The organism is Paracandidimonas lactea, from assembly GCF_021653995.1.
GTDB classification, from domain to species: domain Bacteria; phylum Pseudomonadota; class Gammaproteobacteria; order Burkholderiales; family Burkholderiaceae_B; genus Allopusillimonas; species Allopusillimonas lactea.
On sequence record NZ_JAJJOZ010000008.1, the window covers coordinates 113,078 to 170,748 of the forward strand.

The window sequence follows — 57,671 nt, forward strand, 5'->3', positions numbered from 1 at the left end:
CCACGCGGCCTGTACGTCGCCGGGGCCGTCCACCTTGCTTTGGCCTTTTCCGGAGCTGCTCATGACAGGCTTGACGATGCAGGGGTAAGCGATGCCGTTGTCGATGGCGGCTTGCAGCGCCTGCAGCGAATCGCAGAACTTATAAGGGCTGGTGGGCAGGCCCAAGGTTTCGGCCGCCAGGCGCCGGATGCCTTCGCGGTCCATGGTCAGGCGTGCTGCCCGCGCGGTGGGAATGACGCGGGTGACGCCCGCAGCTTCCAGCGTCTCAAGCACCGGTGTGGCAATCGCTTCGATTTCCGGTACCACGATATCCGGCCGTTCGGCCTCGATCAGCGCCTGGAGCTGGCGTGGGTCCGTCATATCGATGGTGCGCGCGTGATGGGCGACCTGCTGGCCGGGAGAGTTGGCGTAGCGGTCGACAGCGATCGTTTCGACGCCCAGGCGCTGCAGGGCGATGATGACTTCTTTGCCGAGTTCGCCGGCGCCGAGCAGCATGACGCGTTTGGCGGCCGGGGAGAGCGGGGTTCCGAGGGTGGTCATGGACGTATCCAGAGAGCCTGAAAACCCGCATTGTACGGTGGGGGGCACGCGATGCGTGAGGTTGCCATGCCGCCCCAGCCAAATGCTGTGGGCGCCCGCTCGTGTACGAGCCCGGCGCCCGGGGTGGGCTGCGGCGAAGCACTGCTTATGCCCGATTGAGGCAGTGGGGGCTTGGCGCCGTGGCCCAAGCGGTATCCGACGCCAAGATGATGTTTACGCGCCTGTGCCGGAGAGTTCCGCTGCTGGCTCTGAGTGGGCCTCGATAGCGCCGGCTGACGCGGCCGCGTCTTGGTAGCTGGCTGCCGCCGTGAAGAGCACGTCAGTAGAGGAGTTGAGCGCGGTTTCGGTGGAGTCCTGCAGCACACCAATGATGAAGCCCACGCCTACTACCTGCATGGCTAGGTCGTTGGGAATACCGAACAGGCTGCACGCCAGCGGGATCAGCAGCAGTGAGCCGCCTGCAACACCAGAAGCCCCGCAGGCACACAGGGTGGCCACAAGGCTGAGCAGCAGCGCGGTGGGTATGTCGACCTGGATGCCCAGCGAGTTGACGGCCGCGAGCGTGAGCACGGTGATGGTGACGGCGGCACCTGCCATATTGATGGTTGCCCCCAGGGGGATGGAAACCGAGTATGTGTCTTCAGGCAGCCCCAGCTTTTTGCACAGCGCCAGATTGACGGGGATGTTGGCGGCCGAGCTGCGCGTGAAGAATGCGGTGATGCCACTTTCGCGCAGGCAGGTAAAGACCAGCGGGTATGGGTTGTGGCGGATCTTGAAGAACACGATCAGCGGGTTGACGACCAGGGCGACGAACAGCATGCTGCCCAGCAGCACGGCCAGCAGCTTCGCGTAGCCGGCCAGAGCGCCAAAGCCTGTATCGGCGACCGTGGCGGCCACCAGGCCGAAGATGCCCAACGGGGCGAGACGGATGATGACCTTGACGATGAAGGATAAGGCGTTGGAGATATCGCCGATGACGTTCTTGGTTGTGCCATGTGCGTGGCGCAGACCAATGCCCAGCCCGATCGCCCATGCCAGGATGCCCATGTAGTTAGCGTTGGCGATGGCTGTAACGGGGTTGGCAATAATGCTGTTCAGCAGGCCGCCGAGCACTTCGGCGATGTTGCCGGGTGGGCTCAGCGCCGCCGAGGTCTGTTTTAGTGTGATGGTGAGCGGGAAGCTGAAGCTTGCAATCACTGCAACCAGTGCGGCGGCCAACGTACCGATCAGGTACAGCAGGATCACTGAACCCATGCGCGTCTGCTGGCCATGGCGGTGGTTGGCGATGGAGGCGGTGACGAGTGCCAGCACCAGCACCGGCGCGACCGCCTTGAGTGCGCCGATGAACAGCGTGCCGAGAAGGGCCGAACGCGCGGCGAGGTCTGGCGACAGGACGCCGACCAGAATGCCGGCGACCAAGCCAATGGTGATCTGCAGGACCAGGCTGCCGTGTTTGATGAAGTGCATAACGGGGTTTTGCCGACTTGCGTGGCGCATGGGGAACTCCTGGCACAAAGTAGTGCGCATGCGGAAATGGATACGAAGTGTGACCCGTTGCACGCGCGGGCCGCACCAAAGACTCGCAAGCGGGGACGGTGTGGCCGGCGTGAACGCCGGCGAGCCGGAGCCGCCATGAAACCGGCCGGCAATGGCGGCCGGATGGCGGCGCGAGGCGGGCAGCTGGCATGCAGATGCGTGACCGGGCCAAACCCGGTATTCTAGCATTGACCGCAGTCATGTCATTTTTCCGCCTCTCGCCGATGCCTGTGTATCCTGACGGGTTACGGGATGTGACCTTGCCGGAAAACTTCTCCTGCATGCCGTGGTCACAAGGATGTTTCATTACAGGGCCTGTCCGCATGGCACGCAGTTCTTTGTTTTCACGATTCAGAGCATTGATCCTGGTGGTTTCGCTCCTGCTGCTGGGCGTGCTGGTGGCAATGCCCGGTGGTATGGCGCCGGTAGCGATGGGGCAGGGCGCACAGCCCAAGCCCATCGAGAATGTCGAGAAAGTCCTGGAGGACACGCAAAAGGCTGTCAACCGCATCCAGGAAAGCCTGAAAAAAGATCCGAACGCCGCCGACGACGCGGCGCTTGCCAGCATGCGCGATGCGTTGCAAAAGGGGCAGTCCGCCGCGGACGACATTGTTGCCCAGCTTGCGCCTCAGCTTGCTGATGTGCAGGCTCGCATCAAGCAGTTGGGCGAGCCGTCCACCGATGTTCCCGAGCCGCCCGATATTGTCGCCCAACGCAAGGATCTCGCGAGCAAACAGTCATCGCTGGACGGGCAAATCAAACTGGCTCGCCTGCTGGGCGTAGAAGCGGGGCAGGGGGTGGACCAGATCTCGCAATTGCGGCGTCAACGCTTCCAGGCGGAGCTGGGCAATCGTTCCGAAAGCTTTTTTTCGCCAGCGTTCTGGGCCGACGTCAAGCGAGACCTGCCCTATGATTACACGCGCCTTGGCGAAGTGGGCGATCAACTCGCCGAAAGGCTGGCGGCGGTCCCGACCCGCGTCTGGGCACTCGCGGGTGCGCTGGCACTGCTGCTGGTCGTGGTGGGCGAGTTCATGCGGCGGGGGCTGCGCGGGTTTACTGTCCAGCACACCGCACCCACGCGCTTGCGGCGATCCATTTTTGCTGTCTTGCGGATTGCGGTATATACATTGGTGCCGGGGCTGCTGGCCTCGATCGCGCTGGCTGTCCTGAGGTGGGAAGACGGGCTGGACGAGGCCGTGCAACTATTCCTGGTGCAGTGTGTGACCGCGATATACATGGGCGGCTTTGTTGCTGGCCTGGGCATGGCGCTATTGTCGCCGCGCCGGCCCAGTTGGCGTCTGCCGTTGGTTTCGGATGCGCTTGCTGACCGCCTTTCATGGTTGCCGGGTGTTTTTGCCGCCACCATTGCGTTTGCCTGGGTTGCGCAGCAATTGCTGGCGCTCACCAATGCAACCTTGAGTACGACACTGTTAGTCAACGGCCTGATGACGCTGCTGCTTAATGTGTTGATCGGCTTCTCTGCTTGGACTTTGCGCACCAGCCTGCGGCAGCAGGCTGTGGATGCGGCCGCGGCGTTACCGCCAGACGCCGAATCTTCCCCGATTTCCGCAGCCGGTGCGCGTGCCCGCATGGTGCCCTCGCTCCTGGTGGCTGTGATCGCCGCAAGCCTTACGGCTTTTGCAATGGGGTTTATTGCCCTCAGCACCCTGATTGCGCAGGAGATTATTTGGCTGAGTCTGATCGGCTCAACCGCATATCTGTTGGTTGCGCTGGTGGCCGACATCTTCGACAGCCTGACGGCGCGGGTGCGCGACGATCACGAGGCGCGTCTCTTGAGCGGGCACCAGGCGCGCGCGCGCAGCCAGTTGCTGGTGCTCGTATCGGGTACGCTGCGCTTGGCGGTCGTGGTGCTGGCTGTGACGCTGGTGTTATTGCCCTTTGGCGAGAACCCGACCGACTGGCTGCACCGGAGGCTCGGGTTTCTGTTGTCGGGGTTTCAGGTGGGTCAGGTACAGTTGCGGCCCACCTCTATTTTGCTCACGCTGGGGATACTGCTCATCGGTTTTTACATCGTGAGGGTGGTGCGGGGCTGGCTGGCGGATCAGTTCCTGCCGGTTACGCGTCTGGACGACAGTATGCGTACGTCGGCCGCTAATTTGCTCAGCTATCTGGGCTATGTTGCGGTTGTCGTGGTGTCGATTTCGGCGTTGGGCATTGGGCTGGAGCGCATGGCCTGGGTGGTGAGTGCGCTATCAGTGGGTATTGGTTTCGGCCTGCAGGCAGTGGTGCAGAATTTTGTGTCGGGTGTGCTTCTAGTGGCCGAGCGCCCCATCAAAGTGGGCGACTGGGTTAGCCTGGACGGAGGTGTGGAGGGTAACGTGCGCAAGATCAGCGCGCGCGCTACCGAGATCGAGATGTTCGACCGTTCCACAATGATCGTGCCGAACTCCGAATTCATTACCAAGCGTGTGCGTAATGTAACCTTGGCGAATCCGCTGGGCGTGGTGTCGCTCAAGTTTAATATGCCGCTCAGCACCGATGCGGATGCCGTGAGGGACATCATGCTCGATGCCATTCGTGAGCAGGAGGAGGTGCTTGAAACGCCTACACCATCTGTAAACCTGGATGGTTTCACGCACGAAGCGCTTATGTTCTCGGCAACCTGCTATGTGGGGTCGCCCCGCATGGCGAGCGGTGTTCGCAGTCAGCTGTTGTTCGGGATTCTGCGTCGATTGCGGCAGGCCGATCTGGCGCTTTATGTGCGTCAGCCCGCCGATGTGGGCGCACCGGGTGTTTCAGGCCGAGCGGACGGCGACGGTGAGGATGAGCAAGGTGTGGGGCGCAAGGAGAAGCCCGGCGACGACGCCCCGCCCTTACCATTACAACCATAAGGGAGCGCGGCGTGCGCAGGCACGCCGCTTCCTGGGCACGCATAGCAAAATGCCGACTGCATTTCTGCAATCGGCATTTCGTGGTATTGGTGCCCAGGAGAGGACTCGAACCTCCACACCTTGCGGCACATGGACCTGAACCATGCGCGTCTACCAATTCCGCCACCTGGGCATAAAGTGTATGCTATCGCTTTATACTGCGTGCCGCGAGTTGCGCTACATCTTTAAGAGGCGCAAAGTATAAACCAAATTTTTAAAGAATGGAAATCTCTCTTGGCCAAGAAATCGAGAAACGCGCCGGACACCCCTGAAACCGCCATCGATCAAGCAGACTTGCCGCCTGATTTCGACCCCGATGTCCCCACACGGGAAGCCATTCTTCAGCATCTGCGTAATTCAGGCAAACCTATGTCGCCCAAGACATTGGCGCGTGCGCTGGGTACTTCGGCCGACTCCGTGGGTTACGAACGGCGCCTGAAGGCCATGGAGCGCGATGGCCAGGTGTTCTTCAATCCCAAGGGCCAGGTACTGCTCAACACCCAATTGGATTTCATCGCCGGCAAGGTCCAGGGGCACCGCGACGGCTTCGGTTTTTTGCTGCGTGATGACGGCGGGCCAGACCTGTTCCTGGCGCCGCGTGAAATGATGAAGGTGCTGCACGGTGACCGCGTGTTGGCCAAACCCAATGGCGAATATCGCGGCAAGCCCGAAGCCATCATCGTCGAAGTGGTTGAGCGCCGCACCGACAAACTGGTAGGCCGCTTCTTGAAAGAGCGCGGCGCTTATATTGTCGTGCCCGAAGACCAGCGTATCAAGCACGATATCCTGATCCCGGCGGCCGATGCGGGCGGCGCTGAAAATGGCCAAGTGGTTACTGTGCAGATCGTACGCCAGCCTGCGCGCCATCTGCAGCCCGTCGGGCGTGTGGTCGAGGTGCTGGGCGAAATCGACGATCCGGGCATGGAGATCGAAATCGCGGTACGCAAGTTCGATGTGCCGCACGAGTTCTCGGATAGAACCAAAAAACAGGCTGCGGCATTGCCCGAAACAGTCAGCGCCGCAGACTTGAAAGGTCGGGTCGATCTGCGCGACATCCCCTTTATCACGATCGATGGCGAAGATGCGCGTGATTTCGACGATGCCGTGTTTTGCACGCCGGTCGAGTTGGGCACCGAAAAACGTCGCCGCCGCGGCTGGCGTTTGTTGGTCGCGATTGCCGACGTTAGCCATTATGTGCGCCCCGGCGACGCCCTGGATGAAGACGCGCTCGATCGTGGCACCAGCGTTTATTTCCCGCGCCGCGTCATCCCCATGTTGCCCGAGTCGCTGTCCAACGGGCTCTGTTCGCTCAACCCCGCAGTTGACCGGCTGGTCCTGGTGTGCGACATGGTAATCGCTGACGGCGGGGCGAAGTCGGGTGCCATCACCGCATACCAGTTCTACGATGCCGTCATCCACTCGCATGCGCGCACCACCTATACCGATATCTGGGCGGCGCTGCAGCAGCCCACCGGGCCGGCCGCACAAGCCTTGGGTGAAATCATGCCGCATGTGCAGCATCTGTACGAGCTCTACCAGATATTCGCACATGCGCGCGTCAAGCGCGGCGCTATTGATTTCGAAACCACCGAAACCCGTATCGTCTGTAATCCGTTGGGCAAAATCGAACGCATCGAAGCCTATGTGCGCAACGACGCCCACAAGCTGATCGAAGAGTGCATGCTGGCCGCCAACACATGTGCAGCCGAATTCATGAAACGCAATCGCCGCATGGGGTTGTACCGTGTGCACGAAGGCCCGACACCAGAAAAGCTCAAGGCCCTGCGCGATTATCTGCGCAACCTGGGGCTGTCGCTGGGGGGCGGCGACGACCCATCCACGCAGGATTACGCCGAGCTGCTCAAGGCAGCCAGCAACCGGCCGGACTACGAAATCATCCAGACCATGTGTCTGCGTTCCTTTCAGCAGGCTATCTACAGCCCTGAACAAGTGGGGCACTTCGGCCTGTCGTACGAGCACTATGCGCACTTCACATCGCCGATCCGACGCTATCCCGATCTGCTCACGCACCGCGTGATCAAAGGCGTTCTGCGCGGCACCCGCTACGTGCCCGATATTGACGACAGCGGTGTGGCCGCGCTGCCGGCGCGTGAGCGCGAGCTTGCCGTCTGGGAGAAGCTTGGCCTGCTGCTTTCCGCCTGCGAACGCCGCGCCGACGACGCATCGCGCGATGTCGAGGCTTGGCTCAAGTGCTGGTTCGTCAAAGAGCGCGTGGGTGAAGTCTTCAGCGGCCGGGTGACGGGGGTCGCCAGCTTCGGCATTTTCATTACCCTGGATACATTGTTTGTCGAAGGCATGGTGCACGTGTCTGAGCTCGGCTCCGATTACTTCCAGTACAACGAAGCCATGAATGAACTGCGAGGCGAACGCACAGGCATGCGCTACCGGCTTACTGATGCGGTGCAGGTGCAGGTCTCTCGCGTCGATCTCGAAGCGCGGCGCATTGAGTTCCGGCTGGTCAAGGGTACGGGTTTCAAGGCGCTCAAAGCAGCGCTTGACGCGGAATCCGCCCCACCTCCGCAGCGCAAGATCAAGCGAGCAGCGCCAGCCAAACCGGCGGCGCTCAAAGGCACCGCCCGCCAGCGCAGGGCGGAAGCCAAACGCAGCGCCAAGGGTGAGTCCGCGCCGCACAAGGGCCCAGGCGGCGGGCACGGTAGACGATAGCCCGCAGTCGGGGCCGCGCCATGCGCGCCCCGGCGGGATTACAATTCCCGGCATCGCATCTATATTCCCCACAAGGAACCGCATGTCTTCCCTTCAGGTCCTGGCGGGCTTTCACGCCGTGATTTCCCGCCTGCGCCACGCGCCCGACTCCATCAAAGAGCTCTACATCGAGGCATCGCGCCACGACAAACGCATGCAGGGCCTCATCCAACAGGCCGAAGCGGCTGGCCTGCGCCCGCGCGCGGTGCCCCAGGAGCGCCTGGACGGCTTGGCGCGCGGCACGCGCCATCAGGGCGTGGTAGCGCTGGCCCAGGCGCGCAGCCTCGCCATGGACGTGGGCGAAGTGCTCGACAACCTTGAGGATACCGGCACGCCGGCGCTGCTGCTGATTCTGGACGGCGTGACTGACCCGCACAATCTCGGTGCTTGCCTGCGCACGGCCGATGCCGCCGGCGTTCACGCCGTGATTGCACCGCGCGACCGCGCAGTCGGCCTCAACCAGACCGTGCAGCGCGTGGCCTGCGGGGCCGCGGAAACCGTTCCGTACCTGATGGTGACCAATCTTGCCCGTACCATGCGCGAGCTGAAAGCGCGGGATGTGTGGCTGGTGGGTACAGACGATCAGGCCGAGTCGGGTATACACCAGGTGCAGGCGCGCCGCGCCATGGCGTGGGTGATGGGGGCCGAAGGCGAAGGCATGCGGCGGCTTACGCGCGAAACCTGCGATGAGTTGGTGCATATCCCCATGCTCGGCTCCGTCGAGAGCCTGAATGTCAGCGTTGCCAGCGCGGTGTGCTTGTACGAAACCGTGCGTCAGCGTCAAGCGCAATAAGCTTCTGATGCGCGGCGGGCGGCGCCCCGTGCCCTGTATGCTGCCTGCCGTGATCGGGCTGGGGTTGGCAGGGCACTGCGGCGTGGCGTTGTCGCTGGCGGCATCGTGGCGGGCAAACTCGCCCGCAGCCCTGTGAGCGGCAGGCGTAGAATGTTACGCCTGCACATATCTTCTTGAACGCATCAATCACATCATGGCCAATAACGGTTTCACTACCAACATCGTCCACTCCGACAGGCGCGGCGACGTCGCGCACGGCGCCGTACACAAGCCGGTACACCCCTCCACCGAATATGCTTTCGCAGACTCGCGCGAGCTGGCGGCGGTCTTCCAGGGTAAGGCAGGCTATACCTATGCCCGCCAAGGCACGCCGACCACGGCGGCGCTCGAAGTCAAGATTACGCAAATGGAACAGGGCCACGCCACCGTGACGTTCGCGACCGGCATGGCCGCGCTGGCCGCCACGTTTTTCACCCTGCTCAAGGCGGGTGATCACCTGATCAGCAGCCAGCATATTTTCGGCAACACCAACAGCCTGCTGGGCACGCTTGCCGACCTGGGCGTGCAGGTAACGTTTGTCGATGCAACCGACGCCGCCAGCGTGCGCGCGGCATGGCGGCCCGAAACCCGTATGGTGTTCACCGAAACACTTGCCAATCCGGGCACCCAGGTGGCCGACCTCGAAGGCATTGGCACTTTCTGTCGCGAGAAGCAGTTGGTGTATGTGGTCGACAACACGTTGACGTCGCCGCTGTTGTTCCGGCCCCGCGACGTGGGCGCCAGCCTTGTCGTCAATTCGTTGTCCAAGCATATTGGCGGGCATGGCAACGCACTGGGCGGGGCGGTTACCAGCACTGGTCTGTATGACTGGTCTGCTTATCCAAATATTGCCGAGCCCTATCGCAAAGGAGATCCCATCGGATGGGGTCTCACGCACATCAAGAAGAAAGGCCTGCGCGACATGGGCGGCACGCTATCTTCCGATGTGGCGCATCGACTTGCCGCAGGGGCCGAAACGCTGGCGCTGCGCATGAGCCGCATCTGTGATAATGCCCTTGCTTTGGCCAAGTATCTTGCAGAACATCCGCGCGTTCGTGCCGTGCACTATCCGGGGCTTCCCGGCCATGCGCAGCATGCGCGCGCCAGCAAGCTGTTCGGCGGTCGTTATGGCGGCCTGATGGGTATTGAACTGGAGCCCGGCATCGAGGTGTTCGATTTTCTGAATCGCTTGCGGGTGCTGGCATTGGCAACACATTTAGGCGATAACCGTACGCTGGTGCTGCCGATGGCCCAGACTATTTACTACGAGATGGGGCCGGAGCGTCGCGCCCAGATGGGGATTTCCGATACGTTCCTGCGCATGTCGGTGGGGATAGAAGATATTGAGGATCTGATCGAGGATTATCGCCAGGCGCTGGAAATATAGGCGGTTCCGCAGCGCAATGCCAATTCCTCGTAGCTGAGCTAGTAGCACATATGCCTGGCCTTGTGCCGGGCTTTGCACCAAAGTTTTCTTTTTTTATTTCATGTGTTGCAGAACACCCGTGAAGTCAACAAATATGCGGGTTGTGGGCGCTTTTCCCTTGACAGCCCTTATATTCAAAGGCTTAATACGCGTTAGCCAATGAGGGTGAGTTGTTGGCATCGCAACAGCACCTGGCTGCACCCACGGTATGTGGGTCCTTCGATGTCAAGCATCGCAGCAGTATATTTTGTAATCAAGGGGTCAAGCCTGCGGGTCAGGCTTGGCTAAATAATCTTCTAGGGGTAATCCTTAAATGAACAAAACAGAGCTTATCGAACATATCTCTACCAAAGCCGATCTGTCGAAGGCCGACGCCGGCCGTGCGCTCGAAGCGTTCATCGGCGCAGTCAAGACGACGCTGAAGAAGAAGGGCACGGTAACTCTGGTGGGCTTCGGTACCTTCGCGGTCACCGAGCGTGCCGCCCGCTCGGGCCGTAACCCCCGTACCGGTGAAACCATTAAGATCAAAAAGGCCCGTGTGCCCAAGTTCCGCCCGGGCAAGGCCCTGAAAGACGCCGTCAACTAAAGCGGCGCGGGGTGCCGGCCATCGGCGGGCGCCCCGGTTCAAGGTGTGCTCACCTTGCGAAATTTATCAAAAACTACTAGAATCTCACGCTTGACGCGTTAAGCGGCGGCAGTGGCCGGCAGGTATAAAATCCGTCGGGTGCTTAGCTCAGCTGGTAGAGCGGCGCCCTTACAAGGCGTAGGTCGGGGGTTCGAACCCCTCAGCACCCACCACTTAATTCGTAAGTAAATCAGGCACTTAAGGAAGCTTAAGTGCCTTTTTTATGTGCCCTCAATCACCCGAAATGGGAGCCAAAAGGCGCCTCAAGCATCCGAAAATCGGTTGAAACCACCCGGCCTACGCCCTACACTGCGAGCCACCCAAATTAGTAAATGCTGGCATGGCCGCAAGCGATGTCTGAATGAAGTCGATCGCTGATTCCGCGTCGGTGTGCAGCAACTGCCCGCCGATCCGGGCCGCCCACCAGGCTTCCGTGCCGCCAGCGTTGCGCCATTCGCGCAGGCAGCGCGTATACAACTGCAGATCGTACTCTTCGGTGATGCCGATTGCGCCATGTACTGCATGGGCGATATCGGCAATGAGTACCGCAGCTTCGCTGCAGCGCGTCTTGCCGATCGCGGCCATCAGAGGGCGGGGCATCCAGCCTTCGTCCTGGCAGGCTATCTGAGCCGCCATGCGCGATGCCCAAGTGCGTTCCGCCAGGACGCTGATCTGGTTCTGGATAGCCTGGAAGCGGCCGATGCTTTTACCAAACTGTGTGCGCTGGTTGGCGTAGTCGAGTGTCAGGGCCAATACGCGTGCGGCTGCACCGGCCATAAGCGGCGCCAGGCTGGCGGCGCACAGTACGGCGGGTTCAATGTTGAGCGTGGCGTCCGTGTGCGCGGCAAGTGCCTCCGTGGGCGCAGTACCCCAATGCAGATCGGCCAGCAGGCTGCCATGGCCAAGATCGCTGTCTTTGCGGGCCGCAGCAATGGGCAGCAACAGGGCGCGGTTGCCGGCCGCGTATAGCAGCCAGTCCGCTACACGGCCAAACGGTACGGCGTAAGCATGGACGCCATGCTCGTCCTGACACGCACCCAGACCGGCGATGGTGATGGCGCCCTTGGGGGCTGTTATGCCGACGGCATGCAGCCATGCGCGAGCCAGGGCCGTTTGGACATAGGGGAGCGGAACCGCGTGGTAACCGGCGCTCAGGAAAAGTGGAAACGCCTGTGCCAGTGCCAGACCCGCGCCGCCCGCGCTTTCGGGTAGCAGCACATCCAGAAACCCCGATTCTTCCAGTTGCGCCCAGTGAGCGCCGCCCGCACCTTGTTGTGTTGCGTCGTGCAGCGTGGCAGGGGAAAACGCCGAGGCAAACAGCCGCTCGATGGCTTCGGTAAAAAGGTTGTCGGTACTCGTCAAGGTTGTCATGTCCAATCTTCCTTAGCGCAGGCCCAGGCCGCGTGCGATGATGCCCCGCAGAATCTCGCGTGTGCCGCCGCGCAGCGAGAAAGTAGGGGCCAACTGCTCCAGATACGTGAGGGTGCGCCGCAATTCGGTGGGCGCGGGCTTGTCGGGCTGCGAGCCAAGTACGTCGCCGATCCAGCGGGGGATGCATTGCTCGATTTCGGTGCCCAGATCTTTGACGAGGGCCGCCTCAATGGCGGGGTTTTCCCCGCGCACAAGCTTTGCTGTGAGCGCGATGGAGAGCGAGCGCAGCACCGCCAGCCATGCCACGATGTTGCCCAGGGTTGCCCGCGTGGCATGGTCGTCCACCTGCGCGGCGCGGCAATGGCGCAGCCAGCTTTCTACCAGCACCATGCTGGAGTACAGGCGTTCGGGCCCGCTGCGCTCGAAGGCGAGTTCGGCGTTTACCTGCGCCCAGCCATTACCTTCCTCACCGACCAGAGCATCTTCCGGACACTGCACATTATCGAAGAACACCTCGGAGAAATGTGCATCCCCGGCCATGTCTTCAATGGGGCGTATGGTGACGCCAGGCAGGCTGAGGTCGACAATGATCTGAGACAGGCCGATATAGCGATCGCTGGTTTCACCGGACGTGCGCACTAGCGCGATCATGTAGTGAGAATGCTGAGCGTTGGTGGTCCAGATCTTGCTGCCGTTAAGCAGCCAGCCATTGGTGGTACGCGTGGCGCGCGTCTTGATGCTGGCAAGGTCGGAGCCCGAGTTGGGTTCGCTCATGCCGATGCAGAAAAAGGCTTCGGCCTTGCTGATGCGGGGAAGATAGAACTGCTTCTGGTCTTCACTGCCGTACTTGAGAATCAAAGGGCCGCTCTGCCTGTCTGCGATCCAGTGCGCAGACACTGGAGCACCGGCGGCCAGCAGCTCTTCAGACAGAACGAACCGGGCAAAAGCCCCGCGGCCCGCGCCGCCGTATTCGCGTGGAAGGGTTAGCCCCAGCCAACCCTGGTTTGCGAGTGCCCGGCTGAAATCGGCATCAAAGCCAAGCCAGGAGCGAGCGCGGATGTCGGCAGGCATGCCCGACAGTTTTTCCGCCAGGAAGGTGCGCACCGGCGCGCGCAAGGCTTCGTCCTCGGCGGGTATGGCGGTCAGTTCTAGCGTATCTATCTTCATGATTGCTGGTCTGCGTTGAAAGGCGGTATTTGTGGGCCCGTGCGACGTAGTGCCATAGAGGCAGCGCCGTCTGCAACGCGATACTATGGGGGCAAGAGCCGGGGCTGTCTAATATTATTATTTGGATGATTGATATCAATTGAATATCGACGGCAGCCCGGGGTTGTGCCGTAGTGTCGCGGCGAGCCTTGCATCAACGACAACCCGAACTACTGGAGCCCTCGAATGAGTGAGCTATTGCATTTTGAGCAGGACGAGTACGGAATCGTAACCCTGACCATGGACTATCCGCCCACACGGAATGCTCTTACGGGCAACGGGATGGTAGATGCGTTCCTGGCCGCTTTTCAGCGCATCCAGACCGAGCATACCGCGCGCGTCGTGATCATTACCGGCGTGGGCAATGTGTTCTCATCGGGCGGCAGCATCGATGAAATGGAAAGGCAGTTGCAGCCGCGCTACGATAGTGGTGTGCTGCGCCATGAGTATCGCGAAGGTATTCAGCGGCTGCCTTTGGCACTGCACAATCTGGAGGTGCCCACCATCGCAGCCGTCAACGGCCACGCGATTGGCGCAGGTTTTGATCTGGCCTGCATGTGTGATGTGCGCATCGCCGTTGATACCGCGCGTTTTGCGGAGAGCTTCGTGAAGCTGGGCATTATCCCCGGTGATGGCGGCGCCTGGTTTCTGCCGCGCCTCATCGGCATGTCGCGGGCCGCCGAGATGACGCTGACGGGCGATGCCATCGACGCGCAGTGTGCGCTGGAATGGGGCCTGGTGTCTCGCGTAGTTGCAGCGGATTCGCTGATGAAAGAGGCGCGCGGCATCGCCCTGCGCATTGCCGCCAATCCGCCCGAGGCCGTGCGTATGTCCAAGCGCTTGCTGCGCGAAGGCCAGCACACGCGGCTGGATACCTTGCTTGAGCTTTCCGCAGCCTTTCAGGCCATCGCACACAAAACGCCGCAGCATGCCGAGGCCGTTGCGGCGTTCATGGCGAACAAACGCTCACGTTGACACGCGAAGGCACTTAGCGTGTTCGCGCGTCAATGCCGCAGGGGCAGACGCCCCATCGGCCGCCGCGATAAGCAGCCGGTGTGACGCGCCGCGATCAGGCCTGGGCCACCCGGTCAGCAATGTGGCAAAGCGCCGCTTCCACTTGGTCGATCAGGATCAGGCACAGGTCGCCCTGGTTTAGCCGTTGCAGTGCGGTGTCGATCGCCAGCATCTCGCCATGTATCTCCTGTACGTGCGTAGCCCGCGTAGCGCCGGCCAGGCCCGCGCGCAGCAGTGCGAGCACTTCACCTTCGGCGCGGCCGCGCTGACAGGCGTCCTCGTACAGAATGACATCGTCGAAGGCATTGCCCAGGATCTCGGTCTGGCGCTGCAAGTCAATGTCGCGGCGGTCGCCCGCGCCGCTGATGACGACGCTGCGCCGGCTCGCCGGCATGCGATCGACCGCGTCGACAAGCGCCTGGATGGCATCGGGGTTGTGGCCGTAGTCGGCGATCAGTGTGGCCCCGCGGTACGAAAATACGTTGAAGCGCCCCGGTGCCGTATGGGCATCATTGACGAATGACTCCACAGCTGTTGTCAGCTGCGTGTGACTAAGGCCCGCCGCCCAACCGGCCGCCAGCGACGCCATGGCGTTCTCGACCTGAAAGCCGATGGTGCCATTGCGGGTAAGGGGAATCCGTGCCATGGGAAAGCGCAACTCGACAGTGCTTTCGGCCAGCACAATGTCATTGTTGTCGACATAGGCGACGCGATGGCCTTTAGCCCGGTGCGTCGCAAGCAGGGGGTTTCCGCCGTCGACGGCAAAGAAGGTCACCGCGCCTGGGCAGTTCTCGGCCATAGCGGCCACATGCGGGTCGGCGGCATTCAGGACTGCCATGCCGTCAGGTGCCACGTTCTCGACAATAACGCGCTTGACGACCGCCAGATCCTCAACCGTCTGGATGTAGTTCAGCCCCAGGTGGTCACCGACGCCGACGTTGGTTACCACCGCAATATTGCAGCGATCGAAGCCCAGCCCTTCGCGCAATATGCCGCCTCGTGCTGTTTCGAAGACGGCGGCATCCACATCAGGATGCATCAGTACATTGCGGGCGCTGCGTGGGCCGCTGCAGTCGCCGGTGTCGATGCATTCGCCGCTGATGTAGACGCCATCGGAGTTGGTCATGCCTACGCGCAAGCCGGCATTGCTCAGCATATGGGCGATGAGGCGGGTGGTGGTGGTTTTGCCGTTGGTGCCCGCAATGGCAACGACGGGAATGCGGCCGCTCTCACCCTCTGGAAACATATTGGCGATAATGGCTTCGCCAACTGCGCGCCCCTTTCCGAACGACGGATCCAGATGCATGCGCAAGCCAGGCGCCGCATTGACCTCCACAACGCTGGCGCCCTGCTGATCCAGCGTCTCATAAACATTCTGGCTCACCAGGTCGATACCGCAGATATCCAGCCCCACCATTTGTGCGGCGGCCACTGCCGCAGCCGCCAGTTCAGGGTGTACCTGGTCGGTGACATCGGTGGCTGTGCCGCCGGTGCTGAGGTTGGCGTTATTGCGCAGCGTGACCAGCGCGCCCCGTTCGGGTATTGATTGGGCGGTGTAGCCTTGCCTGGCCATCGTGGTGACGGCAATCTCGTCATCCAGGCGAATACGCGTGAGCGAGGTGCCGTGGCCCTCACCGCGTGCGGGGTCGGCATTGATGATGGCGACCAGTTCTGCGATTGTGTGTTCGCCATCGCCGGTGATCTGTGGCGGGTCGCGCCGCGCGGCGGCCACCAGCTTGTCACCGATGACGAGCAGGCGGAAGTCGTGACCAGGAAAGTAGCGCTCCACAATCACATCGCTGCTTATTTCGGCCGCGACGTCGAAGGCCGCCAGCACTTGGTCGCGGCCGATGAGATTGACGGCTACGCCCTTGCCCTGATTACCATCGCGTGGCTTGACGACGACCGGCGCATCGATACGCTGTGCGGCTTCCCATGCTGCCTCGCTCGTGGTGACGCTGTAGCCGTCGGGCACCGGCACGCCCGCTGCGCGCAACAGCGACTTGGTGAGGTCTTTGTCTTGTGCGATGGCTTCGGCGATGGCACTGGTGCTGTCGGTTTCCGCTGCCTGTATCCGGCGCTGGCGGCTGCCCCAGCCGAATTGCACCAAGCTGCCCTGCGTAAGGCGGCGATAGGGGATGCCGCGCGCCACAGCGGCCTGCACGATGGAGCCAGTGCTGGGCCCTAGCCTGACGTCTTCATTCAATTCGCGCAGCCGGTTCAGCGCATCGGCCAGATCGAAGGGCGTGTCGTCGGCGGCGGCGCGGCACAATGCACATGCCAGATCAAAGGCCAGGCGGCCGACATCTTCTTCAGAGTATTCGGTAATGACCTGATACACGCCCGCTTGTTCGGTTTCGCGTGTACGGGTAAAGGAAACAGGGCACTTGGCCTGCGATTGCAGGCTGAGCATGGCGCACCCGACTGCGTGGGCGAGCGGGTAGTTTTGGAGGTGATTGGGCGGCAGTTGCAGGTCGATATCGGGAAACCGCGCGCGCAGCCGGGTTTCGAATCCGGGCTGTGCGTCAATCGCGCACTCTGTCTCCGTGCACGAAACCACTGCTTCGATCGACGTGCGTCGGCTCCAGAGATTGGGGCCACGCAGGGCCCGAATACGCAAGACTTCCATGTAAAGCTATCCTCGTTGTATTTGTGTCGTGGCGACTAGTGAGCAGGTGGCGGTGCGTATGTCAGACCGACACTTCGAGTGCGGGGGCCGTGCTGTCGGGCGCGACACTGATGTCGGCTTGGTCTTGCCCGAAGGTTTCGACGCCAGTGCGGATCAAGGCTGGGTCCAGGCCCAACGCCCATGCCGCGGCAATGGCCGCAAGCATGTTGTCGGTTTGCTGCGTATCGCGACCAGCGTCGGTAACGGGTATGGCTGCCAGGCTGGTGAGCTCGGTAAGTGCGTCGCCGTGTGCCAGCATCACTTTGCCTTCGCGCGCGACGACCGCACGCTTGCCTGCGGCAAGGTGCGCCCTCAGTGCGGTGCCGGCACCTGTCTGGCTGAAGAACACCACATCGCCATCGCTCAGTTCGGCCAGTGCGGCAACATTGCTGTCGTCCGCGTTCAGTATTGATGCGCCTTCGGCCAGCACCACGTCGACCTGCGTACGCATTACCTTGGACAGCGCCTCGGTATCGGCAATATGCAGTTCAGGTATCAGTTGCGCTGTATCGAGATTGGTGACGATGCCGATCAGGCAGCGATCGTAGGGTATGCCTTCGGTGCAAATGGCGCGCACCCCAGTTTCGATAACGCCCGCTTGCATTGCACGGTTAAGCAAGACCCGCTGTGCCTGTTCCCAATTTGCGCAGTCCTGGGTTTCAACCTTGCGGCGGCCAAAGTACAGGCCGTCGCTGCAGGCCAGCCCGGTGTTCCACCCATGCATCTGGAGCAGGCGGGTGACAATGCGGGCGACGGACGTCTTGCCGTGGCTGCCTCCCACGCCGATCAGTGGAATTCGAGCGTTTGCCCCTTCGGGAAAGAGGTGCTCGACAATGGCCTCGCCCACCGCGCGCGGTTCGCCCGCGGCTGGTCGCAGATGCATGAGCAGGCCGGGCCCCGCATTGACCTCTACGATGGCGCCACCCTGTTCGGCCAGCGGGCGCGAGATGTCCCGCGCAACCAGATCCACGCCAGCGATATCCAGCCCCACGACGCGCGCGGCCAGTGCCACTGCTGCCGCAACGGAAGGGTGCACCTCGTCGGTGCAGTCGATGGAAACATTACCATTGCGCTGGATGACGACGGTTTGGCCCTCGGGCACGACCGTGTCCGCTGCGTAGCCTTGGCGGGCGATTTCCAGTCGCGCCGCGGAATCCAGGCGGATGATGTTCAGAGGGTGGTCTTCATCGCTGCCGCGGCGCGGGTCGGCGTTGATCTGGGAGTCGATCAATTGCTCCACGGTGCTGACGCCGTCGCCGCGGATTGCCGCCACGTCGCCGCGCGCGGCCGCCACCATGCGTCCCCCAACCACCAGCAGGCGGTGTTCATCGCCTTCTATGAAGCGTTCTACCATGACGCCGCTGCCTTCGTCGGCTGCGACGGAGAATGCGGTTTCGATATCGGCACGACCCGACAGATTCATGAAGACACCGCGGCCATGGTTGCCGTCCACCGGCTTGACCACGACAGGCAGGCCGATATCCTGGGCGGCTTCCCAAGCTTGCTCGGCGCTATCCACAAGTACACCCTCGGGGACGGGCACACCGCAGGTGCTCAGCAGCGTTTTGGTGAGGTCTTTGTCGCGCGACACGCCTTCGGCGATGGCACTGGTGCGGTCGGTTTCGGCCGTCCAGATGCGGCGCTGCGCTGCGCCGTATCCCAGTTGCACCAGGTTTGCTTCGCTAAGGCGTATGGTGGGGATGTCGCGGTCGTCGGCCGCGTTGACAATGCATTCGGTACTCGGCCCCAGGCGCAGTGAATCTGCCAGCTCGCGCAGCTCGGCAACGGCCCCGTCGACGTCGTAGGTGCGATCTTCGATGGCAGCCATGACCAGATCGCGCGCCGCGTACAGCGCCGCACGCGTCAGGGGTTCGTACCAGGCCCGCACAATGACCTTGTAGACCCCGCGTACGGAGGTTTCGCGCGCCCGGCCCAAGCCGCCCGGCATGCCTGCCAGAGCCTGCAGTTCGAGCGTGACGTGTTCCAGGATGTGCGCCGGCCACGTGCCATTGCGCAGACGCTGCAGGAAACCACCCCGCTCACCGATACTGCAGCGGTGCTCGATCAGCGTCGGCAGCCACGAGGAGAGGCGTTCGTACAGACCTGGAATGGTGTTGGACGGAAAATCCTCGAGATCGCCGATATCCACCAGCGCTTCGATGACCGGCCGATAGGCCCAGATACTGGGGCCGCGCAGGTACTGCATTGTGACAATGTCAATGTATTTTTTGCTCATCTTCGAGGAATTGGACGAAAGAGAGGGGGGGATGCGGCGAGGCGGCGGGAAGCGTCAGGAGACGGATACGCGGAGAGAAAGAGAACGCATTTGCAAGGCGCAATCAAAGAGGATAAATAATGGCGAGACAAGTTGCCGAGAATGCAGATTTAACTCCTGCTTGAATGGGAGTGCAAGAGATTCTGGTGGCTCGGGGCGGCGAAACAACACAAAATTTGTCAATTCCCCTATTTGCAGGGTTTGGGAGGTATTCTGCCTCATCAGGGTGGCCTGAATTTGTGTATATTCCTCCTTTTTTTCGGCCCAATCGGATGAATGCGGAAGTAAATCAGATGGACGCGCCCGGCAGTGTGCCTGCTGCATGGCGTGCATCGCTGGCGCAACAGCTTGCCCCGGGGGAAACTGTTCGAGCCTGGATGGAAACCGATCTGGACGGCCGCCTGCGGTTCAGCCAGGGCCTGATTGCCGTTACCAGCCGCCGTCTGCTGGCTTGGCAACCTGATACCGCCCAGTGGCAGTCATGGGACGCTGCCCCCGGCCTGGCGCTGCAACTGCACGACCATGCCGGTGTGGGCACGCTCGCTTTACAGGATGCGCACGCTTGTCTGGCAACGTGGCGCTATACCTTGCGGCACGATCGCAGCGCGCACGCGCTCGCTGCGCAATTCAATCGACGCCATGGCACCGAGGAGCCTTCTGGGTATGTGGCGGCCAGCCCACGCGTAGGTGTGCCCTCGTCGTGGGCCCTGTTGCGGCTGTGGCGGTTCGCCCGGCCCTACCGAGGGCAATTGCTGACCGGTTTTCTGCTGACGCTCGGGGCTACTGCCGCTGCGCTGGTGGCGCCGTACCTGACCATGCCACTCATGGACAAGATCTTGATCCCTTTTCAGAACGGGCAACCGGTGGATTGGGGCCTGGTGCGGCTGTATCTGAGCGGGTTGTTGGTATCGTCGATCCTGGCTTGGATACTGGGCTGGGGCCGGACATATATCCTGGCGCGCGTCAGCGAGCGCATTGGTGCCGATTTGCGCACCGCGACCTATCAGCATCTGCAAGGCCTGTCGTTGCAGTATTTCGGCGGCAAGCGCACGGGTGATCTGATCTCCCGTATCGGTTCCGAATCTGATCGTATTTGCCTGTTCCTGTCGCTGCATTTGCTCGATTTCGCCACCGACGTGCTTATGATCGCGATGACCGCGATCATCCTGTTCACCATCAACCCCTGGCTGGCCATCGTCACACTGCTGCCGCTGCCTTTCATTGTCTGGCTCATCCACTTGGTACGCGACCGTCTGCGCCACGGTTTCGAGCGAGCCGACCGGGTCTGGTCAGAACTTACCAACGTGCTGGCCGACACAATACCTGGCATACGTGTGGTCAAGGCATTTGCGCAAGAGCGCCGCGAGGTGGCGCGTTTCCGCGAGGCCAACAATCGCAATCTGGTGGTCAACGACAAGGTCAATGCGGTCTGGTCGTTGTTTTCCCCCACAATCACTCTGTTGACCGAGGTGGGGCTGTTGGTGGTGTGGGCTTTCGGCATCTGGCTGGTCTCGCGCAACCAGATCACGGTGGGCGTGCTGACGGCATTTCTCACTTACATTGGTCGCTTTTATACCCGTCTCGATTCCATGAGCCGGATCGTATCGTTTACCCAGAAGGCAGCCGCTGGCGCCAAGCGCATCTTCGATATTCTCGACCATGTATCCAGCGTACCTGAGCCCTCGCCCGCCAACACAGTGCGCCTGGAGAAGGTGCGTGGCCGCATACAGCTTCGCAATATCCGGTTTCGCTACGGCAACCGCCCGGTCATTCGCGGTATCGATCTGGACATTGCGCCAGGCGAGATGATTGGTCTGGTGGGGCACAGCGGTTCGGGCAAAAGTACCGTGGTCAACCTGATCTGCCGCTTCTACGATGTTACTGATGGCGCAATCTTGCTGGACGGCGTCGACATCCGCATGCTGCCGGTTTCCGATTACCGGCGCAATATTGGTTTGGTGCTTCAGGAACCTTTCCTGTTCTTTGGCACGATCGCCGAGAACATCGCCTATGGCAAGCCCGAGGCCAGCCGCGAAGAAATTATTGCTGCTGCCCGCGCGGCCCATGCCCACGAATTCATCCTGCGCCTGCCGCATGGCTACGATTCGTTGGTGGGCGAACGCGGCCAGGCGCTGTCGGGCGGCGAGCGCCAGCGCATCTCTATCGCCCGCGCACTGCTTATCGATCCGCCCATTTTGATCCTGGACGAGGCCACCTCATCGGTCGATACCAAGACAGAACAGGAAATCCAGAAAGCGCTGGACAATCTGACGCGCGGGCGCACCACGATATCCATCGCGCACCGCCTGAGCACACTACATCAGGCCGACCGCTTGGTGGTGCTGGACCGTGGTGTCGTCGTGGAAGAGGGCAGGCACGATGTACTGCTTGCCAGCAACGGTGCGTATGCGCGCCTGTACCAGGCGCAGGCCCGTGGCGAGGTGGACGTCTCCAGGGGTGAAGGTTGGGATGGCAGCGACGACGATGACGATACCCCTTGAGCGGAGCCACGCGATGAACCACCCCCTTATCCACCTGCGACGCGATAACTTCGGCAGGCTGATGCTGCGCCTGGACGACGGCGGCGAGGCGCACGTGACGCCGGTGCGCAGTTTTCCGATCTCCGCGCCGCAAGAGGGCTTGTCGCTGGTGCGCCAGGACGGTTCTGAGGCCGTGTGGATTGAGCACCTCGACGATGTGGACGAGGCCACGCGCGCGCTGTTGCACGAAGAGCTTGCCAGCCGCGAATTTACGCCTGAGATCCGGCGCATCGTGCGTATTTCTAGTCACGCCACGCCCAGCCAATGGCAGGTAGAAACAGATCGCGGGCCGACCACGCTTACCCTCAAGGGCGAGGAAGATATCCGCCGCCTGTCGCCCGCCATGTTGCTGATTGCAGACGCCAACGGTATTTACTTTCTGATCCGCGACGTGACAGGGTTGGATCGTGCCAGCCGGAAGCTGCTGGATCACTTCCTCTAAGACTAGAACTAGACAAAGGGTCGCCTGCGGCGGTTGCCTTCACGCAGCCGGATGTCGGTAGTGGCGGGGCGCACATAGCGGGCGCATTCGCGCGTTCGGTCTATGCAGCCGCCATTGGCATAGACCCCAGCGGGATCCCGCAGGCGCTCCATTTCTTGCACAATGCGGGCCACTTCGTGTTCATCGGCCATGCTTTGCGCCACGCGCTGATCGACGACACTGTCGTCTACACGCAGTTTACCGTTGTCGCTCACATACGTGGCGTGGCGCCAGTGGTAGAGTTCGACACACTTTGAGGCCAGTGTGAAGGGTTGATCGCGTTTCCAGAAATTGGTGAACAGGCCAGCGCCCAGATACATCACCCACGACCCTTCGTAGCCTTCAACATTGGAGGAGGTTGGGTCCGGGTTGCGGAACCACAGCCGGTCGCCGGGCACGTAGAAACGCGGGGGCAGCGGCGCCTTTGTGCTGCCATATTCGCGCAAGAATACCTCATGGAATTTGCCCGACATGATGGCGCGGGTTTCCCACTGGCGCTGGAGTTGGCCGAGCAGTGTCGGGTTGCTGCGTGCCGCCTCTTGGGCGATGCTTAGCAGCATCACGTATTCTGTGGCGCGATAGCAAGAAAATGAATACAGCTTGCCGCTATGCGCAGGCTGGGTGGCAGCGACGAGTGCTTCCACGAGCGGCTTGCCAGGTATCAGAACAAAACCTGTTTCTTCGCTATATTGCCAGAATTCCTCAGGGCGTTCCGCTGCCTCGGTATCAAATGCCAGCGCAGTGCGACGGGCATTTTCGACAATATTGTGGCGAATGCGGACAGCTGACCTGAGCTCGTCGATACTGGGGTAGGGGAAGGCGACTGGGCTGACCAGCATGGCCAGCAGTATTTCGAGGTCGAGGTGATCCGGCCGGATATGGGTGTCCAGGCTCAGGGTTTTACACAGCTGCGTGGTGTCGTGCTGTGGCGCCCAGTCGTGGGCAAAGGCGGTGCTGAGCCTGAACCGGATGAGCGCACCCTTGGGGCCGCGCTCGTGCGTGACGACGATGTAGTTCGCCACGCCGACTTCGTCCAGATATGCCAGCGCCTTGTGGCGGGCAGCGCCGAGCTGGTGCTCGGGGACGTGGAATTCGATACCGCCGGTACGTAATTGTGCCGGCAAGGACACATGAGGCATGATGGCTATGAATAAGACCGCCATAGGCGGGACGAAATGGGACGCAGCATACCTGAGACTGGTCAACAAAAAAAGACAACATTTTCTAGTGTGGACGGCAGACGACAATTCGTAAAGAGGAATTATTTATTCCAATGTTTTTTAAAGACACTTTGTTTTAATGTAAACGTCTGCATTGTTTGAGGTTTTTATTTCGTGTCCTATTAATTGTGGGGAAGAGTGCCGTCTTTGTCAGCAGTGCGTTATGCCGTATCTGTTAGCGGGCTTGCAGGCGTTTCTACTTCAGGGCTCGGTAAAATTTTTTGCAGCGCTCGGTGCATGGGCCAGAAAATACTGCTATAATTTTTTTCTTTCCTAGCGGAAAGATTGCGCAAGTTTCTTCACAGAAGTGCCCGCAAAGCCCAGGTGGCGGAATTGGTAGACGCGCATGGTTCAGGTCCATGTGCCGCAAGGTGTGGAGGTTCGAGTCCTCTCCTGGGCACCAATACCACGAAATGCCGATTGCAGAAATGCAGTCGGCATTTTGCTATGCGTGCCCAGGAAGCGGCGTGCCTGCGCACGCCGCGCGAGGACGAGAAAGGCCGGGCATGCAGGCCCGGCCGGGGTCGCGCCTGTGTGACCGAGTCCTCTCCTGGGCACCAATACCACGAAATGCCGATTGCAGAAATGCAGTCGGCATTTTGCTATGGGTGCCCAGGAAGCGGCGTGCCTGCGCACGCCGCTGAAAGCGCGTGAATTTGACGGGAACCCCGGAGGGGCGAGCGATCGAAGCGACCAGCCTGCCCCGCCACGGCGCCGCGGCTAAAGAACACCACCGTCCGCGGCAAGCAAAGCCCCCTCGGTTGAAGCGGGCAGGCTGGTACAAGGCAGAAACTGGCGCAGCGGCGGAAAACTGGCTGATATGTCGGTAAATAATTGATTTGTATCGAATGAGGGTGAAGGAAATTTACCCAGTAGCAACCGGCGCGATATAAAGTAAACAGCGTGGCACAGCCGTACAGCGTGGCACAGCCGTACAGCGGTACCGCTGAACACGCGACGCACTGCGCGTGGCAACACCACAATGGCGCTTTTGCAGCTGCGCCTTAATATAAAAAGGTGCATGTTGCCGCGCCAGCAAACAAGCCATTCATTATAATTGCGAATCGTTCGCATTAATGATAGTATTTTTCGCTTGTAGTCGCGGCTTCCAATGCAATATGGTCTGCCGTGTGGTCGTTTACTTTCCCGCAGGATTCATGTCGCGCTCTCGTGTCAAAACAAATCAACCCTTGGGGCTGGTCAAGATGGCTGGTGCCGTAGGCGCATTGGGCTTGCATTTGGCGGTTCTTGGCGCCATCGTGGCTTCGCCGCCCAAACCCAGCATCTCCGAGCCTGAAACGGTCGAAGTACGCTTCGTCGAAATCGCCGATGAAATCGTCGATTCGGCGCCCGCCGAAGAGCCATTACAGGAACTTGCCCAAGTCGTGCCAGAGCCCCCACCAGAACCGGAGCCAGAGCCCGTCGTCGAACCTGAACCCGAACCGGTCATAGAGCCCGAACCAGAGCCTGAGCCCGTCATTGAGCAGCCCGAACCCGAGGCCATCACGCCGCCGCCTCCGCCGCCCAAACCCAAGCCTGAACCGAAGCCAAAACCCAAACCAAAACCCAAGCCCAAGCCGGTCGTCAAACATGAGCCCGTAAAAGAAGCGCCGCAGGCGGCGCTTTCTGGCCAGGCCGCGGTTCCGGCAGCGCCCAAGGCACCGGCCCAGCCGATCGACCCCAACCGTCCGCGCATGATCGGCAAGGTCGATTATCTCGGTCGTCGCCCGCAGCCCGTGTATCCACGCGCGTCCGAGCGGCGCGGTGAGCAAGGCCGCGTAGTGGTTCGGGTGCTCATTTCGCCCCAAGGTTCGGTCCTCCAGGCCTCGGTGCGCGCCTCATCGGGTTTCGAGCGCCTTGACGAAGCCGCCCTCAAGGCCGCACGCGTTGCCCGATTCAAGCCGTACACAGAAAACGGCATCGCCTACCGGGCGATGGCCGACATCCCTTTTGACTTTGTTTTATAGGACCGACGAATGTTCGATTTACTCAACAGCGCGATGCACGTGCTTGCCCAGGTGGCTGATGCGGCGCAGCCAGCCGCCGCGACCATGGCGCAATCGCCCGGCCCCATGGCACCGCACAGCACCGAAACCGGCATGCTGCACTTTATCTCGCAAAGCGACATCGTGGGCAAGGGCTTGTTCGCTGCATTGCTCCTGATGTCCCTGGCAAGCTGGTACCTCATCTTCGTCAAGTCTTATACCAACTGGCGCACCCGCCGCCGCAGCAGCAAGTTCCTGCACGAATTCTGGGCTGCCAGCTCACTTGACCAGGTCGAAAACGAAATCCGCACGCATGGCGCCACAGAGCCTTTCGCACATCTGGCCAGTCATGCCATTCATGCCCAGAACCACCATACGCGCTATGGCGCGCTGAAACTCGAAGAAAAAGGCTCCACCGACTCCTTCGTCACCCGCACAATCCGCAAAGTCATCGACGAAGAAACCGCCAAGCTCGAAAACGGCCTCACTGTGTTGGCGTCCATCGGCTCCACCGCCCCTTTCATTGGCCTGTTCGGTACTGTGTGGGGCGTGTACCATGCGCTGGTGGGCATCGGTTTGTCGGTTGATGGCGTCACCATCAACCGCATCGCCGGCCCAGTGGGCGAGGCGCTCATCATGACAGGCCTGGGCTTGGCCGTGGCCATCCCGGCGGTGCTGGCATACAACGCGTTTGTGCGCGGCAACCGCGTCTACCTGGCGCGGCTCGACGCTTTCGCACACGACCTGTTCACCTTCCTGTCCACCGGCCAGCAGGCGTTTGAATGGACGGGCAAAGAGCGCCGGGTGGCACTGGCTGCCAGCAAAGGAAACTAAATGGCCTTCGGAAGCTTCGACAGCAAAAGCGGCAGCCATACCGTCAGCGAAATCAACATGGTGCCGCTGATCGACGTCATGCTGGTGCTGCTCGTGATCTTCATCATCACTGCGCCACTGCTGAGTCATTCGATCAAAATCAACGTACCCCAGGCGTCAGCCCAGCCGGTCGAGCAGGAGCCCAAATCCATCGATCTCGCCATCGATGACGCAGGCGGCATCTTCTGGAACGAAACGCCCATCGCAGCGGATCAGCTCAGGCAGCGATTCGCCGCCGAAGCGAAGCAAGAGCCCCAGCCCGAAGTTCGCATCCGCGCCGATTTGAACACGCGCTATGAAGTACTGGCGCAAGTCATGAGCGATGCCAAGGGTGCTGGGCTCAAGCGGCTGGGCTTCATCACACGCCCGGGGGCTGAGCATTCCGCTGCGCCATCTTCCTCAAGCCAGGCAGCTCCGGGCAATACACGGGGGCAGGGCATCACCGGCCAAACAAGTGGGCCGGCACCCGCCGGCGCAGGCGCAAGCACCCCCGCGCAGCAACCCGCCCTGTAAGGTTTAGGCTGGTTGTCAGGGTTGTAACGATGGCGCGCATGGCCCTGTCTTGGGCCGCCGTGCGCGGCGTGTTCACGATAGAATCGTCTCATGCGAGTACTAGTAATCGAAGACGATACAACGCTTGGCCACGCGCTGCAGGAGTTCCTGGATGAACAGGGCTATGCGGTCGACTGGCTGGCAGATGGCGCCCAGGTCGTCGGCGCGGTGGCGGGGCAAAGCTACGATCTTCTCCTGCTCGATCTCAACCTGCCTGGTGTAAGCGGGCTCGATGTGTTGCGTAAGCTGCGCGGCAGCGGTGAACAAGTGCCCGTCTTGATCCTTACCGCACGCGATGGTCTCGAAGACCGCGTCGCGGGGCTTGATGCGGGCGCTGACGACTACGTCACCAAGCCGTTTGAGCTCGCCGAGCTGGCTGCGCGCGTACGTGCTTTCGCGCGGCGGCGGGTCGGGCAGGCGCAGCCCCGCATCGAGGCCGGGCCTTTGGTGTTCGACTCCGTTGGGCGCGAGGTGCGGGTCAATGGCGAGCGTCTTGCACTTTCGGTGCGCGAGCTTTCTGTGCTCGAGATGTTGATGGCGCGGGCCGGCCGTGTGGTTACAAAGCGCCAGATTGTCAATTCACTGTCGGCATGGGATGCCGACTTCAGCGAGAACGCCGTCGAGGTCTATGTATACCGGCTGCGCAAGCGGCTAGAGGGTACGGGCGCAAGCATACAAACGGTGCGCGGCTTCGGCTATCTGCTCGACGTCGACGGTGCGGCTGCTTAATTTCTGGCGTGCGCTCATGCCGCCCGGTTCGCTGGCGCGGCTACTGGTGTTGCGGTTGTTCCCGGCCGTGGGTGTGCTGGTGGCCATCGATTTGCTCGCCACTTGGGTCATGACGCGCAAGATCGCACTCGAATCCTGGGTATTGAACGATATCTTCTGGACCATGGTCATCGGTCAGGTGCTGCTGGTGTCGATTTTTGCATGGATCCTGGTCTCTGGTGTGCGCTCCGGGCTTGCCAGCATCAATCGCCTGTCGCGTGAGATCAGCCAGCGTTCGGTCGATGACCTGCAGCCGCTGGATGTGGCCGGCCTGCCCACCGAGGTTGCACCGCTCGTTACGCATTTCAATGACCTGCTCGTGCGCCTCGACGACTCCCTGCAGGCGCAGCGCCGCTTCATTGGGCATGCCGCCCATCAATTGCGTACCCCACTCACCGGTCTGAAGCTCGAATCCGAGCTCATGCTTACCCGAAACCTGCCCGACGATGTGCGGCAGCGCGCTGAACGCATTAAGATGGTGACAGATCGCATGATACGGCTGGGGCAGCAGTTGCTGGTGCTGGCGCGTGCCGACTCCTCCAGTCGTCCGCAAGACAGTTTTGTGCGTATGGATCTCTCCGAATGGGTGCGCGAGAGCGCGGCAGAATGGATCCCCGCAGCGCGTGCGAAGCACGTGGATGTGCAACTGCAGGCGCCGGCGGAGCCTGTATGGGTGGATGTGGATCCGCTGCTGCTTGAAGAATTGCTCAGCAACCTGATCGACAATGCGTTGCGCTATGCCGACGGCCTGACGGCGATCAAGCTGAAGGTAGGCGCCAACCCTCCGTCACTCAGTGTCGAGGACGACGGCAAGGGTATCAGTGCCAGCGATGCCGAAAGGGTATTCGAGGCTTTTTACCGGGCACCTGACGCTGCGGCGGGCGGGTCGGGCCTCGGGCTCGCGATTGTGCGCGAAATTGCCAGGGCGCATGGCGCGTGGTGGAACCTTGTGAGCCGCCCCGATTTCCCCGGGACGCGGATCACATTGGTATTTCCGGGGCCGCGCATCGGTGCCAGGCTTACCCGCCCGTAAGTCGGCGGATGAGCCCGGCAGTGTCACAAACGCTTATTTGCTTACACCTGTACCGGGTGCGGTGGGGACGGTGGGGTTGATATACCCGGGTGGCGATGCGGGGGTAGCGGGTGCTGCTGGCGCGGCAGGTGTGGCAGGGGCAGCGGGCGTCGTATATGCCGGTGGCACCGACGGTGTACCGGGTATGGTTGTACTGCCGGGCGTGCCCACGGGTACGGGGATGGTGCGTTCGCGCATCAAGCCGCCACGCATGACGCTGCCCGAAATCGTGTCGTTGCCGTTGGACATCAACTTCATGCAGTCATCGCGCTCGGCAGCGGGCAGCTTGGCACAACGGGCCATCTGGTTCTGTTGATAATTTTGGTTGCCGCGCATGAGGCGATTGCGGCGCGCCTCTTCCAGCGCTGCGCTCGCTTCGCGCATGCAGGTGGCTTGATCCTGGTTAGACCTGCCCGACTTGCACAGCGCGATATCTGCCTCGTATTGGGCGCGGGCATCGGCTTCTGTCTGGGCCTGGGCCGCGCCGACCGCCACGCATGCACCTGTGGCAAACGCTGCCAACACCATTCGGGAGAATAGGGTACGTGTTAACGACATAAACCTGCTCCTTCTATCAAGATCCGGCGTCCGGAAGTTGAACGTCTGTCTACAGTATATCGGGGCGTACACACAGGCTCCACCTGTCGGGTAACTAAACGTATCGGCCTCTACGTGCGTGGTGGCTCGCCGGGGCGGGCCGCCTGAGGTGTGACCGACGTAGGCCCGATGCTGGGGCCGTATGCAGTGATTTCTTGCTCGCCCATGTGCAGACTTTCGGCGCGGCGGCGGATGGCGGCACGCATCAGCAGCATGGCTGTCACAGGCGAGGTGATCACCAGGAACATGATGATCAGAATAGGGTGCGCCACCAGACGGTGCTCATTGACCGAAGCCAGGATTATCGTAGCCATCAGCACACAGAAGGCGCCCAGCGTATTGGCCAGCGTGGGCGCGTGGATGCGGCGGAAGAAGGTGCGCAAGCGCAGCAGGCCGAGCGAGCCGGTGAGAGTGAGCACCCCCGAGATAACGAGCAGCAATGCTACGGGGATGGCGACGAGCAGGTCGGTCATGGCTCAATCACCTCGCCACGCAGCAGGAACTTTGCCATGGCGACAGAGCTGACAAAGCCGAACATGCTGATGAGCAATGCGATGTCGAAATAGAGCGCCGAATTGAAATGCAAGCCCAGCACCAAGAGGATCAGCATGCTGTTGATATACATGGTGTCCAGGGCAAGTACGCGGTCGGCCGCTGTGGGGCCGCGCAGCAGGCGTACGGCAGCCAGGACTACCGCCAGCGCGAAGCACCCGAGGGCGAAGTGGGCGGCCCAGGTCACGAGAATATGCATGGCGAACTCACTTATCTGTTATTTGAAAATTTCCAGCAGTGGGCGCTCGTAGCGCAACTGGATGATGTCCAGCCACTCCTGCTCGTCTTTGAGATCCAGGACGTGCAGCGTCAGGATACCGTCGGTGTCGGCATATTCGGACCATACCGTACCCGGTGTATAGGTGACAATGCAGGCCAGCACCGCAAGGCCGTGAGGATCGCGCAGGCGCAGCGGTATCTTGATGAAGCCGGGGGTGGCCTGCGAACGAGGCCCCAGCCAGATCAACCGCGCTACCGCGATGTTGGATTTGGTGATGTCCCAGGCAACGCGACCGGCGAGTAGGATGGCTTGGCCCAGCCTCCGCGGCGATGCACGCACGGGCCGCAATTGTGAAGCCCACAGTGCTGCCGCGAGCAGCACCCCGAGGAATGCGCCCAGTGCAATGTGGCCAGGCGAGGCACTGTCATTGAGCAACAGCCAGAGCAGCAGCAGGAAGGCCGGCAGGATCAGGGCATTGAGCAGGCGCTTCATGGCCGCGGCACCCCTGGGTGGACATTGCGCACCGGGCTCTGGGAGACCACCGCGTCGATATAGGCTTCAGGGTGGTCGAGGTAGGTGGCGGTGTCGCTCAAGTAGCGCATGATCGGGCCGGCCCAGAGCGCCAGCGCCACGCAGGCCAGCACCAGCATGCCCACCGGCCCGGCTTCGGACAAGCGCAGGCGGGGCGTGATGGTGTCTTCGTTGCTCCAGAATAGACGGATGCCGGTACGGCTGAAAGCGATGATAGTGGCCAGGCCCGAGAGCAACATGCCCGCGACCAGCGACCAGGCGGCCACGGAGGGCGTATCGGTGGCGGATGTCTGCAGTGCGGCAATCAACAGCGAAAACTTTGCCACGAAACCCGACAATGGCGGCAGGCCGGCTACCAGCAACCCGCAGGCGATAAAGGCCATGCCCAGGAATGCCATGGCGGCCGGAATCGCTACCCCGACGACGTCGTCGGATCGGTTTGCTGTCTGCGGATCTTCGACATCAAAGGCTTCCAGCGTCACGGCAAGAATGTCGGCGCCGAAGGCTTGGGTGCGTTCGATCATTTCGAGCAACATGAAGAAAGCGCCCAGCGCCAGCACCGAGGTGATCAGGTAGAACAGGGCCGGGCCGGTGAGGGTGACACCCGGCATGCCCAGGGCTGCCAGCAGAGTGCCCGAGGACATGATTACGCAATAGCCTGCCTGGCGTTCCACTTGTGGCGCGGCGAGCACACCGATGGCGCCGAATGCAAGTGTGGCCATGCCCACCGGAAACATCCATTCGCCGCCAAAAGCGGCAGGCGCACCGGTTGGCAGCAGCAGCGAACCAATGCGCAACAAGGCATAGATGCCTACCTTGGTCATGATGGCGAACACGCCGCCCACCGGCGGGCAGGCCGAGGCATAGGTGGCCGGCAGCCAGAAATTGAGCGGCCAGGCGGCGGCTTTGATCAGGAAGGCAATGCCTAGAATAGCGGCGCCGGCCTCGAACAGGCTGCGGTCGCCTCCGGTGAGCGTGCCTGCGCGCAGTGCCAGATCAGCCATGTTGAGGGTGCCGGTGACGCCATACACCAGCGCCATGGCAATCAGCAACAGAAAGGAGGCGACCAGGTTGACGGCGACATAGTGCAGCCCCGCCGCCACCCGCGCGCGCCCAGTGCCGTGGAGCATAAGCCCATAGGAGGCCGCCAGCAACACCTCGAAGAACACAAACAGATTGAACAGGTCGCCGGTAAGGAAAGCGCCGTTGAGCCCCATCAGCAGGAATTGAAATAGCGGGTGGAAGTGCACCCCGGCGCGGTCCCAGCGTGCAGTGGCGTAGACCCACGCCGCCAGGCCCAGTGATGCGGTGAGCAGTAGCATGATGGCGGAAAGGCGGTCTACCACGGCAACGATACCGAAAGGGGCGGGCCAGTCGCCCAACAGGTACACGCCAACGCCGTCGGGCCAATCGCTGGGCAGATAGCCCGAGGACAGGCTGAGCAGGACAATGGCCAGTACGAGTTGTGCAAGCTGCGAGACCAGCCCCAGCCTCACCCTGACGCTGCGACGCGAATCGCCGAATAGCAGCATGGCGGCGCCGAGCATGAGCGGCACCGCCACGGGCAGAATGGGTAAATGGTGCAACCAGCCGGTCATGGATGATTCTCCCGGCCGTCGACGTGGTCGGTGCCGGACAGGCCGCGTGAGGCCAGCAGCATAACCAGAAACAGTGCCGTGGTGGCAAAGCCGATCACGATGGCTGTTAGCACCAATGCCTGGGGCAGCGGATCGGTATACAGCGAAGGATCGACCCCTAGATCGGCCCGGATCACGGGTGGGGCGTCAAGCGTGATACGACCCATGGAAAAGATGAACAGATTGACGGCGTAGGACACCAGGGACAGCCCCATGATGACTTGGAAGGTACGGGGGCGCAGCAGCAGCCAAATGCCCGAGCCGGCCAGCACGCCGATGGCGAGAGAGAGAATGAGTTCCATCAGGAGTCTCCTTCGTCCGAGGCGGCGCCCGGCTTGCGATACAGACGCAGCGACTGGTGAGCGAGCGCAACGAGCATAAGCACGGTGGCGCCGACAACCAGCATATATACGCCAGCGTCGAAAAGCAGCACGCTGGAGAGGTGTATCTTCCCGATCATGGGAAGCGCGAAATCGCGGCTGATGGCGGACAGGAAAGGTTTGTTTGCCCACCACACCAGCATGGCGGCGGAGCCGGCCGCCAGCAACCCGACGGCAAGCCAGTGTTGGGGATGAATGCGCGGGCGCGCTTCGACCCAGATAATACCGCCCACCATATACTGCAGGATGATAGCCGTGGCCATGATCAGGCCGCCGACAAACCCTCCGCCAGGCAGATTGTGGCCGCGAATCAGGAAATACAGCGAGATCAGCACGGCAAGGGGCAGCAGTAGCCGCACCAGCACGGCGGGGATCTTCATGACGCCGCCGGGCAGCGGGGCGTCGGGATCAGGCTCTGAGAACGTAGAGATCAGGTTAGTGCCGCCGAGCTGTTTGCGGCGCGCCTTGGGCAGCGCCATGCTTTCGGGTGGCGGCCGGAAACGGCGCAGCAGTGCGTAGACAGTGAGCGCAACAATAGCCAGCACGGTGATTTCGCCGAAAGTATCGAAACCGCGAAAGTCGACCAGGATGACGTTGACGACGTTGGCGCCGCCGCCCAGCGGCACGGATTGCTCGACAAAAAACGCTGAGGTGCCGTCGGGCCGGGGACGTGTTAGTACGGCATAGGCAATGGCAGCAATGCCCCCGCCGCCGGCAATAGCGATGATGAGGTCGCGTGCGCGCCGGATATAGGCGCGTGCGGCGCTGCCGAATTCCGAGGGTTCGTCTTCGCCTTTCACACGTGGCGGCAGCCAGCGCAGACCCAGCAGAATGAGCACGACCGTGACGACTTCGACTGCAAGCTGGGTGAGGGCCAGATCGGGGGCGGACAGCCAGGCGAAGGTAACCGCGGTGATCAGGCCGGCGCCGCCGGCAAGCAGCAGGGATACCGCGCGGTGGTACTTGGCCTGGCGTGCCGCGCCGATGGCGCAGGCCGCGCCCGCGATCCACATCAGAGCAAAGAAGGGATTGATAGGGGTATAGCGCTGGGGCTCCAGCCACGCGCCGAATCGCAGCGGCAGCATAGCGACGGCAATGGTGGCGACGACGATCAGCAGTATCTGCGGTTGAAGCCGGGCCGAACGCAGCAGATCGAGCAGAAACGACGCGAGGATGTCCAGGCCTTCGAGGAGCATGTCGAAGGTGCGTCGCCCGTCCAGCTTATAAATGAGCGGTGTATGGTCTGGATGCTCGAGTTTCCAGCGGCGCAGCAACCAGGCGAGCAGGATGCCGCCCGACATGGCCAGTATGCTCATGACCAGAGGCAAATTGAAGCCATGCCAGACGCGCAGGTCGTAGTGCGGCATGTCGGCGCCCAGAATGGCTTGCACGGCGCCTTTCAGAAAGGGGCCAACGGTAATACTGGGCAGAACACCTACGATCAGGCATAACAGCACCAGGATGGCGCTGGGGATAAGCATGCGCAGGGGTGGTTCGTGCGGGGCCCGAGGCAGGTCTTTCGGGGCGGGGCCGAAGAAGACCTGAATAATGAAACGCAGTGAATAAGCCACGCTGAACGCGCTGGCGATGACTGCCGCAAGCGGGAGCCAGAGGGTGCTGAACCGGTTGTCGCCGACGAAGACAGTCTCGGCGAAGAACATTTCTTTGGAAATGAACCCATTGAGCAGCGGTACGCCGGCCATGGAGGCGGCAGCGACGACGGCAAGCGTTGCGGTGATGGGCATACTGCGGTACAGGCCCGATAGCCGGCCTAGGTCGCGCGTGCCGGTTTCGTGGTCGACGATGCCTGCGGCCATGAACAGTGAGGCCTTGAAGGTGGCATGGTTGACCATGTGAAATATGGCGGCAACCAGGCCAAGCTTGCTGTTTAGCCCCAACAGCAGCGTGATCAGGCCGAGGTGGCTGATCGTGGAATAGGCCAGCACGCCCTTCATGTCCATCTGGAAGATTGCCGCGTAGGCGCCCAGCGTCAGGGAAATAAGGCCGGCTGTGCCGATCACCCAAGCCCACTCGGGCGTGCCTGCCAGCGCCGGCCACAGGCGCGCCAGCAGAAAGACACCCATCTTGACCATGGTTGCTGAGTGCAGGTACGCCGACACGGGCGTAGGCGCTGCCATAGCGTTGGGCAGCCAGACATGGAAGGGAAACTGCGCGCTCTTGGTGAGCGCGCCCAGCGCGATAAGCACCAGAATAGTGAGATACCAGGGGTGTGTGCGGATGCGGTCACCCGCGCTCAAGACATCTTCGATGGCGTAGCTGCCCACCACATGCCCCAGCATCAATACGCCGCCCAGCAGGCATAGGCCACCCATTCCGGTAATGACAAGTGACATGCGAGCGCCGCGCCGGGCATCCAGACGGTGATACCAGTATCCGATCAGCATGAACGACGAGAGGCTGGTGAGCTCCCAGAACACAACCAACTGGATCAGGTTGCCCGACAGCACGACGCCCAGCATCGACCCCATGAACGCCTGAAAGAAGGCGAAAAAACGCGGTGCCGGGTCTTGGGGCGACAGATAATAGCGCGCATAGAGGACGATCAGCGCACCCATGCTTGCTACGATCATCGCAAACAGCCACGAATAACCATCCATGCGCAGCGAGAACTCGATACCCGGCATCCACGGCGAATTAACCTCGATCGATTGCCCAGCAACGATGATCGGCATATGCCAGGCGACCAAGCCCGCGCACGCAACTGCCACCGCGCCGGCCAGCCAGGCTTCAAGCTTATGTGCGTTCTGGGGCAGGAGTGCGGTGATTACGCTGCCGGCGAAAGGCAAGATCAGAATCAGGGCAAGCAGCATCGGGGATGGGGAATATTACGGGGTCGGGTATGTACGGTAGGGGTAAGTGGGGGTAAGCTGGCCTCAATAATACAATGTGTTTTAGTCAGCTATTCGAAAGCTTGTTGTCTTCTTTGGTCCTTTTCTTGCCGGATAATGTAATTTTTGTTTGATATGCGTCAAATAGGCACCGTTACCCGGTCGTCAAAATACTGTCATGCCTGTTGCCCTGGCAGCTGCGGCCGCGTATATGCTGGCCGGGTGCGCAAGGGGCAGGCCTGTATGGAGTCAGGCAATGGATGCCCCTGAAACGGCCGTGGGCCGCACCGCTGTAAGTTTTCCCGACATTGAAATTTCCGAGGCACTGGTGCGCAAGTTTGACGTATCGGGCCCGCGCTACACCTCTTATCCCACCGCCGATAGGTTTCGCGGCGACTATACCGAGCAAACCTACATCGGCTACCTGGCGCAGCGCGCCCAGCGTACCGAAAACCCGCCATTGTCAGTGTATGTGCATCTGCCGTTCTGTGAGCAGCTGTGCTATTTCTGTGGTTGTAACAAAATTATTACGCAGGACCACAGCCGTGTTGCAAAGTACCTGCAATATCTGGGCCTGGAAATGGAACGCGTGGCGGCCCACCTTGGTAATGACCGTCAGACGATACAGTTGCACCTGGGGGGAGGTACGCCGACATTTTTAAGCGCTGCCGAACTCACAGACCTGATGACGTTGCTGCGCCGCCATTTCACCTTTACGTCCGATGCTGAGCTGGGCGTGGAAATCGACCCTCGTACGGTCAATGAACAGACGTTGTCGATGTTGGCAGGGCTGGGTTTCAATCGCACCAGTTTCGGGGTGCAGGATTTCGACCCAGACGTGCAGGCCGCAGTCAATCGCATCCAGCCGCTGGACATGGTTGAACGCGCGCTCAAGGCCAGCCGCGACGCCGGATTCCAGTCTGTGAATGCCGACCTGATCTACGGCCTGCCCAAGCAGACGCTGGCAAGCTTCGATCGCACGCTGGATCAGGTGGCCCGGCTGTCGCCTGACAGGATCGCGCTCTATAACTATGCGCATTTGCCGGCGCGTTTCAAGGCCCAGCGCCTGATTCGCGCGGAAGACCTGCCCTCGGCCGAAACGCGGCTGCAGATCTTCCTGATGGCCACGCAGCGCCTGCTGGAGGCGGGCTATGTATATATAGGACTGGATCACTTTGCCAAGCCGGACGACGAACTGAACCTGGCGCGGCTTGACAACAGCCTGCATCGTAACTTCCAGGGCTATACCACACGCGCCGAATGCGACTTGATCGGTTTCGGGGTGTCGGCGATCGGCAAGGTAGGGGCATCGTACAGTGGTTCGGTGCGCGGCCTGAATGCCTATTATCAGTTGCTCGACGAAGGCCACCTGCCCATCGAGCGCGGCTATGAACTCTCGCACGACGATCTGCTGCGCCGCGATGTGATCATGACGCTGATGTGCAGCATGCCGGTTGATTTTGCCACCTACGACGAGCGGTACGGGATTACCTTTGAAACCTATTTTGACGCTGAGCTTGAGCGTTTGGCCCCGCTGCTCGAAGCGGGCCTGCTGCGGCTCGACGACCGCAAATTGATAGTGCCACCCAAGGGCCGCTTGTTCGTGCGCGGCGCGGGCATGATATTCGACAACTATCTCGGCAAGCCGACGGTGTCGAGTTATTCGAAACTGATCTGACGAGGACAATACGCATGAGCACAGCGAGGATACGCGTCCAGGATTTTCTTGCCAGGCTGCCGTTGTTCAGCGGCTTGTCCGAGCCCGAGCTGGACAGTATTGCGCTGGGCACCAATGAAATCAAGGCGGCGCGTGGCGACATGATTTTCCGCCGTGGCGAGCCGTGCCTGGGTTTTCACTCGGTGATCTATGGGCAGGTAAAGCTGCTTCTGGTGTCGCCGGCCGGCGGCGAAAAGGTGGTGCGTCTGATTGGGCCGGGCAACAGTTTCGGCGAAGCCCTGATGTTTCTGGACAAGGATTATGTGGTGTCGGCACAGGCGCTGGCTGATACCTTGCTGCTGCACGTGAACAAGGCGGTGGTGCTCGATGAAATCGCCCGGCGCCCCGAGTTTGCTCGAAAAATGTTGGCTAGCCTGAGCCAGCGGCTGCACAGCCTGATGTCGGACGTCGAAGCCTATTCGCTGCGTTCGGGCACGGAACGCGTGGTCAATTACCTGATGCAGGGTGGCCGCGAGGCAAATGGCGAGCCGTTCCGCCTGGAAACCAGCAAGACGGTGATCGCATCGCGGCTGAATCTCACGCCTGAGCATTTTTCGCGCATTTTGCACGATTTGTGCGCGCGCGAACTAATTGCTGTTAAAGGCCGCGAGGTTACGATCCTGGATGCTGCGGGCCTGACGCACTACCACGGCTGAGGCCGGCTGTGTGCGGCGCCAGCGCCGCGCGCACCTTGCGCCGCGTACTGTGTAACAGGCGTATAGCGCCCACCATATAGGCCAGCAGCCAGGCCGCCGACACTGCCTGTGCCAGCCCGGCCGCGCCCGTCAGCCATGCCTGTGCGGGCAACAGGCTGGCGGCAGCCAGCAGTATCAACGCCGCCAACTGTGCATAAAACTGGCCCTGTGCCCGCGCATCGGGGATGACCTGCTTGACCTTGGGGATGAACGGCAGCGCCATAGGCAGGCCGCGCTGCGCGTGGAACCACGTCAGGAAGGGGATGATCTTGTACAGCATGCCGTTGATGACCGACCAGGCAAAGCCGGCCAGGAACAGGACCCCTAGGGTGACCGACATATCAATGCCTGTAAGATACTGCGCCAGCCATAGCACTGCACACAGCGCCAGGCTGGAGATGCCCATGAACCAGAACAGGGTAGTGGTATCGGGTTCTGGCCGCTTGCGCGTGCACAGCAGGTGCAGGGTGACGCCAACGTAGGCAAGGTAGGTGGCGGCCAGCGCTGCCACCAGCACTAACTCTACCCATGCTGGGGCGTGCGCAATCCACGCGAGTGTTTTGGCTGCCAGCAGTGCGCAGACACATGGCGTGAGCCAGCGTGTGATGGGGCGCGGATAAAGCTCTGTTACCTGGAACATGGGGATGAGCTGATAGGACATGGCCATTACCAGCAGCCCGACCCAGCCCAGCAGCCCCCACGCGGCATGCAGGCCTGTGTATTGGCGCGGCGCCGGTAGCGAGGCGGCAGGATGGCCCGAGAGCACCGCGCCGATTACGATGGTTACAAGGAGAGCAAGCAGGGCGAGCCGCACGCCGGCCAGGATTTCACCTGCGCCCTTGGCGGCATGCGCCCGGTGGCGCCACAAGCCACACGCGACCGCCATGGCCAGCCAGGCCAGGCCGGCGACAAGGAGGGCGGCACCGGTTCCGAACAGCCAGGGCGTACCGATGAGGAAGGCCGCCGCCAGCAGCAGCGTGCCGCCCGAAAGGCTCACGTGCGTGATGCTTGCCGTCAGGCGCGGCGCCAACACATGGATGCCAGTGGCCACTGGCAGGATCTGCATCATGGCGCCGGCCATGGTGTGCGCCAGCGCACCGAGTGTCAGCAGATGGGTAAGCGCCAGAGCCTGCGGCGTCCAGCGAGACAGCAGAGCCTGTGGGCTGGCCAGGAGCAGTAGACCGGCCAGCATCATGAAGACCGGTGCCGACAGCATGAAGCGCAGCGGCACACTGGCGGGCGGGGAGTTGTCCAGGGAGAGGGCGCGTTGCATGGCTGAACTTTACGCCAATCGCGCCCGCGCCGGGGAAACGCCCCTGGCCCGCACGCGGAATGTCGCGCGGACGCTGCATTTCTATGGCGACAGGTTGATGGCTTGCGTATGCCGTGCAGACGGCCTGGCAGTTTTGTTTGCGACGTCGCCTTCCGCTGTGGGCAACCGCTTGGTCAACTGCCGGTGGTGTGCCGGCCCTGCGGCAGGCATGGCCATTATTCATGTCTATTTGATATTTATTAAGGAAGCCGGGGCGGTCTGCCTGCATAGTGGCATCTGTTTATTTGCGTCCTTAAGGAACGACTATTGTGCTCCAGACTGTATTGGATCGGCTCAAGCTGAAGGGCAGGTCGCTGCTGCCTATCGTGCAGGGCGGCATGGGCGTGGGTGTGTCCGCCCACCGGCTCGCAGGCACGGTGGCCTCGTTGGGGGCGCTGGGCACAATTTCCAGCGTCGACCTGCGCCGCCACCACCCCGACCTGATGGTGAAGACCGGCCGTTCTCGCGACAAAAGCCTGATTGACTCGGTGAACCTGATTGCGCTCGACCGTGAGATCGCCGCGGCGAAGAAACTGGCCAATGGCGCCGGCATGGTGGCCGTCAACGTCATGCGCGCGGTGTCCGAATATGCATCGTATGTGCGCCAATCGTGCGAAAGCGGCGCCGATGCGGTGGTGGTAGGCGCCGGGCTGCCGCTCGACCTGCCAGAACTGACGGCGGATCACCCCAAGGTCGCGATTATCCCGATCCTGTCGGATGTGCGCGGCATCGGCCTTATCCTGAAGAAATGGATGCGCAAGAACCGCCTGCCGGACGCCATTGTGATCGAGAACCCCAAGTATGCCGGCGGCCACCTTGGCGCACCCACGGTCGACGGCCTCAACAATCCTAATTTTGCCTTCCCCGCCGTACTGGAAGGCACGCGCCAGCTCTTCAAAGAGATGGACCTGGAGCGCGAGAACATCCCGCTGATCACGGCGGGGGGCATCCATACGCCTGAACAGGTGCGCGAACTGCTGCGCCTGGGCGCCAATGCAGTGCAATTGGGTTCCGCCTTTGCCGTCACCGAAGAGGGCGATGCGCATCCCAACTTCAAGAAGGTGCTGGTAGAGGCCAAGCCCGAAGACATCGTCACCTTTATGAGTGTTGCCGGTTTGCCGGCGCGGGCGGTACGCACACCCTGGCTTGAACGTTACCTTGAAAAAGAAGCCAAGCTGCAGCGCATCGCCAAGCAGCGTCCATGTACGGTTGGCTTCGACTGCCTGGTCTCCTGCGGTCTGCGCGACGGCATCGCCAAGCATGGCCAGTTCTGCATTGATACACAGCTCGCTTTTGCAATGGCCGGCGATATCCAGCGGGGCTTGTTTTTCCGAGGTTCGGAGGTGCTGCCCTTCGGCAACGCCATCCGTTCCGTGCGCGAACTCGTCGATTACCTGCTCAATGGCGTCAAGCCGGCTCTGGAGGCGGTGCGCAAACCCACGGTGCGCGCCGCGAACGAGGCACTGGTTCCGGCCTGAATGGCGTGACGGTTTGATGAGGTTGTAGCATGAATGATGTGGCATTTCGGTCCGCCGGCGCGCCGACGGAGGCGCGTATCGAGCTTGTATGCCCGGCGGGCAGTCTGCCGGCCTTGCGGGCGGCGGTGGACAATGGCGCCGACTGTGTTTACCTGGGGTTTCGCGACGCCACCAATGCGCGCAATTTCGCGGGCCTGAACTTCGACGAAAAGGCGATCAACGAAGGCATACGATACGCGCATGAGCGCGGCCGCAAGGTGCTGCTTGCGCTCAACACCTATCCGCAGCCATCAGCGTGGCGCCAATGGCGTGAAGCGGTCGACAAGGCCGCCGCTTCGGGCGTGGATGCGATGATTGTGGCAGACCCTGGCCTGATGGGTTATGCGCGGGACAACTATCCCGATCTGCGCCTGCACTTGTCTGTGCAGGGTTCGGCCACCAACTACGAAGCCATCAATTTCTATCAGGCGCAGTTCGGTATTTCGCGGGCGGTCTTGCCGCGTGTGCTGTCGATTGCTCAGGTGGAGCAGTTGACAGAAAACACGACGGTCGAAATCGAGGTGTTCGGCTTTGGCAGCTTGTGCGTCATGGTAGAAGGGCGCTGCGCGCTTTCTTCCTACGCCACGGGCGATTCACCCAACAACCGCGGCGTATGCTCACCTGCCAAGGCGGTTCGCTGGGAACAGACCGAGAAGGGTTTGGAGTCGCGTCTGAACGGCGTGCTGATCGACCGCTACGAAGATGGCGAGAGCGCCGGCTATCCCACGCTGTGCAAAGGGCGTTTCGAGGTGTCCGGCGAAAGCTATTACGCAATCGAAGAGCCCACCAGCCTGAATACACTGGAGTTGCTGCCCAAACTGGCGCAGTTGGGTGTGCGCGCCATCAAGATCGAAGGCCGCCAGCGCAGTCCCGCCTATGTGGCACAGGTAACGCGCGTGTGGCGAGAGGCCATCGACCAGTGTCTGGCTAACCTGCCGCGCTATTCGGTGCGGCCGGCTTGGATGTCGGCGCTGGACAAAGTGGCCGAGGGCCAGCAGCACACCTTGGGTGCTTACCACCGCCCCTGGAAGTGATCGCCCTAACGGGGGGGCAGCCAGTGTGCCTTCGCTTCGCGCGGGGGCGCCCGCAGGTTTCAAGCCCGGCGTGGCAATTGACGCGCTGCGAAGGCGGTCGGCGCACGCCGCGGCGTGCGCAGTGTTGACGAATTGCGGCCACCTGCCGGGTATTTATGTATCGGGTTTGAAGTACGGTTTGAAGCGAATATGAAAATTGCATTGGGTCCGGTTCAGTACTATTGGTCGCGTGTGACCACGCTGCAGTTCTATGAGGCCATGACGGAAGCGCCTGTCGATATTGTCTATCTGGGCGAAACGGTATGCTCACGACGGCATGAGCTGCGCCTGCCTGATTGGCTGGAAGTGGCGCGGATGCTGGCGCAGGCAGGCAAGGAAGTTGTGCTGTCCACGCAGGTGTTGCTGGAGTCCGGGCAGGACCTTGCCGTGATGCGCAAGATCACCGACAACGGCGATTTTTTGGTCGAAGCCAACGACATGGGTGCTGTGCACCGGGTGGCAGGCCGCCCGTTCGTGGGTGGGCCTTTCCTGAACGTATACAACAAGCCGGTGCTGGATATTTTGCACGAGCAGGGGGCGGTGCGCTGGGTCATGCCGCTTGAAATGGACCGCGAGGGGCTGGCCGAGATGCAGCGCGAGCGGCCCGAGGGGATGCAGACGGAAGTATTCGCCTATGGCCGCATGCCGCTTGCTTTTTCGGCGCGTTGCTTTACTGCGCGCAATCGCAATATCCCCAAGGACAACTGCCAATACGTGTGCATGGATCACCCTGATGGTTTGCTGCTCAATACGCGCGAGGGCCAGCCATTTCTGGTGCTCAACGGCATTCAAACGCAGTCGGCGCTTGTCTATACTCTGATTAAAGAGGTTGGCGCCATGCGCGATTTAGGGGTGGACGTGCTGCGCATCAGCCCGCAGGCTGTGCATACCGCCGAGATCGCTGGGTTGTTCAGCCGGGCCATACAGGGCGAACTCGGGCTGCCGGCGGCCTTTGACGCATTACTGCCGCTGATGCCGGCCGGGCCCTGTAACGGGTACTGGCATGGCAAGCCCGGGCTCGAGTACCGGGTTGCCTGACACCGCGCAGACGCGCGAACCAAGGCTAAGGAGAGCGGGCATATGTATTATGGCGAACGTTTCAACAGCATTAGCCATCTGGCTGGCGCGGCACTTGCGCTGGCGGGCGGCACGCTGCTGATCGTACAGGGCGCGCTCGCGGGCGACCCATGGAAGGTAGTCGGCTTCAGCATTTACGGCGCCATGCTGCTGTGGTTGTATTTGGCTTCTACGCTCTACCACAGCCTGCGGGGGCGGGCCAAGCAAATCTGGTGCAAGTTCGATCATTGCGCGATCTACCTGTTGATCGCCGGCAGCTATACCCCTTTTGCCTTGGTGAGCCTGCGCGGCCCATGGGGCTGGTCACTGTTAGGCACGGTGTGGGGGTTGGCGATTCTAGGTATTGTGCAGGAGATCTGGCTGGCGCGCGGTATGCGGCTGTTCTCGCTGTTTCTGTACGTGGTGATGGGTTGGCTTGCCGTGATCGCTGCGGTGCCCCTGATTGACGCTCTGACATGGGACGGTTTTATGTGGCTGGCCGCGGGCGGGCTGGTTTATACCGTGGGTATCATTTTTTACGCCACCGACGAAAAATGGCGATATGGCCATGGCGTGTGGCATCTTTTTGTTCTGGGTGGCAGCACGGTGCATTACTTTACTGTGCTGTCATTCGTGGCCTGATTTTCTGCAAGGTATTCCATGCGCGCGAGTGAACGATTGGTCCCCGCCCCGGTTGGCCGGGTGCTTTCCCGCTTGCCGGCTTATCCGGCGTCGCTGCTTTTTGTGACGGGCCTGAACGTGGCGCTGGCCAGGCATCTGCCCGAAGACACGCTGGCCATGCTGGAGGGCCGCAAGCTGCGCATACTGGCCCGCGATGCGGGCGTAGGCGTTGATTTCATGTGGCGCGGCGGGCGTTTTGTCGCGCGGCGGCCGGGAGGCGAGATTGCCTTGACGATCGCCGCGAACACGCATGATTTTTTATTGATGATGCAGCGCAAGGAAGATCCCGACACACTCTTCTTCAGCCGCAGGCTGACGATGGAAGGCGATACCGAGCTGGGCTTGCTGGTCAAGAATACGCTGGATGCCATCGACCTTTCAGTATTTGCGCCGGCCAATGTGTTGCCGGCCTTGCCGGGGCGGCTAAGCCCTGCGCGTTTTTTGCCCGAGAGCCTGCAGCCCGCGCAGCTGGCGGGCAAGCTGTTTCGCCGTTATCCGGCGCCGGGCGGCGGCCAGGAAGGCACCTGATGCCCTGCGCGGTGGCGAAGATGCGTTCGTTACATAACTTAGGGCGCCGGCCTGCGCGACGGGCTGACGCGGCTTCAGGATGTGCGGAGGGTGAATTGCGAGAACAGATCGGTGAGGGTCTCGACCAGCGTTTGGCTGGGAAAGCCTGCGCGCATACTCTGGTTGAGGGCGTTGTCGTTGCAGCCCGTGGGACGGAATACCTGTAGGGCGTAATGGGTGACACGCATGCTGGCGAGCTGACGGGCCAAGGCTTCGAGGCCAGCCTCAGTATGCAGTGTGGGGTGGGCTGTGGTGCGGCATTCATGCGCAACGCCGCTGTCCAGCACAGCGCGCAGGCTTTCCAGTGCCGACGTACCGCTGTTGCGAACGCGAGTAACGTTCTCGTAGCTGTCGAAGTCTATCTTGATGTCCAGGCCGATCCAGTCCAGCAGCGGTAGCACCTTGCGCAACCGGGTCGGATGCGTGCCGCCGCTGTGCAGGCCGATACAGAATCCCAGTTCGCGCACTTCACGGATGGCGGCTTCGAGCCCCGGATCCATGGTGGGCTCGCCGCCGCTGAAGACAACCGCGTCCACCAGGCCGACGCGCCTGCGCAGCAGCGCCAGCACGCCCTCCCATGCAACTGGGCTGTCGGCTGTGCGCGGCTGCAGGTGTGGGTTGTGGCAGTAGCCGCAACGCCAGGGGCAGCCTTGTACGAAGATCACGGTCGATAGCTTGCCAGGGAAATCAGTGGCGGTGAAGGGCGTGATACCGCCCACCTTAAGTGGGCGTTGCGCGGCAGCATGTATAGGCATTTGAAGCTGAAGTGGATGGGTGTCAAATAGTGTCGCCGCGCGGGCTGGGCTGCTGCTGCGCGGGCAGATGCTTTTACGCGGCTCGGCGCGCAGGCGTGGCGGCGACGCCCGCAGCCGCTTCACGGAAGTAGCGGCGCTCATGGAATTCGCCTTTCTTGCCGATGTTGAACGAAGACATGGGGCGGTGATAGCCCATGACGCGGGTCCAGATCTCGCACGGCTGACGTTCGTCGTCGGAGAGGGTGAGGGGCGTCGTGGTATTTAGCGTGGACATGGGTGAACTCCTTTCAGTAGTGGCGCTGCATGGCGCACAGTGGTCAAAAAAAAAGCGGCCTCAGGCAGCTTCGCGCTGCTTGCGGGCGAGGATCTCCTCGTCGCACTTGGGGCAGAAGGCATGGCTGCCGCCGATATAGCCGTGGACGGGGCAGATGGAGAAAGTGGGCGTGACGGTGATGTAAGGCAGGCGGAAGCGGCTGAGTGCCCGCTTGACCAGCGTGCGGCAGGCGTCCGCGCTGGACAGCGGCTCGGTCATGTATAGGTGCAGCACCGTGCCGCCGGTGTATTTGCGTTGCAGTTCATCCTGACGCTCGAGCGCTTCGAACGGATCGTCGGTAAAGCCTACGGGCAGTTGCGACGAGTTGGTGTAGTAAGGCATCTGTGCCGTTCCGGCCTGAAGGATGCCGGGGTAGCGGCGACGGTCTTCCTTGGCGAAACGGTAAGTGGTGCCTTCGGCCGGCGTGGCCTCCAGGTTGTACATGTGGCCGGTTTCTTCCTGGAACTGCACCATACGCGCCCGTACGTGGTCGAGCAGCCGTACGGCGAAGTCGTGCCCCCATTCGGTTGTGATGTCGTGTTCGTCGCGCGTAAAGTTGCGGACCATTTCGTTGATGCCGTTCACGCCCAGCGTGGAGAAGTGATTTCGCAAGGTGCCCAGGTAGCGTCGGGTATAGGGGAACAAGCCGTCGTCCATCAGGCGCTGGATGACATCGCGCTTGATTTCGAGGCTGTCGCGCCCCAGTGCCAGCAATTCATCCAGCCGAGCGAGTAGGCCCACCTCGTTGCCGGCGTACAGATAACCCAGCCGAGCGCAATTGACGGTGACGACACCCAGCGAGCCGGTTTGCTCCGCCGATCCGAACAAGCCGTTGCCGCGCTTGAGCAGTTCGCGCAGGTCGAGCTGGAGCCGGCAGCACATCGAGCGGATCATATTTGGCTTGAGCTCCGAATTGATGAAGTTCTGGAAGTAAGGCAGGCCGTAGCGGGCCGTCATTTCAAACAGACGCTCGGCATTGGGGCTGTGCCAGTCGAAGTCTTCGGTGATGTTGTAGGTGGGAATGGGGAAGGTGAACACGCGGCCCTTGGCGTCGCCGGCCATCATCACATCGATGTAGGCGCGATTGATCATGTCCATCTCTTCCTGCAGTTCGCCGTAGGTGAAAGGCATTTCCTCGCCGCCGATCAGCGGCACTTGCTCGCGCAGGTCTTCGGGGCAGGCCCAGTCGAAAGTGAGATTGGTGAATGGGGTTTGCGTGCCCCAGCGGGACGGCACGTTGAGGTTGTAAATGAGCTCTTGCATGTATTGGCGCACCTGGCTGTAGTTGAGCCCATCCTTGCGGATGAAGGGCGCCATATAGGTGTCGAATGAACTGAAGGCTTGTGCGCCGGCCCACTCGTTCTGCAAAGTACCCAGGAAGTTGACGATCTGGCCAACGGCGCTGGACATATGGCGCGGCGGCACGGACTCAACCTTGCCCGGCACACCGTTCAGGCCTTCGTTGAGCAGCGTGCGCAGAGACCAGCCCGCACAATAACCCGACAGCATATCGAGATCGTGGATGTGTAAGTCTGCGTCGCGGTGCGCGCGGCCGACGGCTTGCGGATAGACGCTGTTGAGCCAGTAGTTGGCGATGACCTTGCCCGATACATTGAGGATAAGCCCGCCAAGCGAATAACCTTGGTTGGCATTGGCATTGACGCGCCAGTCGATGCGATCAAGGTATTCATCAACAGAGGTTTGAACGTCTACGTGGGCCATGGCTGTCGAAACTCCTTTCTACTACATATTGTGGTTGAAGAGAGATTAGACACAATATATTGATTGGTCAATGCAGCTGACCGAGGAAGTAGGGATTGATTGATGCAGATTAAATCCGGGCTGCACAGAGCTTGTTCGGGTAGGCGGTGAAGGGCTGAGGGCTGGCCTGCCAGGTGGCGACCCAGGCTGGCGTAGCCGCCATCGCCGGTACTGCGAAGGCTGCACCCGCCGTGACCGCCACGGTCAGCATGGCTGAAGCACAAGCCCTGGAAAGTGATGTGATGGATCCTTTCCTTTGGTGAATTTAAAAACCACCAATTAAAAAATCATGAATTCAAAGATCAATGCGGAATAGACTATCTGCATGATGATCGTCGCAGCACCGGGCTACCTGGCCCGCTACGGCACGCCGACCACACCGAAGGAACTCTTGGCGCACAACCGACTGGGGGAAAACTATGTGCGCGCGCAACCCGGCTGGCCATTGCGGCAAGGAGACGAAAACTTGATGTTTCCCGTCACAGGAAACGCCCAGGCCAGCGACGGCGAGGCATTGCGCCGGTTGGCCTTGGCAGGACTTGGGCGGGCACGTTTGGCAGCGTTCCAGGTGCGTGATGACATTGCTGCTGGCCGCCTGCTGCCTGTGCTGGAAGACTGCAATCCAGGCGATGTCGAGGAAGTCCACGCTGTCTATGTCGGCCAGGGCGGCTACCTGCCGCTGCGCGTGAGGGCTTTTCTGGATTTTCTGGCCGAGCGCGTGGACATCGGACAGGGCGCGGTGCGTGCTTAGCGTTGAGGCCACGCTGCCGTCCGACCTCCCGCGCCCGCCGTGCGTGATGCTCCGGCCGGGCGTGGGGCCCGGTTTACTCGACGATATGGAAGTCGATGACGATCTCGCCAGGGTTGCGCGAAAGGTATTCGATGCGAATGGCATCGCCAAAGTGGCCCTGTAATTGTTGCAGTAGCGGGAGCGGGTCGTGGTCGTTGCAAAAGCGCATGGTTTCGCCTGGCTGAAGGGCGGACAGTGCGCCGAAGATGGCAGCGTGGCGAAAGCGTTTGGCAACGCCGCGCGCATCGAAGGGGTAGACGGCTTCAGAGAAGATGGGCAGGCCGGTTGCGGACATGGGAGCTCCTTGTGAACAAAATCCCGAGTGGAACGGTCGGAAATAATTGTAGACAAGCGCGCCGCGTCAGCCGTGGGGAACCATATCGTGCGTGTGGAAAAGGCCGGGTGGTGTCGATGGTAACAAGAGGCGCAGAGACCGCCCGGCGCGGGAGCAGGCTGGTGCAGGAGCAGGCCGGTGCAGGAGCAGGAGGCGGCAGAGCACGGGGGGGGCCAGGCCGCGGCATGGCGCGGTGGCGCGTCAGCGGATGGCCCACCAGCCGGGCAGCAGGGCCTGGATGTGGGGTTGGCCGTAGCGGTCGTCGATCAGGTGCACGACGCCTTGGTCGGTGGTGGAGCGGATTACACGTCCTGCGGCCTGCACGACTTTGCGCAGGCCAGGATAAAGATAGGTGTAGTCGTAGGCGCGGCCTTCGCCAAACAGGGCCTGCATGCATTGCTGGCGCCGAGAGTTGATTGCGTTGAACTGTGGCAGGCCCAGGGTGGAGATGAAGGCGCCGATGAGGCGGCTGCCAGGCAGGTCCACGCCCTCGGAGAAGGCCCCGCCCAGCACCGCGAAGCCTATGCCCTGGCCGTCGTGCGCGAAGCGCTGCAGAAAGGCGCTGCGTGCCGCCTCATCCATGCCTCTCGCTTGCAGCCAGAAGGGGATGTCTGGGTAGGCGCGCGCAAAGTAGGCGGCCACTTGGTCCAGGTAGTCGAAGCTGCTGAAATAGCTCAGGTAATTGCCGGGCCGGTTGATAAATTGTTCCGCGATCAGGCGCGTGATGGGAGCCACGGAACGGGCGCGGTCGTTGTAGCGGGTGGATATGTTGTGCGCGATGCGCACCTGCAGTTGATGCGGCTGGAAAGGGGAGTCGGCATCCTGCCAGGCCGTGTCGTCGGGCAGCCCGAGCACGTCACGGTAGAAATCCCAGGGCGCCAACGTGGCGGAAAACAGCACCGCTGCATAGCAGGCTTGGAAGCTGGGCGCCAGATAGGGCGCTGGCACCATATTGCGCAGCGTCAGCGTTTCATTGCAAGATGGCCTGTGCGCACCGGCGCGAGTCGGCTCGCGCGCGGCGTCGGCGGGGGCGTTCGGCAGCCTGGATGAGCGCATTGGCGCGCCAGATATGGCGGGCGTGCGCTTGGTGTATGCGCCGTCGATGCCAGCCATCGCAACATCGATGGTGAGATCCAGCACGGAATGCGCGCCGAAGGTGTCAGCCAGGCGCAGAAAATGGACCAGATCGAAGTGCAACTGCTGCAGCTCGGCGCCGGTGTCGTGGTGCGTGAACAGGCTGCCCGGCGGGGCAGGGTTGCTCAGGTGCTCACCCAGCGTAGCACTGGCCGCCTGCAGTGTAGTGAGCAGCTTGGCGGGCAGCGTGTCGTAAGCCTGCCAGCCCTGCTCTTGGCCGCCAAACGCGTCGCGCCAGGCGCGCAGCACGGCGTCAAGCGTGCGCCGCAAGGCCGGTGTGGCACCCGCGCGGGCGGCGCGCAAAGTGGGCAGACGCAGGCTTGCGCTGTACATGGCGCAGGCGCGGTCGACCAGGTTATGGGCCTCGTCCACCAACAGGCCCACGCGCCATTGCCGCTGCAAGGCCAACCCGCGCAACAGGGCGCTGGTGTCGAAATAGTAGTTGTAATCGCCCACCACGACGTCTGCCCATTGCGCCAAATCATGGCTGAGCCAATAGGGGCAGATGCCGTGCGCCAGCGCAATGCGACGCAGGGCAGGGCGATCAAGCCAGCCGTGCACCACGGCTTCATCGCGCGCCGCTGGAAGGCGGTCGTAGAAGCCGCGCGCCAGCGGGCAGTCGTCGCCGTGGCAGGCCTTGCCGGGATGCTCGCAGGTTTTTTCGCGCGCGGCGAGCTCGAGCACACGCACGCCGGGAGGTCGCGTTTCATTGGCGTCGCGTGTGCCCAGCAGTTGGGCCAGGCTGTCCAGCGCCAGTTGGCGGCCCGATGTCTTGGCGGTAAGAAAGTAGACCGCGTCCAGGCTTGTGCGCGGCGCAGCTTTCAGCATGGGAAACAGCGTGCCTAGTGTTTTGCCGACGCCAGTGGGTGCCTGGGCCAGCAGGCGCCGCGACTGCACCGTGGTTTTGTAGACGGCTTCGGCAAGTTGGCGTTGGCCCGGTCGCATGTGTGAAAAGGGGAACTTCAAACCGTCAAGTGTTTCGTCGCGTAGTACACGGTGTTGGCTTTCCTGCAGTGCCCATCGTGCAAAGGCCTGGTACAGGCCCTGGGTGTACTCTGCTAAGGCATCGGCGGCCCAGCTTTCTGTAAGCAGGGTTTCTGTACCCTCGTCCAGTTCGTAATACACCAGCGCAAGATTGATGCTGGCAAACCCGCGTGTGCGGCACATCAGGTGGCCATAGATGCGGGCCTGCGCCCAGTGCAGAGCGCGGTGGTTGGCGGGGATGGCGTCCGCATCGCCCCGGTGGGTCTTGATTTCTTCCAGCCTGTTCAACAGCGGCGCATAGCCGTCGGCGCGCCCGCGTACGATCAAGGTATGGCCAGCGCTGCCCAGTTCCAGGGTTTCGGACAGGAACACTTCTTGTTCGTAGCCCGCTGGCCGACGGGCGCGTACGATGGCATGGCCCTCTATGCCTTCGAGTGCTGTGGGCGAAGGGGTGAAGCGCAGGTCAAGGTCTCCCGCGCGTGCGGTGAATTCGCACAGTGCACGCACGGATACCGTGTAGCTCATGCGGTGGCCTGCGCCTGTACATGGCAAACGCAGATGTCGATGCCCTGCGCCTGGCAATAGGCCAGCCAGCGGGCTTGGTTGTCCTGAATGCGGTCGCCAGGGCCCTTGACTTCAATCAGGCGATAACGCCGCGTGCCGGGCCAGAACTGGATCAGGTCGGGAAGGCCGGAACGGTTGTCGCGGATGTTCTCGAGCAGGCGATCAAACACCGCGCGCAGGTGACTGGCCGGAATGCACTGCAGAGCCAGGTCGAGCAGCGTGTCGTCGAGCGCATCCCAATAAACGAAGGGCGATTGCAGGCCACGCTTGGCCTGGTAGGTGCCGCGCACGGCCTGGATATGGCGGCCGTTGTCCAGCAGTGCCAGACAGGCTTCGAACTGGGCCGCGCGGCGTTCGCGAAACCCTGTGCGCAGCAAATCGGCCGGGCCGTGCTGGTAAGGGTGGAAGAACGCGCCCGGCACGCTGGCGAAGATTGCGTCCCAGCACAATAGGCCGAACAGCGAATTGAGCAGCGTGTTTTCCACATAAAAGGCCGGGGCATTGCCGCAGTGCAGGTGCGCGCGCACCGCTTCTTCGACGCGTGTGCCGGCGAGATCGAGCGCCAGGTCCAGGCGTGGCGGTACCGCCCGCGGAAAAGCCTTTTCGCTGACGTGCCCGCAAGATCGCCTCAAGCGCGGCAGCATCCTGCCTACAGCCTGTGCTTCGGCCTCGGAAGCGGGTTGTTGCAATGCCTGGGCAGCCAGTGCAAGCGCATCGGCGTGCTCGCCCAATTGCTCCAGCACGCGTATGCGGCGCGCGCGCGCTGCCGGGTCGGTGCTGGCTTTGTAGCAGGCGAGCGCCCCGCGCCACCGTCGCCGACGCTCGCCTTGCTGGCCGGCCGCAAACAGTAGCCGCGCGCGGCGGCTTTCTAGCCATTCGTTCGCGTACGGTAGAGCCGGTATCTGTGCACAGGCATCGGCCCATGCGTCGTCATCGGCGGCGGTGTCGAGTGCATCACGGCAGCCCTGCAACAGCAGGTAATCGTCGATGTCCTGGCGGGTGGCAAAGGCGCGTGCTGCGTCGGGAAAAGCAACCTGCTCGTAGCGATACAGGCCCAGATCGGCCAGCACGAATTCGCTCCAGTCTTGCCGCAGATTGCCGAAGAACATCAGGCGCAGGCGATCGCACAATGCCAGCAGTGTGACGCGATAGATGGTGTCTGGAAAAGCTCCGGATGTGATGTGCGGCGGTACGCCGGCGCCGATGCGCGCCGCGGCATTGGATGTAGGGCAGGCTGCTACCGCCCGCTCATCGCCGGCCGGCGCGCAGCCGCGGGCCTGCCATTGCGCCAGCGTGCCCGGATCGGGCCAATGTTCGCGTATAACTTTGCACTGGCTGGCTTTGGCGGCGCCTACGATGCTTAGGGCATCGTAGGCGCCGCCTAGCAGTTCAACCAGCTCGGTGCGGGTAAGAAGGCGGAATAGTTCGTCGGCCGTTAGCGCGGGATCTTGCACAAGCCAGCCATGGGCCAGCAGCGGGGCTGCTGCTGCTTGCGTATCGCCGACCTCAGCGTAGGCCAGTTTGCTGGCCCGGAATAGATCGCCCTTGCGCATGACCATGCGTACGAGCAGGCCGCGCGACGGTTTGGGAAGTGCTGCGAATCCAGCGATAAAGGATTGTTCTTCTGGCGCAAGCAGGCCTTGATAGCGTGCGGAGACCCAGTCGAGCATGAACTGGAAGTTATTGAGGTAATACCACGGATTGGGCAATACAGGATGCGCGGGCATGGGAGATTGATGCTGGTTTTATATCCAGTTTAACAGCAGCGCGCCGCGTCCCGCACCATGGTTTTTGATACGGGACTGTTACTGGCTTAGTGGCAATGTTAAGGAGTTGTAGCGCTATGCCGGGCAAGTAGCCGAGTCCGTTACGTCTAGTGAGGAATGCGGGTTGACCCATTTGCGCAGCCGCCTTACGGTAGCGTAACAGTCTCCGTAACAGGCCAGTGCTGCCTGACCACAGAGGTCAGGTTGTTGGGCTCGCAATGCATTGCGCATTGCGAGCCTTTTTTTGTATGCAGGACGGGCGGGTGCGAATGTCTATCGGGATGACAGTCTGTGGGGTGAGTAGCGGCGCTGGGGCTGTTGGTATCATTACCAACGCTGCTGCGTACTGCGTTCGTGGCGGCGCATGGATTTGACGCTATGCCGCCGGTAGACGGATTTCAGTGCCACCTGCTTACCCTATGAAGACGAGGGAACTCGATTCGTGAAACCCGCAAGTGCCCTGGTGTGGATGCGGCGCGATCTGCGCTGTGATGACAATGCCGCGCTGTATCACGCGCTGCGCCGCTTCGAACGGGTGTATTGCGTATTCGTGTTCGACACCGGGATTCTGGATGTGCTGCCCAGCCGCACGGATCGGCGCGTTGCGTTCATCCATGCAAGCGTGCTGGCGCTGGACGATGGGCTGCGCCAACTTGCCGCGCGTAGCGGTGCGCCTGGTGGCGGCTTGATTGTGCGTCATGGCCCGGCGCAGGCGTGCATCGTGACGTTGGCGCGTAGTCTCGGCGTGCGCGAGGTGTTGGTCAATCGCGACTACGAACCCGAGGCCATCGCACGCGACCGCTCTGTGGCGCAGGCGCTGCACGGGCAGGGCATCGCGTTCAGCGACTATAAAGATCAGGTACTTCTGGATCGCGACGAAGTGCTGACCCAACAGGGGCAGCCTTACAGTGTGTTCACGCCTTACAAGCGAGCATGGCTGCAAAAGCTGGATGCCTTTCAGCTTAAGCCCTATCCGGTGGATCGCTATGCCCGGCATCTGGCTGCCCCGCCGGCAGGGGAGTCTCTGCCGAAACTGGCAGATCTGGGTTTTTTACCCACTAACCTGCACATGTTGCCTTTGCCCACCGGCATGCAAGGAGCCCAGCAACTGCTGCGGGACTTCATTCCGCGCATGGCGGCTTACAAAACGGCACGCGACTATCCTGGCCGCAAGGGGGTGTCCTACCTCTCGGTACATTTACGCTTTGGCACCATTTCTGTCAGGCAACTGGCGGCGTTGGCGGCAGCGCGGGCCGCGCAAGGCTGCGAGGGCGCGCAGACCTGGTTGTCGGAGCTGGCGTGGCGCGATTTCTACTTCATGATCCTGTGGCATCACCCGCATGTGGTCACGCACTCGTTCAGGCCCGCATACGACCGTGTGCAGTGGGACGACGCCCCCGATCTTTGGCGGGCATGGTGCGAAGCGCGTACAGGCTATCCGCTGGTTGATGCAGCGATGCGTCAATTGCACCAGACGGGCTATATGCATAATCGTTTGCGCATGGTGGTGGCGAGCTTCCTGACCAAAGACCTGGGTATAGACTGGCGCTGGGGTGAGCGGCATTTCGCCGAGCATCTGAACGACTATGATCTTGCGGCCAACAACGGCGGTTGGCAGTGGGCGGCTTCCACGGGCTGCGATGCGCAGCCCTGGTTTCGCATTTTCAACCCTGTGACACAGTCGCAGAAGTTCGACCCGCAAGGGCTCTTTATTCGTCGCTATCTACCGGAATTGAGCCGTATACCAGACAAGCACGTCCACTTTCCGGCAGCCATGAAGCCGGCCGACCTTGCCGCGTGTGGCGTGTATTTGGGCAAGACGTACCCCGAACCGGTGGTTGATCACGCGAAAGCGCGCCAGCGCACACTGAAGCGCTTCACGCTGTGGCTGGCGGCAGATCCGGAGGTGACGGCCGGCGAATGAACATTTGCCACTCACCGGCCTGGCCGCGCCGTGCCTTCACGCCACTTAGTTTGTGGCGGCGATTGGCGCCGGTGCGGGAAGCAGCGCCCGGTAATAGTTAGGCAATGCGAACAGTGCGCCGTGGATGTCGGCGTTGTAGTATTGCAGTGCCCCAATGCCGCGGTCGATCAGCCGCTGTTCGATAACGGCAGCCGGTATCTCGCGCGGGTTTAGCGTGTTGGACACCACCGCCAGCGCCCAGTACGTGCCGTACAGGGGGATATGCAGCCCGTAAGCGTGTACTTGGTCGAATACGCCCGCCAGGCTGGCAGCCAGGCCACGCACTTGTTCGGGCTCGTGGAAGGGGGTGCCAAGATGCAGTGCCATTGCGCCGCCGGGTGCGAGCACGCGTTCGCACAGGGCGAAGAATTCGTGCGTATAAAGCGGGCCGGCTGGCGTTTCGGGGTCGGTGAGATCCAGCAGGATGAGGTCGAATGCAGCACCGGAATTGACGCAATCGGCCAAATAGCGGGCGCCGTCTTGTATGTGCACGGTGACGCGCGGATCGTCCAGCGCGCCGTGATTGATGGCGCGCAAATGCTCGCGCGCCACGTCGACAACGTCGCCGTCGAGCTCAACCAGGGTGATGGATTCGATGCCCGCATGCTTGAGCAACTCTTCGAGCGCACCGCCGTCACCGCCGCCGATGATCAGGGCGTTGCGTGGATCGGGGTGCGCCGTGGCGGCCGGATGCACCATCGCCTCGTGATAGAAGAACTCGTCGGCTTCAGACGTCATGAAGTGATCGTCCAGTTTGAGCGTCAGGCCCAATTCGGGCGATTGCAGCAGCTCAAGGTGCTGGTAAGGCGTCTGGCGCGACAGCACACGGCGGTTGAAGCGAAAGCCGTATACGCTATCGGCATTGGTATGTTCGAGCACAATCCCGGGCGGCTGTACCTGCGGCGCAGAGGCACCCTCTGGGATGGTTTCGTGCGGGCCGTTTTCGTCGCCGCGCATCAGGCGGCCGCGCTGCAGGCTGGCCGGCTTGAACGCGGCCAGCAGTGTTTCAAGCAGTTGTTCGGCCTTGGCGGAGTTGTCACCCATGAAGTTGCATACATACACATCGAGTGTTACACCGCCGCGCTCGGGCCAAGTATGCAGGGCGAGGTGGGATTCGGCCAGCAGCAGCATACCGGTTACACCGCCCGGCTCGCCCTGAAAATCGGGAAAGGTATGCCATTTGTCGGCGACCAGTGTCAGGCCGGCATCTAGCGTTAGCCGGCGGCAAAGCTCGGCCAGGGGCGCTGCGTCGGTGAGCAGCGCGGGATTGCATGCGCAATGGTAAAGATCTGCGGTCAGGTGCAGGCCCTGCATGTCAATGCTCCTTGGTGAAAAGACGTCTGCGCCAAGGTCAGGCACACGGAAAGCCCAATACGCCGGCACGATGCCGGCTGTGGCGGATATACGGCAGGCGGGACAGCGCCAGCCGCGGCGATGCCGCCGCCGGCGCCAGGGCCCGCGGTGGCAGGTTGATGGCACGCGCCAGCGTGCGCATGCCACAAAATTTTGCAAAACGCGTCAAATTTGTCGCGCAATCGCAAAAACGTATGAGTATATAGGCAAGCGCAAGAAGCTGCCGACGCCCGCGACTTCAGTTGCCGTGCGCGATGCATTGCACAAGGCTATGATTAGTGATTAACCAGCGTGGCTCCAGCTATTCGGTGTGTTTTAGCGCTAATGGATCGCCTGCACGCGTGGCTGGATGGTATACGCAGGGCGGCTGCCAGGCCCGCTTTACCGCTCATGCCACGCGATCAAGAATAACGTTTTCGTATATATCGGACAATCACGACATGGAGATTCAGCAAATGCGATCCGAAGACAATCTGACGGGCCAGACGGCGCCCGAGCACGTACGGCACAAAGGCTTGGTAGAGTGGGTGAGCCGGGTGGCCGAACTGACTGAGCCGGACCGCATTGTATGGTGCGACGGCTCTCAGGAAGAATACGACGCATTGTGCGCCCAGATGGTTAAATCAGGCACCCTGACGCGCCTGAATCCGGCCAAGCGGCCCAACTCTTATCTCGCATGGTCCTCGCCCTCCGATGTCGCACGTGTGGAAGACCGTACCTTCATTTGCTCCGAGCGCAAAGAAGACGCGGGCCCCACCAACAACTGGGCCGCACCCAACGAAATGCGCCAGACGCTCGACGGGTTATTCCAGGGCTGCATGCGCGGGCGCACCATGTATGTGGTGCCATTTTCGATGGGCCCGTTGGGTTCGCCCATTTCGCATATCGGCATCGAGCTCACCGACAGCCCGTATGTTGTGGTCAATATGCGCATCATGACACGCATGGGCAACGCGGTGTACGACCTGCTGGGCGAAGACGGTGAATTCGTGCCCTGTGTACATTCAGTGGGCAAGCCGCTGGCGCATGGCGAGGCAGACGTGCCCTGGCCCTGCAACGACACCAAATATATAGTCCACTATCCCGAAACGCGTGAAATCTGGAGCTTCGGCTCTGGCTACGGGGGCAACGCGCTGCTGGGCAAAAAGTGTTTTGCGCTGCGCATCGCCTCCACCATGGGGCGCGACCAGGGTTGGCTGGCCGAGCATATGCTCATCCTGGGCGTCGAATCTCCCGAAGGCCGCAAGCACCATGTGGCGGCTGCCTTCCCGTCGGCCTGCGGCAAGACCAACTTTGCCATGCTGATTCCGCCAGCCGGTCTGGGTGGCTGGAAGATCACCACGATCGGTGACGATATTGCGTGGATCAAACCAGGCCCCGACGGCCGGCTGCATGCCATCAACCCAGAAGCGGGCTACTTTGGTGTAGCCCCAGGCACCAGCGAGAAAACGAACTTCAATGCCATGGCCACTCTGCGGGCCAACGTAATCTTCACCAATGTCGCACTGACTGATGATGGCGATGTCTGGTGGGAAGGTATGACCGACGAGCCGCCAGCCCATCTCATCGACTGGCAGGGGCGCGATTGGACGCCGGACATTGCCCGCGAAACCGGCCGCAAGGCGGCGCATCCAAACGCGCGCTTCACGGCCCCTGCCTCGCAATGTCCGTCCATCGATCCCGAATGGGAAAACCCGGCCGGCGTTGTCATCGACGCGTTCATCTTTGGTGGCCGCCGCTCCGACACCGTGCCGCTGGTCACCGAGGCACGCAACTGGGCTGAAGGCGTCTACATGGCTGCCACCATGGGCTCCGAAACCACCGCTGCGGCAGCGGGCAAGCAGGGTGTCGTGCGGCGAGATCCCTTCGCCATGCTGCCATTCTGCGGCTACAACATGGGCGATTACTTCGGCCACTGGCTGCGCCTGGGTGAAAACCTTGCTGCACAAGGCGCAGTCCTGCCGCGTATTT

46 protein-coding genes and 3 tRNA genes (2 of these 49 running past the window's edge) are annotated in these 57,671 nt (G+C 61.7%); 25 read left to right on the plus strand and 24 right to left on the minus strand.

Features of this window, described 5'->3' with window-relative positions:
- Positions 1–540: the start of a formate-dependent phosphoribosylglycinamide formyltransferase gene (gene purT, locus LOL23_RS14770; RefSeq protein WP_160975726.1), read on the minus strand. Its footprint begins 669 nt before the window's first position; only the first 540 of its 1,209 coding nucleotides appear in the window; its start codon is at positions 538–540; its stop codon lies beyond the left edge, outside the window.
- A gap of 213 nt (positions 541–753) precedes the next feature.
- Complete coding sequence (gene sstT, locus LOL23_RS14775) at positions 754–2,037, minus strand: serine/threonine transporter SstT (protein ID WP_202411558.1); 1,284 nt, start codon at positions 2,035–2,037, stop codon at positions 754–756.
- A gap of 362 nt (positions 2,038–2,399) precedes the next feature.
- On the opposite strand from sstT, the gene LOL23_RS14780 reads away from it, so the two are divergent.
- Positions 2,400–4,928 (plus strand): DUF3772 domain-containing protein, encoded by a 2,529-nt coding sequence (locus LOL23_RS14780; RefSeq protein WP_160975728.1) that lies wholly within the window; start codon positions 2,400–2,402, stop codon positions 4,926–4,928.
- A gap of 87 nt (positions 4,929–5,015) precedes the next feature.
- Here LOL23_RS14780 and LOL23_RS14785 read toward each other — a convergent pair.
- Positions 5,016–5,100 (minus strand) — tRNA-Leu (locus tag LOL23_RS14785).
- Positions 5,101–5,201: 101 nt separating this feature from the next.
- Here LOL23_RS14785 and rnr point away from each other — a divergent pair.
- The 5 genes from rnr to LOL23_RS14810 all read left to right on the plus strand — a co-directional run bounded on the left by rnr (position 5,202) and on the right by LOL23_RS14810 (position 10,747).
- On the plus strand, positions 5,202–7,652 hold the full coding sequence (gene rnr, locus LOL23_RS14790; protein WP_237173802.1) for a ribonuclease R: 2,451 nt from the start codon (positions 5,202–5,204) through the stop codon (positions 7,650–7,652).
- A gap of 82 nt (positions 7,653–7,734) precedes the next feature.
- A complete protein-coding gene (gene rlmB, locus LOL23_RS14795) occupies positions 7,735–8,484 on the plus strand; it encodes a 23S rRNA (guanosine(2251)-2'-O)-methyltransferase RlmB (protein WP_160975730.1) in 750 nt (249 codons plus the stop codon).
- 193 nt (positions 8,485–8,677) lie between these two features.
- A complete protein-coding gene (locus LOL23_RS14800) occupies positions 8,678–9,910 on the plus strand; it encodes a cystathionine gamma-synthase family protein (protein WP_160975732.1) in 1,233 nt (410 codons plus the stop codon).
- Between the two features lie 352 nt (positions 9,911–10,262).
- Positions 10,263–10,535 carry an HU family DNA-binding protein gene (locus LOL23_RS14805; protein WP_160975734.1) on the plus strand — a complete coding sequence of 91 codons (273 nt, stop codon included), beginning with the start codon at positions 10,263–10,265 and terminating at the stop codon, positions 10,533–10,535.
- Positions 10,536–10,671: 136 nt separating this feature from the next.
- Positions 10,672–10,747: transfer RNA gene (locus tag LOL23_RS14810), tRNA-Val, on the plus strand.
- Between the two features lie 124 nt (positions 10,748–10,871).
- On the opposite strand, the gene LOL23_RS14815 is transcribed toward LOL23_RS14810, so the two are convergent.
- Positions 10,872–11,945: an acyl-CoA dehydrogenase family protein gene (locus tag LOL23_RS14815; RefSeq protein WP_237173803.1), complete on the minus strand. Its 1,074-nt coding sequence runs from the start codon at positions 11,943–11,945 to the stop codon at positions 10,872–10,874.
- Positions 11,946–11,957: 12 nt separating this feature from the next.
- Positions 11,958–13,112 (minus strand): acyl-CoA dehydrogenase family protein, encoded by a 1,155-nt coding sequence (locus LOL23_RS14820; protein ID WP_160975738.1) that lies wholly within the window; start codon positions 13,110–13,112, stop codon positions 11,958–11,960.
- 225 nt (positions 13,113–13,337) lie between these two features.
- Between LOL23_RS14820 and LOL23_RS14825 the strand changes: the two genes are divergently transcribed.
- Positions 13,338–14,126, plus strand: a complete 789-nt coding sequence (locus LOL23_RS14825; RefSeq protein WP_160975740.1) for a crotonase/enoyl-CoA hydratase family protein — start codon at positions 13,338–13,340, stop codon at positions 14,124–14,126.
- A 94-nt stretch (positions 14,127–14,220) separates the two neighbouring features.
- Here the strand turns inward: LOL23_RS14825 and cphA are convergent, their stop codons facing one another.
- From cphA to LOL23_RS14840, 3 genes are all read right to left on the minus strand, one after another.
- Positions 14,221–16,794, minus strand: a complete 2,574-nt coding sequence (gene cphA, locus LOL23_RS14830) for a cyanophycin synthetase (protein ID WP_160975742.1) — start codon at positions 16,792–16,794, stop codon at positions 14,221–14,223.
- Positions 16,795–16,855: 61 nt separating this feature from the next.
- Positions 16,856–19,069, minus strand: a complete 2,214-nt coding sequence (locus LOL23_RS14835; RefSeq protein WP_160975744.1) for a cyanophycin synthetase — start codon at positions 19,067–19,069, stop codon at positions 16,856–16,858.
- Between the two features lie 54 nt (positions 19,070–19,123).
- A complete protein-coding gene (locus LOL23_RS14840) occupies positions 19,124–19,432 on the minus strand; it encodes a hypothetical protein (RefSeq protein WP_237173827.1) in 309 nt (102 codons plus the stop codon).
- On the opposite strand from LOL23_RS14840, the gene LOL23_RS14845 reads away from it, so the two are divergent.
- Both LOL23_RS14845 and LOL23_RS14850 read left to right on the plus strand, forming a co-directional pair.
- Entirely contained in the window at positions 19,381–21,609 is a 2,229-nt protein-coding gene (locus LOL23_RS14845; RefSeq protein ID WP_160975746.1) for a cyanophycin metabolism-associated ABC transporter, read from the plus strand. The two genes, LOL23_RS14840 and LOL23_RS14845, sit on opposite strands and share 52 nt — an antisense overlap.
- Positions 21,610–21,622: 13 nt before the next feature.
- Positions 21,623–22,090 (plus strand): cyanophycin metabolism-associated DUF1854 family protein, encoded by a 468-nt coding sequence (locus LOL23_RS14850; protein ID WP_237173804.1) that lies wholly within the window; start codon positions 21,623–21,625, stop codon positions 22,088–22,090.
- Positions 22,091–22,098: 8 nt separating this feature from the next.
- On the opposite strand, the gene LOL23_RS14855 is transcribed toward LOL23_RS14850, so the two are convergent.
- Positions 22,099–23,268 (minus strand): TGL-type protein-glutamine gamma-glutamyltransferase, encoded by a 1,170-nt coding sequence (locus LOL23_RS14855; RefSeq protein WP_160975750.1) that lies wholly within the window; start codon positions 23,266–23,268, stop codon positions 22,099–22,101.
- 399 nt (positions 23,269–23,667) lie between these two features.
- Between LOL23_RS14855 and LOL23_RS14860 the strand changes: the two genes are divergently transcribed.
- From LOL23_RS14860 to LOL23_RS14885, 6 genes are all read left to right on the plus strand, one after another.
- A tRNA-Leu gene (locus LOL23_RS14860) sits at positions 23,668–23,752 on the plus strand.
- 754 nt (positions 23,753–24,506) lie between these two features.
- Entirely contained in the window at positions 24,507–25,316 is an 810-nt protein-coding gene (locus LOL23_RS14865) for an energy transducer TonB (protein ID WP_237173805.1), read from the plus strand.
- Between the two features lie 9 nt (positions 25,317–25,325).
- The gene (locus LOL23_RS14870) at positions 25,326–26,168 is read left to right on the plus strand and encodes a MotA/TolQ/ExbB proton channel family protein (RefSeq protein WP_237173806.1); all 843 of its coding nucleotides are present in this window, start codon (positions 25,326–25,328) and stop codon (positions 26,166–26,168) included.
- A complete protein-coding gene (locus tag LOL23_RS14875; RefSeq protein ID WP_160975756.1) occupies positions 26,169–26,720 on the plus strand; it encodes an ExbD/TolR family protein in 552 nt (183 codons plus the stop codon).
- A 90-nt stretch (positions 26,721–26,810) separates the two neighbouring features.
- On the plus strand, positions 26,811–27,488 hold the full coding sequence (locus LOL23_RS14880; protein WP_160975758.1) for a response regulator transcription factor: 678 nt from the start codon (positions 26,811–26,813) through the stop codon (positions 27,486–27,488).
- Positions 27,489–27,504: 16 nt separating this feature from the next.
- A complete protein-coding gene (locus LOL23_RS14885) occupies positions 27,505–28,560 on the plus strand; it encodes a sensor histidine kinase (protein ID WP_160975760.1) in 1,056 nt (351 codons plus the stop codon).
- 33 nt (positions 28,561–28,593) lie between these two features.
- Here the strand turns inward: LOL23_RS14885 and LOL23_RS14890 are convergent, their stop codons facing one another.
- From LOL23_RS14890 to LOL23_RS14920, 7 genes are all read right to left on the minus strand, one after another.
- On the minus strand, positions 28,594–29,157 hold the full coding sequence (locus tag LOL23_RS14890) for a hypothetical protein (RefSeq protein WP_160975762.1): 564 nt from the start codon (positions 29,155–29,157) through the stop codon (positions 28,594–28,596).
- 110 nt (positions 29,158–29,267) lie between these two features.
- Complete coding sequence (mnhG, locus tag LOL23_RS14895) at positions 29,268–29,669, minus strand: monovalent cation/H(+) antiporter subunit G (protein ID WP_160975764.1); 402 nt, start codon at positions 29,667–29,669, stop codon at positions 29,268–29,270.
- Complete coding sequence (locus tag LOL23_RS14900) at positions 29,666–29,947, minus strand: K+/H+ antiporter subunit F (protein ID WP_160975766.1); 282 nt, start codon at positions 29,945–29,947, stop codon at positions 29,666–29,668. Before LOL23_RS14900 ends, mnhG begins: the two co-directional genes overlap by 4 nt.
- An 18-nt stretch (positions 29,948–29,965) precedes the next feature.
- The gene (locus LOL23_RS14905; protein ID WP_237173807.1) at positions 29,966–30,460 is read right to left on the minus strand and encodes a Na+/H+ antiporter subunit E; all 495 of its coding nucleotides are present in this window, start codon (positions 30,458–30,460) and stop codon (positions 29,966–29,968) included.
- A complete protein-coding gene (locus LOL23_RS14910; protein ID WP_160975770.1) occupies positions 30,457–32,097 on the minus strand; it encodes a monovalent cation/H+ antiporter subunit D in 1,641 nt (546 codons plus the stop codon). Before LOL23_RS14910 ends, LOL23_RS14905 begins: the two co-directional genes overlap by 4 nt.
- Positions 32,094–32,438 carry a Na+/H+ antiporter subunit C gene (locus tag LOL23_RS14915; protein ID WP_160975772.1) on the minus strand — a complete coding sequence of 115 codons (345 nt, stop codon included), beginning with the start codon at positions 32,436–32,438 and terminating at the stop codon, positions 32,094–32,096. The genes LOL23_RS14910 and LOL23_RS14915 overlap by 4 nt, the downstream gene beginning before the upstream one ends.
- Positions 32,438–35,347, minus strand: a complete 2,910-nt coding sequence (locus LOL23_RS14920; RefSeq protein ID WP_237173808.1) for a monovalent cation/H+ antiporter subunit A — start codon at positions 35,345–35,347, stop codon at positions 32,438–32,440. Before LOL23_RS14920 ends, LOL23_RS14915 begins: the two co-directional genes overlap by 1 nt.
- Positions 35,348–35,621: 274 nt before the next feature.
- Between LOL23_RS14920 and hemN the strand changes: the two genes are divergently transcribed.
- Positions 35,622–37,043, plus strand: a complete 1,422-nt coding sequence (gene hemN / locus LOL23_RS14925) for an oxygen-independent coproporphyrinogen III oxidase (protein ID WP_160975776.1) — start codon at positions 35,622–35,624, stop codon at positions 37,041–37,043.
- 14 nt (positions 37,044–37,057) lie between these two features.
- Positions 37,058–37,738 (plus strand): Crp/Fnr family transcriptional regulator, encoded by a 681-nt coding sequence (locus tag LOL23_RS14930; RefSeq protein WP_160975778.1) that lies wholly within the window; start codon positions 37,058–37,060, stop codon positions 37,736–37,738.
- Here the strand turns inward: LOL23_RS14930 and LOL23_RS14935 are convergent.
- Entirely contained in the window at positions 37,695–39,050 is a 1,356-nt protein-coding gene (locus LOL23_RS14935) for a hypothetical protein (protein WP_237173809.1), read from the minus strand. The genes LOL23_RS14930 and LOL23_RS14935 overlap by 44 nt on opposite strands.
- Positions 39,051–39,358: 308 nt before the next feature.
- On the opposite strand from LOL23_RS14935, the gene LOL23_RS14940 reads away from it, so the two are divergent.
- The 5 genes from LOL23_RS14940 (at position 39,359) to ubiT (ending at position 43,944) form a co-directional block, all read left to right on the plus strand.
- Positions 39,359–40,567, plus strand: coding sequence for an NAD(P)H-dependent flavin oxidoreductase (locus tag LOL23_RS14940; protein ID WP_160975780.1), 1,209 nt, complete (start codon positions 39,359–39,361; stop codon positions 40,565–40,567).
- 29 nt (positions 40,568–40,596) lie between these two features.
- Positions 40,597–41,640: a ubiquinone anaerobic biosynthesis protein UbiU gene (gene ubiU, locus LOL23_RS14945; RefSeq protein WP_160975782.1), complete on the plus strand. Its 1,044-nt coding sequence runs from the start codon at positions 40,597–40,599 to the stop codon at positions 41,638–41,640.
- 189 nt (positions 41,641–41,829) lie between these two features.
- Positions 41,830–42,717 (plus strand): ubiquinone anaerobic biosynthesis protein UbiV, encoded by an 888-nt coding sequence (ubiV, locus tag LOL23_RS14950; protein WP_237173810.1) that lies wholly within the window; start codon positions 41,830–41,832, stop codon positions 42,715–42,717.
- Positions 42,718–42,759: 42 nt separating this feature from the next.
- Positions 42,760–43,377 carry a PAQR family membrane homeostasis protein TrhA gene (gene trhA, locus LOL23_RS14955; protein WP_160975786.1) on the plus strand — a complete coding sequence of 206 codons (618 nt, stop codon included), beginning with the start codon at positions 42,760–42,762 and terminating at the stop codon, positions 43,375–43,377.
- An 18-nt stretch (positions 43,378–43,395) separates the two neighbouring features.
- Positions 43,396–43,944 carry a ubiquinone anaerobic biosynthesis accessory factor UbiT gene (gene ubiT, locus LOL23_RS14960; protein WP_237173811.1) on the plus strand — a complete coding sequence of 183 codons (549 nt, stop codon included), beginning with the start codon at positions 43,396–43,398 and terminating at the stop codon, positions 43,942–43,944.
- A 74-nt stretch (positions 43,945–44,018) separates the two neighbouring features.
- Here ubiT and LOL23_RS14965 read toward each other — a convergent pair whose 3' ends face one another.
- The 3 genes from LOL23_RS14965 to LOL23_RS14975 all read right to left on the minus strand — a co-directional run bounded on the left by LOL23_RS14965 (position 44,019) and on the right by LOL23_RS14975 (position 46,773).
- Complete coding sequence (locus LOL23_RS14965) at positions 44,019–44,738, minus strand: anaerobic ribonucleoside-triphosphate reductase activating protein (protein WP_160975790.1); 720 nt, start codon at positions 44,736–44,738, stop codon at positions 44,019–44,021.
- 73 nt (positions 44,739–44,811) lie between these two features.
- Positions 44,812–45,012: an anaerobic ribonucleoside-triphosphate reductase gene (nrdD, locus tag LOL23_RS14970; protein ID WP_160975792.1), complete on the minus strand. Its 201-nt coding sequence runs from the start codon at positions 45,010–45,012 to the stop codon at positions 44,812–44,814.
- Between the two features lie 60 nt (positions 45,013–45,072).
- Complete coding sequence (locus LOL23_RS14975; RefSeq protein WP_160975794.1) at positions 45,073–46,773, minus strand: ribonucleoside triphosphate reductase; 1,701 nt, start codon at positions 46,771–46,773, stop codon at positions 45,073–45,075.
- 364 nt (positions 46,774–47,137) lie between these two features.
- Between LOL23_RS14975 and LOL23_RS14980 the strand changes: the two genes are divergently transcribed.
- Positions 47,138–47,563: a LysR substrate-binding domain-containing protein gene (locus LOL23_RS14980; RefSeq protein ID WP_202411559.1), complete on the plus strand. Its 426-nt coding sequence runs from the start codon at positions 47,138–47,140 to the stop codon at positions 47,561–47,563.
- A gap of 73 nt (positions 47,564–47,636) precedes the next feature.
- Here the strand turns inward: LOL23_RS14980 and LOL23_RS14985 are convergent, their stop codons facing one another.
- From LOL23_RS14985 to LOL23_RS14995, 3 genes are all read right to left on the minus strand, one after another.
- Positions 47,637–47,897 (minus strand): DUF2249 domain-containing protein, encoded by a 261-nt coding sequence (locus LOL23_RS14985; RefSeq protein ID WP_160975796.1) that lies wholly within the window; start codon positions 47,895–47,897, stop codon positions 47,637–47,639.
- A 240-nt stretch (positions 47,898–48,137) separates the two neighbouring features.
- Positions 48,138–50,579, minus strand: coding sequence for an ATP-dependent DNA helicase (locus tag LOL23_RS14990; RefSeq protein WP_237173812.1), 2,442 nt, complete (start codon positions 50,577–50,579; stop codon positions 48,138–48,140).
- Positions 50,576–52,345 (minus strand): VRR-NUC domain-containing protein, encoded by a 1,770-nt coding sequence (locus LOL23_RS14995; protein ID WP_237173813.1) that lies wholly within the window; start codon positions 52,343–52,345, stop codon positions 50,576–50,578. Before LOL23_RS14995 ends, LOL23_RS14990 begins: the two co-directional genes overlap by 4 nt.
- Before the next feature lie 508 nt (positions 52,346–52,853).
- On the opposite strand from LOL23_RS14995, the gene LOL23_RS15000 reads away from it, so the two are divergent.
- A complete protein-coding gene (locus LOL23_RS15000) occupies positions 52,854–54,308 on the plus strand; it encodes a cryptochrome/photolyase family protein (protein ID WP_160976853.1) in 1,455 nt (484 codons plus the stop codon).
- Positions 54,309–54,353: 45 nt separating this feature from the next.
- On the opposite strand, the gene speE is transcribed toward LOL23_RS15000, so the two are convergent.
- Positions 54,354–55,661: a polyamine aminopropyltransferase gene (gene speE, locus LOL23_RS15005; protein WP_160975802.1), complete on the minus strand. Its 1,308-nt coding sequence runs from the start codon at positions 55,659–55,661 to the stop codon at positions 54,354–54,356.
- Positions 55,662–56,155: 494 nt separating this feature from the next.
- Between speE and LOL23_RS15010 the strand changes: the two genes are divergently transcribed.
- Positions 56,156–57,671, plus strand: partial view of a phosphoenolpyruvate carboxykinase (GTP) gene (locus LOL23_RS15010; protein WP_160975804.1) — the 5' portion only. It continues 329 nt past the right edge of the window; 1,516 of the gene's 1,845 nt are visible here — the first part of the coding sequence; its start codon is at positions 56,156–56,158; its stop codon lies off the right edge, out of view.

Excerpts from the sequence above, each read along its gene's own strand:
- sstT (WP_202411558.1), bottom strand. The coding sequence starts at position 2,037 with ATGCGCCACGCAAGTCGGCAAAACCCCGTTATGCACTTCATCAAACAC.
- LOL23_RS14780 (WP_160975728.1), top strand. The coding sequence starts at position 2,400 with ATGGCACGCAGTTCTTTGTTTTCACGATTCAGAGCATTGATCCTGGTG.
- rlmB (WP_160975730.1), top strand. The coding sequence starts at position 7,735 with ATGTCTTCCCTTCAGGTCCTGGCGGGCTTTCACGCCGTGATTTCCCGC.
- LOL23_RS14800 (WP_160975732.1), top strand. The coding sequence starts at position 8,678 with ATGGCCAATAACGGTTTCACTACCAACATCGTCCACTCCGACAGGCGC.
- LOL23_RS14805 (WP_160975734.1), top strand. The coding sequence starts at position 10,263 with ATGAACAAAACAGAGCTTATCGAACATATCTCTACCAAAGCCGATCTG.
- LOL23_RS14815 (WP_237173803.1), bottom strand. The coding sequence starts at position 11,945 with ATGACAACCTTGACGAGTACCGACAACCTTTTTACCGAAGCCATCGAG.
- LOL23_RS14820 (WP_160975738.1), bottom strand. The coding sequence starts at position 13,112 with ATGAAGATAGATACGCTAGAACTGACCGCCATACCCGCCGAGGACGAA.
- LOL23_RS14825 (WP_160975740.1), top strand. The coding sequence starts at position 13,338 with ATGAGTGAGCTATTGCATTTTGAGCAGGACGAGTACGGAATCGTAACC.
- cphA (WP_160975742.1), bottom strand. The coding sequence starts at position 16,794 with ATGGAAGTCTTGCGTATTCGGGCCCTGCGTGGCCCCAATCTCTGGAGC.
- LOL23_RS14835 (WP_160975744.1), bottom strand. The coding sequence starts at position 19,069 with ATGAGCAAAAAATACATTGACATTGTCACAATGCAGTACCTGCGCGGC.
- LOL23_RS14845 (WP_160975746.1), top strand. The coding sequence starts at position 19,381 with ATGAATGCGGAAGTAAATCAGATGGACGCGCCCGGCAGTGTGCCTGCT.
- LOL23_RS14840 (WP_237173827.1), bottom strand. The coding sequence starts at position 19,432 with ATGCAGCAGGCACACTGCCGGGCGCGTCCATCTGATTTACTTCCGCAT.
- LOL23_RS14850 (WP_237173804.1), top strand. The coding sequence starts at position 21,623 with ATGAACCACCCCCTTATCCACCTGCGACGCGATAACTTCGGCAGGCTG.
- LOL23_RS14855 (WP_160975750.1), bottom strand. The coding sequence starts at position 23,268 with ATGCCTCATGTGTCCTTGCCGGCACAATTACGTACCGGCGGTATCGAA.
- LOL23_RS14865 (WP_237173805.1), top strand. The coding sequence starts at position 24,507 with ATGTCGCGCTCTCGTGTCAAAACAAATCAACCCTTGGGGCTGGTCAAG.
- LOL23_RS14870 (WP_237173806.1), top strand. The coding sequence starts at position 25,326 with ATGTTCGATTTACTCAACAGCGCGATGCACGTGCTTGCCCAGGTGGCT.
- LOL23_RS14875 (WP_160975756.1), top strand. The coding sequence starts at position 26,169 with ATGGCCTTCGGAAGCTTCGACAGCAAAAGCGGCAGCCATACCGTCAGC.
- LOL23_RS14880 (WP_160975758.1), top strand. The coding sequence starts at position 26,811 with ATGCGAGTACTAGTAATCGAAGACGATACAACGCTTGGCCACGCGCTG.
- LOL23_RS14885 (WP_160975760.1), top strand. The coding sequence starts at position 27,505 with ATGCCGCCCGGTTCGCTGGCGCGGCTACTGGTGTTGCGGTTGTTCCCG.
- LOL23_RS14890 (WP_160975762.1), bottom strand. The coding sequence starts at position 29,157 with ATGTCGTTAACACGTACCCTATTCTCCCGAATGGTGTTGGCAGCGTTT.
- mnhG (WP_160975764.1), bottom strand. The coding sequence starts at position 29,669 with ATGACCGACCTGCTCGTCGCCATCCCCGTAGCATTGCTGCTCGTTATC.
- LOL23_RS14900 (WP_160975766.1), bottom strand. The coding sequence starts at position 29,947 with ATGCATATTCTCGTGACCTGGGCCGCCCACTTCGCCCTCGGGTGCTTC.
- LOL23_RS14905 (WP_237173807.1), bottom strand. The coding sequence starts at position 30,460 with ATGAAGCGCCTGCTCAATGCCCTGATCCTGCCGGCCTTCCTGCTGCTG.
- LOL23_RS14910 (WP_160975770.1), bottom strand. The coding sequence starts at position 32,097 with ATGACCGGCTGGTTGCACCATTTACCCATTCTGCCCGTGGCGGTGCCG.
- LOL23_RS14915 (WP_160975772.1), bottom strand. The coding sequence starts at position 32,438 with ATGGAACTCATTCTCTCTCTCGCCATCGGCGTGCTGGCCGGCTCGGGC.
- LOL23_RS14920 (WP_237173808.1), bottom strand. The coding sequence starts at position 35,347 with ATGCTGCTTGCCCTGATTCTGATCTTGCCTTTCGCCGGCAGCGTAATC.
- hemN (WP_160975776.1), top strand. The coding sequence starts at position 35,622 with ATGGATGCCCCTGAAACGGCCGTGGGCCGCACCGCTGTAAGTTTTCCC.
- LOL23_RS14930 (WP_160975778.1), top strand. The coding sequence starts at position 37,058 with ATGAGCACAGCGAGGATACGCGTCCAGGATTTTCTTGCCAGGCTGCCG.
- LOL23_RS14935 (WP_237173809.1), bottom strand. The coding sequence starts at position 39,050 with ATGCAACGCGCCCTCTCCCTGGACAACTCCCCGCCCGCCAGTGTGCCG.
- ubiU (WP_160975782.1), top strand. The coding sequence starts at position 40,597 with ATGAATGATGTGGCATTTCGGTCCGCCGGCGCGCCGACGGAGGCGCGT.
- ubiV (WP_237173810.1), top strand. The coding sequence starts at position 41,830 with ATGAAAATTGCATTGGGTCCGGTTCAGTACTATTGGTCGCGTGTGACC.
- trhA (WP_160975786.1), top strand. The coding sequence starts at position 42,760 with ATGTATTATGGCGAACGTTTCAACAGCATTAGCCATCTGGCTGGCGCG.
- ubiT (WP_237173811.1), top strand. The coding sequence starts at position 43,396 with ATGCGCGCGAGTGAACGATTGGTCCCCGCCCCGGTTGGCCGGGTGCTT.
- LOL23_RS14965 (WP_160975790.1), bottom strand. The coding sequence starts at position 44,738 with ATGCCTATACATGCTGCCGCGCAACGCCCACTTAAGGTGGGCGGTATC.
- nrdD (WP_160975792.1), bottom strand. The coding sequence starts at position 45,012 with ATGTCCACGCTAAATACCACGACGCCCCTCACCCTCTCCGACGACGAA.
- LOL23_RS14975 (WP_160975794.1), bottom strand. The coding sequence starts at position 46,773 with ATGGCCCACGTAGACGTTCAAACCTCTGTTGATGAATACCTTGATCGC.
- LOL23_RS14980 (WP_202411559.1), top strand. The coding sequence starts at position 47,138 with ATGATGATCGTCGCAGCACCGGGCTACCTGGCCCGCTACGGCACGCCG.
- LOL23_RS14985 (WP_160975796.1), bottom strand. The coding sequence starts at position 47,897 with ATGTCCGCAACCGGCCTGCCCATCTTCTCTGAAGCCGTCTACCCCTTC.
- LOL23_RS14990 (WP_237173812.1), bottom strand. The coding sequence starts at position 50,579 with ATGAGCTACACGGTATCCGTGCGTGCACTGTGCGAATTCACCGCACGC.
- LOL23_RS14995 (WP_237173813.1), bottom strand. The coding sequence starts at position 52,345 with ATGCCCGCGCATCCTGTATTGCCCAATCCGTGGTATTACCTCAATAAC.
- LOL23_RS15000 (WP_160976853.1), top strand. The coding sequence starts at position 52,854 with ATGCGGCGCGATCTGCGCTGTGATGACAATGCCGCGCTGTATCACGCG.
- speE (WP_160975802.1), bottom strand. The coding sequence starts at position 55,661 with ATGCAGGGCCTGCACCTGACCGCAGATCTTTACCATTGCGCATGCAAT.